The sequence below is a fragment of the Isoptericola halotolerans genome (assembly GCF_013149785.1).
GTDB lineage: Bacteria > Actinomycetota > Actinomycetes > Actinomycetales > Cellulomonadaceae > Isoptericola > Isoptericola halotolerans.
In genome coordinates, this window is record NZ_JABEZU010000001.1 from 221733 (window position 1) to 277565 (window position 55833).

Annotated in this window: 54 protein-coding genes (2 of these 54 running past the window's edge); 28 read left to right on the plus strand and 26 right to left on the minus strand. The window is 73.1% G+C overall.

From position 1 onward, the window contains the following. Positions 1-694, plus strand: the 3' portion of a protein-coding gene (locus HDG69_RS01130) for a winged helix-turn-helix domain-containing protein (RefSeq protein ID WP_171781949.1). The gene continues 23 nt to the left of window position 1, outside the view; 694 of the gene's 717 nt are visible here — the last part of the coding sequence; the start codon falls outside the window, past its left edge; its stop codon occupies positions 692-694. Positions 695-706: 12 nt separating this feature from the next. Here the strand turns inward: HDG69_RS01130 and HDG69_RS01135 are convergent, their stop codons facing one another. The 7 genes from HDG69_RS01135 to arsB all read right to left on the minus strand — a co-directional run bounded on the left by HDG69_RS01135 (position 707) and on the right by arsB (position 7727). Next, on the minus strand, positions 707-1624 hold the full coding sequence (locus HDG69_RS01135) for an arsenate-mycothiol transferase ArsC (protein ID WP_171781950.1): 918 nt from the start codon (positions 1622-1624) through the stop codon (positions 707-709). A 79-nt stretch (positions 1625-1703) separates the two neighbouring features. Next, on the minus strand, positions 1704-2045 hold the full coding sequence (locus tag HDG69_RS01140) for an ArsR/SmtB family transcription factor (protein ID WP_171781951.1): 342 nt from the start codon (positions 2043-2045) through the stop codon (positions 1704-1706). Positions 2046-2069: 24 nt separating this feature from the next. Then, on the minus strand, positions 2070-3353 hold the full coding sequence (locus tag HDG69_RS01145; protein ID WP_171781952.1) for an APC family permease: 1284 nt from the start codon (positions 3351-3353) through the stop codon (positions 2070-2072). Then, on the minus strand, positions 3350-5053 hold the full coding sequence (locus HDG69_RS01150) for an FAD-dependent oxidoreductase (RefSeq protein ID WP_343036195.1): 1704 nt from the start codon (positions 5051-5053) through the stop codon (positions 3350-3352). Before HDG69_RS01150 ends, HDG69_RS01145 begins: the two co-directional genes overlap by 4 nt. Further along, complete coding sequence (locus HDG69_RS01155) at positions 5050-5466, minus strand: arsenate reductase ArsC (protein WP_171781953.1); 417 nt, start codon at positions 5464-5466, stop codon at positions 5050-5052. The genes HDG69_RS01150 and HDG69_RS01155 overlap by 4 nt, the downstream gene beginning before the upstream one ends. A gap of 12 nt (positions 5467-5478) precedes the next feature. Then, positions 5479-6573, minus strand: coding sequence for a metalloregulator ArsR/SmtB family transcription factor (locus HDG69_RS01160; RefSeq protein WP_171781954.1), 1095 nt, complete (start codon positions 6571-6573; stop codon positions 5479-5481). Continuing rightward, positions 6570-7727, minus strand: coding sequence for an ACR3 family arsenite efflux transporter (gene arsB, locus HDG69_RS01165; protein ID WP_171781955.1), 1158 nt, complete (start codon positions 7725-7727; stop codon positions 6570-6572). Before arsB ends, HDG69_RS01160 begins: the two co-directional genes overlap by 4 nt. Before the next feature lie 80 nt (positions 7728-7807). Here arsB and HDG69_RS01170 point away from each other — a divergent pair, with 80 nt between their 5' ends. From HDG69_RS01170 to HDG69_RS01190, 5 genes are all read left to right on the plus strand, one after another. Beyond that, complete coding sequence (locus tag HDG69_RS01170) at positions 7808-8566, plus strand: TetR/AcrR family transcriptional regulator (protein WP_171781956.1); 759 nt, start codon at positions 7808-7810, stop codon at positions 8564-8566. Further along, a complete protein-coding gene (locus tag HDG69_RS01175) occupies positions 8563-9531 on the plus strand; it encodes an ABC transporter ATP-binding protein (RefSeq protein ID WP_171781957.1) in 969 nt (322 codons plus the stop codon). The genes HDG69_RS01170 and HDG69_RS01175 overlap by 4 nt, the downstream gene beginning before the upstream one ends. Further along, positions 9528-11180 (plus strand): ABC transporter permease, encoded by a 1653-nt coding sequence (locus tag HDG69_RS01180; RefSeq protein WP_171781958.1) that lies wholly within the window; start codon positions 9528-9530, stop codon positions 11178-11180. Before HDG69_RS01175 ends, HDG69_RS01180 begins: the two co-directional genes overlap by 4 nt. A 93-nt stretch (positions 11181-11273) precedes the next feature. Beyond that, positions 11274-12707 (plus strand): amino acid permease, encoded by a 1434-nt coding sequence (locus HDG69_RS01185; protein ID WP_343036197.1) that lies wholly within the window; start codon positions 11274-11276, stop codon positions 12705-12707. 5 nt (positions 12708-12712) lie between these two features. Next, positions 12713-13378, plus strand: coding sequence for an MOSC domain-containing protein (locus HDG69_RS01190; RefSeq protein WP_171783115.1), 666 nt, complete (start codon positions 12713-12715; stop codon positions 13376-13378). 21 nt (positions 13379-13399) lie between these two features. On the opposite strand, the gene HDG69_RS01195 is transcribed toward HDG69_RS01190, so the two are convergent. After that, on the minus strand, positions 13400-13906 hold the full coding sequence (locus tag HDG69_RS01195) for a nucleoside/nucleotide kinase family protein (protein ID WP_171781959.1): 507 nt from the start codon (positions 13904-13906) through the stop codon (positions 13400-13402). Positions 13907-14060: 154 nt separating this feature from the next. Here HDG69_RS01195 and HDG69_RS01200 point away from each other — a divergent pair, with 154 nt between their 5' ends. Beyond that, on the plus strand, positions 14061-15779 hold the full coding sequence (locus HDG69_RS01200; RefSeq protein WP_171781960.1) for an HNH endonuclease signature motif containing protein: 1719 nt from the start codon (positions 14061-14063) through the stop codon (positions 15777-15779). Positions 15780-15797: 18 nt separating this feature from the next. Next, a complete protein-coding gene (gene idi / locus HDG69_RS01205; RefSeq protein ID WP_171781961.1) occupies positions 15798-16343 on the plus strand; it encodes an isopentenyl-diphosphate Delta-isomerase in 546 nt (181 codons plus the stop codon). Between the two features lie 31 nt (positions 16344-16374). Here the strand turns inward: idi and HDG69_RS01210 are convergent, their stop codons facing one another. Further along, positions 16375-16905 (minus strand): PH domain-containing protein, encoded by a 531-nt coding sequence (locus HDG69_RS01210; protein ID WP_171781962.1) that lies wholly within the window; start codon positions 16903-16905, stop codon positions 16375-16377. Positions 16906-16909: 4 nt separating this feature from the next. Continuing rightward, positions 16910-17533 (minus strand): histidine phosphatase family protein, encoded by a 624-nt coding sequence (locus HDG69_RS01215; protein ID WP_171781963.1) that lies wholly within the window; start codon positions 17531-17533, stop codon positions 16910-16912. Between the two features lie 116 nt (positions 17534-17649). Here HDG69_RS01215 and HDG69_RS01220 point away from each other — a divergent pair, with 116 nt between their 5' ends. Both HDG69_RS01220 and HDG69_RS01225 read left to right on the plus strand, forming a co-directional pair. Next, entirely contained in the window at positions 17650-18120 is a 471-nt protein-coding gene (locus HDG69_RS01220) for an NfeD family protein (protein ID WP_171781964.1), read from the plus strand. 41 nt (positions 18121-18161) lie between these two features. Continuing rightward, a complete protein-coding gene (locus HDG69_RS01225; RefSeq protein WP_171781965.1) occupies positions 18162-19631 on the plus strand; it encodes a flotillin family protein in 1470 nt (489 codons plus the stop codon). Positions 19632-19729: 98 nt separating this feature from the next. Here the strand turns inward: HDG69_RS01225 and HDG69_RS01230 are convergent, their stop codons facing one another. Further along, positions 19730-20350: an RNase H family protein gene (locus HDG69_RS01230; protein WP_171781966.1), complete on the minus strand. Its 621-nt coding sequence runs from the start codon at positions 20348-20350 to the stop codon at positions 19730-19732. Between the two features lie 222 nt (positions 20351-20572). Between HDG69_RS01230 and HDG69_RS01235 the strand changes: the two genes are divergently transcribed. Continuing rightward, positions 20573-21709, plus strand: coding sequence for a VIT1/CCC1 transporter family protein (locus HDG69_RS01235; protein ID WP_171781967.1), 1137 nt, complete (start codon positions 20573-20575; stop codon positions 21707-21709). A gap of 42 nt (positions 21710-21751) precedes the next feature. Further along, the gene (locus tag HDG69_RS01240; protein ID WP_171781968.1) at positions 21752-22048 is read left to right on the plus strand and encodes a GNAT family N-acetyltransferase; all 297 of its coding nucleotides are present in this window, start codon (positions 21752-21754) and stop codon (positions 22046-22048) included. Positions 22049-22056: 8 nt separating this feature from the next. Here the strand turns inward: HDG69_RS01240 and pgm are convergent, their stop codons facing one another. The 3 genes from pgm to HDG69_RS01255 all read right to left on the minus strand — a co-directional run bounded on the left by pgm (position 22057) and on the right by HDG69_RS01255 (position 26575). Further along, positions 22057-23742 (minus strand): phosphoglucomutase (alpha-D-glucose-1,6-bisphosphate-dependent), encoded by a 1686-nt coding sequence (gene pgm, locus HDG69_RS01245; RefSeq protein WP_171781969.1) that lies wholly within the window; start codon positions 23740-23742, stop codon positions 22057-22059. Positions 23743-23828: 86 nt separating this feature from the next. After that, positions 23829-24794, minus strand: coding sequence for a 3-oxoacyl-[acyl-carrier-protein] synthase III C-terminal domain-containing protein (locus HDG69_RS01250; RefSeq protein WP_171781970.1), 966 nt, complete (start codon positions 24792-24794; stop codon positions 23829-23831). Further along, entirely contained in the window at positions 24791-26575 is a 1785-nt protein-coding gene (locus HDG69_RS01255; RefSeq protein ID WP_216645131.1) for a thiamine pyrophosphate-binding protein, read from the minus strand. The genes HDG69_RS01250 and HDG69_RS01255 overlap by 4 nt, the downstream gene beginning before the upstream one ends. A gap of 139 nt (positions 26576-26714) precedes the next feature. On the opposite strand from HDG69_RS01255, the gene HDG69_RS18625 reads away from it, so the two are divergent. After that, positions 26715-27188, plus strand: a complete 474-nt coding sequence (locus tag HDG69_RS18625; RefSeq protein ID WP_343036198.1) for a nitroreductase family deazaflavin-dependent oxidoreductase — start codon at positions 26715-26717, stop codon at positions 27186-27188. An 8-nt stretch (positions 27189-27196) separates the two neighbouring features. Here the strand turns inward: HDG69_RS18625 and HDG69_RS01265 are convergent, their stop codons facing one another. Together HDG69_RS01265 and HDG69_RS01270 are read right to left on the minus strand one after the other, a co-directional pair. Further along, entirely contained in the window at positions 27197-28792 is a 1596-nt protein-coding gene (locus HDG69_RS01265; protein ID WP_171781973.1) for a Na+/H+ antiporter NhaC family protein, read from the minus strand. A 13-nt stretch (positions 28793-28805) separates the two neighbouring features. After that, positions 28806-28982 carry a hypothetical protein gene (locus tag HDG69_RS01270; RefSeq protein WP_171781974.1) on the minus strand — a complete coding sequence of 59 codons (177 nt, stop codon included), beginning with the start codon at positions 28980-28982 and terminating at the stop codon, positions 28806-28808. 148 nt (positions 28983-29130) lie between these two features. Here HDG69_RS01270 and HDG69_RS19275 point away from each other — a divergent pair, with 148 nt between their 5' ends. Next, positions 29131-30330, plus strand: coding sequence for an SH3 domain-containing protein (locus tag HDG69_RS19275; RefSeq protein WP_171781975.1), 1200 nt, complete (start codon positions 29131-29133; stop codon positions 30328-30330). A 5-nt stretch (positions 30331-30335) separates the two neighbouring features. Here HDG69_RS19275 and purB read toward each other — a convergent pair whose 3' ends face one another. Then, the gene (purB, locus tag HDG69_RS01280; RefSeq protein WP_343036199.1) at positions 30336-31814 is read right to left on the minus strand and encodes an adenylosuccinate lyase; all 1479 of its coding nucleotides are present in this window, start codon (positions 31812-31814) and stop codon (positions 30336-30338) included. 117 nt (positions 31815-31931) lie between these two features. Here purB and HDG69_RS01285 point away from each other — a divergent pair, with 117 nt between their 5' ends. Both HDG69_RS01285 and HDG69_RS01290 read left to right on the plus strand, forming a co-directional pair. Next, positions 31932-32162, plus strand: a complete 231-nt coding sequence (locus HDG69_RS01285; RefSeq protein WP_171781977.1) for a hypothetical protein — start codon at positions 31932-31934, stop codon at positions 32160-32162. Next, positions 32159-33712, plus strand: a complete 1554-nt coding sequence (locus tag HDG69_RS01290) for a lipase family protein (RefSeq protein WP_171781978.1) — start codon at positions 32159-32161, stop codon at positions 33710-33712. The genes HDG69_RS01285 and HDG69_RS01290 overlap by 4 nt, the downstream gene beginning before the upstream one ends. Before the next feature lie 10 nt (positions 33713-33722). Here the strand turns inward: HDG69_RS01290 and HDG69_RS01295 are convergent, their stop codons facing one another. Then, entirely contained in the window at positions 33723-34109 is a 387-nt protein-coding gene (locus HDG69_RS01295) for a phage holin family protein (RefSeq protein ID WP_171781979.1), read from the minus strand. Here HDG69_RS01295 and hisC point away from each other — a divergent pair. Next, a complete protein-coding gene (hisC, locus tag HDG69_RS01300) occupies positions 34108-35217 on the plus strand; it encodes a histidinol-phosphate transaminase (protein WP_171783116.1) in 1110 nt (369 codons plus the stop codon). The two genes, HDG69_RS01295 and hisC, sit on opposite strands and share 2 nt — an antisense overlap. Positions 35218-35271: 54 nt before the next feature. On the opposite strand, the gene HDG69_RS01305 is transcribed toward hisC, so the two are convergent. Continuing rightward, positions 35272-36339: a LacI family DNA-binding transcriptional regulator gene (locus HDG69_RS01305; RefSeq protein WP_246255939.1), complete on the minus strand. Its 1068-nt coding sequence runs from the start codon at positions 36337-36339 to the stop codon at positions 35272-35274. 119 nt (positions 36340-36458) lie between these two features. On the opposite strand from HDG69_RS01305, the gene HDG69_RS01310 reads away from it, so the two are divergent. Genes HDG69_RS01310 through HDG69_RS01330 form a run of 5 tightly spaced genes read left to right on the plus strand, consistent with a single transcriptional unit; the run spans position 36459 to position 43117 of the window. Further along, the gene (locus tag HDG69_RS01310) at positions 36459-37565 is read left to right on the plus strand and encodes a substrate-binding domain-containing protein (protein WP_171781980.1); all 1107 of its coding nucleotides are present in this window, start codon (positions 36459-36461) and stop codon (positions 37563-37565) included. Positions 37566-37570: 5 nt separating this feature from the next. Continuing rightward, positions 37571-38596, plus strand: a complete 1026-nt coding sequence (locus tag HDG69_RS01315) for an ABC transporter permease (protein WP_171781981.1) — start codon at positions 37571-37573, stop codon at positions 38594-38596. After that, positions 38593-39402, plus strand: a complete 810-nt coding sequence (locus HDG69_RS01320; RefSeq protein WP_171781982.1) for an ATP-binding cassette domain-containing protein — start codon at positions 38593-38595, stop codon at positions 39400-39402. Before HDG69_RS01315 ends, HDG69_RS01320 begins: the two co-directional genes overlap by 4 nt. Positions 39403-39437: 35 nt before the next feature. Next, on the plus strand, positions 39438-42155 hold the full coding sequence (locus tag HDG69_RS01325; RefSeq protein WP_171781983.1) for a glycoside hydrolase family 32 protein: 2718 nt from the start codon (positions 39438-39440) through the stop codon (positions 42153-42155). A 20-nt stretch (positions 42156-42175) separates the two neighbouring features. Continuing rightward, a complete protein-coding gene (locus tag HDG69_RS01330) occupies positions 42176-43117 on the plus strand; it encodes a PfkB family carbohydrate kinase (protein ID WP_171781984.1) in 942 nt (313 codons plus the stop codon). Positions 43118-43119: 2 nt separating this feature from the next. Here the strand turns inward: HDG69_RS01330 and HDG69_RS01335 are convergent, their stop codons facing one another. Next, positions 43120-44859 carry a pyruvate dehydrogenase gene (locus HDG69_RS01335; protein ID WP_343036201.1) on the minus strand — a complete coding sequence of 580 codons (1740 nt, stop codon included), beginning with the start codon at positions 44857-44859 and terminating at the stop codon, positions 43120-43122. Between the two features lie 268 nt (positions 44860-45127). Next, on the minus strand, positions 45128-46132 hold the full coding sequence (locus HDG69_RS01340) for a phosphotransferase enzyme family protein (protein ID WP_171781986.1): 1005 nt from the start codon (positions 46130-46132) through the stop codon (positions 45128-45130). A 105-nt stretch (positions 46133-46237) separates the two neighbouring features. On the opposite strand from HDG69_RS01340, the gene HDG69_RS01345 reads away from it, so the two are divergent. Next, positions 46238-46579, plus strand: coding sequence for a nuclear transport factor 2 family protein (locus HDG69_RS01345; protein WP_171781987.1), 342 nt, complete (start codon positions 46238-46240; stop codon positions 46577-46579). A 23-nt stretch (positions 46580-46602) separates the two neighbouring features. Here HDG69_RS01345 and HDG69_RS01350 read toward each other — a convergent pair whose 3' ends face one another. The 4 genes from HDG69_RS01350 to soxR form a co-directional block, all read right to left on the minus strand. Then, positions 46603-47265, minus strand: coding sequence for an SDR family oxidoreductase (locus HDG69_RS01350; protein ID WP_171781988.1), 663 nt, complete (start codon positions 47263-47265; stop codon positions 46603-46605). 103 nt (positions 47266-47368) lie between these two features. Continuing rightward, the gene (locus HDG69_RS01355) at positions 47369-48295 is read right to left on the minus strand and encodes an RNA polymerase sigma-70 factor (protein ID WP_171781989.1); all 927 of its coding nucleotides are present in this window, start codon (positions 48293-48295) and stop codon (positions 47369-47371) included. 4 nt (positions 48296-48299) lie between these two features. Continuing rightward, on the minus strand, positions 48300-49511 hold the full coding sequence (locus HDG69_RS01360) for an NAD(P)/FAD-dependent oxidoreductase (protein WP_171781990.1): 1212 nt from the start codon (positions 49509-49511) through the stop codon (positions 48300-48302). A gap of 54 nt (positions 49512-49565) precedes the next feature. Beyond that, entirely contained in the window at positions 49566-50048 is a 483-nt protein-coding gene (gene soxR / locus HDG69_RS01365) for a redox-sensitive transcriptional activator SoxR (RefSeq protein ID WP_425483998.1), read from the minus strand. 52 nt (positions 50049-50100) lie between these two features. Here soxR and HDG69_RS01370 point away from each other — a divergent pair, with 52 nt between their 5' ends. The 3 genes from HDG69_RS01370 (at position 50101) to HDG69_RS01380 (ending at position 52200) form a co-directional block, all read left to right on the plus strand. Then, entirely contained in the window at positions 50101-50799 is a 699-nt protein-coding gene (locus HDG69_RS01370) for a thiamine pyrophosphate-dependent enzyme (protein ID WP_171781991.1), read from the plus strand. Next, the gene (locus HDG69_RS01375; RefSeq protein ID WP_171781992.1) at positions 50796-51707 is read left to right on the plus strand and encodes a transketolase family protein; all 912 of its coding nucleotides are present in this window, start codon (positions 50796-50798) and stop codon (positions 51705-51707) included. Before HDG69_RS01370 ends, HDG69_RS01375 begins: the two co-directional genes overlap by 4 nt. Before the next feature lie 127 nt (positions 51708-51834). Then, complete coding sequence (locus HDG69_RS01380; protein WP_171781993.1) at positions 51835-52200, plus strand: cupin domain-containing protein; 366 nt, start codon at positions 51835-51837, stop codon at positions 52198-52200. A 216-nt stretch (positions 52201-52416) separates the two neighbouring features. Here the strand turns inward: HDG69_RS01380 and pdxR are convergent, their stop codons facing one another. Continuing rightward, the gene (pdxR, locus tag HDG69_RS01385; protein ID WP_171781994.1) at positions 52417-53868 is read right to left on the minus strand and encodes a MocR-like pyridoxine biosynthesis transcription factor PdxR; all 1452 of its coding nucleotides are present in this window, start codon (positions 53866-53868) and stop codon (positions 52417-52419) included. Between the two features lie 58 nt (positions 53869-53926). On the opposite strand from pdxR, the gene HDG69_RS01390 reads away from it, so the two are divergent. Together HDG69_RS01390 and HDG69_RS01395 are read left to right on the plus strand one after the other, a co-directional pair. Then, complete coding sequence (locus HDG69_RS01390; protein WP_171781995.1) at positions 53927-54595, plus strand: pyridoxamine 5'-phosphate oxidase family protein; 669 nt, start codon at positions 53927-53929, stop codon at positions 54593-54595. 79 nt (positions 54596-54674) lie between these two features. Continuing rightward, on the plus strand, positions 54675-55833 hold the 5' portion of the coding sequence (locus tag HDG69_RS01395) for an aminotransferase class I/II-fold pyridoxal phosphate-dependent enzyme (protein WP_171781996.1). The gene runs 56 nt beyond the window's last position; the window shows 1159 of its 1215 coding nt (coding positions 1-1159); it begins with the start codon at positions 54675-54677; its stop codon lies off the right edge, out of view.

Below are 55833 nucleotides of genomic sequence, written 5' to 3' on the forward strand. Positions count from 1 at the left end.
GGTTCCCGGCACGATGGACACCGTCGTCCTGGTCGATCCCGTCGTCGGCAGCGGAGCGCAGCTCGGTGCCGGGATGCGTGAGCGGGGGGTCGCCCTCCAGGCCTTCACCGATCCCTTGCTCGCGATCGCGCGCCTGGGCCGGGAGGCGGCCGATGCCGTGGTCGTGGCCGCCCGACTCGGAGCCGAGGTGTCCGCCCAGGTGGCCGGCATCGTCCGCGACGAGTTCTCGCTGCCGGTGCTGCTCGCGTACGACGGCGCCGACGTCGACCTCATCGGCCCGGCGATCCTGGCAGGTGCGCAGCCGCTCGTGCACCTGCCGTACGACCCGGCCGAGCTGGCCGCCGCGGTGCGCCAGGTCCGTCCTGCCCGGGCGGTGCCTGCCGTCGTGCGGGCCGGGGAGCTCGTGCTCGACCCGTCGGGCTACGACGCCCAGCTCGCCGGACGCGGCATCGACCTGACGGTGCTCGAGTTCGAGGTTCTCCTCGAGCTGGCGTCGCGACAGGACCACGTGGTCTCCCGTGCCCAGCTCGTCGCGCGATGGCCCGAGTCGTCGGACCCGGACGAGAAGCTCATCGGCATCGTCGCACGGTTGCGGCGCAAGCTGGAGGGGCTCGGTCGCAGCGGTGCGATCCACACCGTCCGGGGCATCGGCTACCGGCTGGAGTCCCGGGTCTTCGAGCTCGGCCGGGGCTGACCGGCCGGCTGCTCAGCCGGCTGGTCGTAGCAGCTCGTCGAGGAGGCCGTGCACCCGCTGCGTGATGTCGTCGACGATCCGGGTGATCTCGTCGGCGGGCCGGCCGGCGGGGTTGTCGATCGGCCAGTCCCGGTACTGCCTCCCGGGCACGACGGGGCAGGCGTCCCCGCAGCCCAGGGTGACGACCATGCGCGACGCCCGGATCACCTCGTCGGTGAGGGGCCGCGGCATCTCGGTGAGCTGGTCGACGCCCCGCCGAGCCAGCTCGGCCCGCACACCCGGGTCGAGCCGGGACCAGGGCACGGTGCCGGCGGTGCGCACCCGGACCCGGGCCCCGGCGGCCGCCCGCAGCACTGCCGCGGCGATCTGCGAGCGGCCGGCGTTGTGCACGCAGACGAAGAGGACGTCGAGCGGGTGGGGGGCACCGGCGCCGTCCGCCCCGTCGGTCTCGCCGCGGGTGTCGACGGGGGCGACCAGGGCGGCGAGCCGGTCAGCGGCGAACCGGGCGGTGAGGGCTGGCAGGTGGCGTCGGACCCGCGCCCGCGCCGCCAGCAGGTCGTAGCTGTCGGCCACGAACCGCGCCACCGTCTCCGGGGAGAGGGTGTCGGCGTGGTCCAGCGACAGCTCGTGCGTGATCCGGGCGAGCATCCGTGTGTGGTCGGCCGGGTCCACCGGCTCGGGGTGGACGCTGCTGGGCGCGGAGATCGCCGCGCCACCGAAGCGGACGAGGGCGTCCGGCGTCGGCCGGAACGCCGGCTCGCCGTCAGCCCCGGGAAGTGGCGCGAGCAGGCCTGCGTCCGCCATGGCCTCGAGGTGCGCACGGATCGCGGCGCGGTCACCGCTGGGCCCCGCGAGCGAGGAGGCGGTCGGCTGGCCGGAGGCGTCGGTGAGCACGACGGCGAGGAGCCGCAGCCGGTCGGGGTCGGCCATGCAGGTCACCTGCAACAGGCGCAGGCCCTCGTGGTCGACGCCGGTCATCGGTGCGGCGCAGGGTCGGGCGCGCCCAGTCTCAGCGCAGCAGGTCGCCGATCGCGTCGAGACGTGCCGGCTCGATCCCGTACCAGACCTCGCGGCCGGCCGGGCGACGGGTCAGCACCCCGGCCTCCGCCATGACCTTCAGATGGTGGGAGACCGTGGGTTGCCGCAACCCCAGCTCGCGGGTGAGGTCGGCGACGCGGCTGGCGCCCTCCGGCGAGCTCCGGATCAGGCTGAGGATCTGCAGCCGGGTCGGGTCGGAGACGACGCGCAGCAGGCTCGCGGTGCTCTCCGCCTGCGCCCGGCTGAGGGTGGCCCGCAGCGAGGGCGACTCGACGGACGGCCGCGGCGACGGCGCGGGCTGGGCGGGCGACATTGCCCCAGAATACCTTTCGATCGGTCACGGTCGATCGATCTGCCCTCGTGCGCGCTGCAGGCGGGCACCGCGCAGCACGAGCCCGACGGCCAGGACCCCGAGCCCGCTGAGGACCGCCGCGACCGGCAGGGTCGCCACCAGCACCAGGCACGCCACCAGGCCGAAGACCTGCAGCACCCGGGGGAACAGCCGGTGCTCGGCCGTCTGCGTGAACGCCGAGGCGTTGGCGACCGCGTAGTAGAGCAGCACCCCGACGCTGGAGAACCCGATCGCACCGCGCAGGTCCACCGTCAGCACCAGGACCACGACGACGGCGGCGAGCGCCACCTCTGCCCGGTGCGGCACCCGGAACCGGGGGTGCACGGCGGCGAGCCACCGCGGCAGGTCGCCCTCGCGCGCCATCGCCAGCGACGTGCGCCCGATGCCCGCCACGAGGGCGAGCAGCGCGCCGAGCGACGCGGCGGCCGCCCCGATGCGCACCACGACCCCCGCCCAGTCGGAGCCGTCCACCGCTGCCGCCAGCGGCGCCGTCGTCCCGGCGATCCCGTCCAGGCCCAGCGCGCCGAGCAAGGTCACCGCCACCAGGGTGTAGACGACGACGGCGCCGGCGAGCGCCAGCAGGATCGCGCGGGGGATGGTTCGCCGCGGGTCGCGCACCTCCTCGCCCATCGTGGCGATGCGCGCGTACCCGGCGAACGCGAAGAACAGCAGCCCGGCGCCCTGCAGCACGCCGTAGAGGGCGGTCCAGCCGCCGTCGGCGAGGGAGCCGTCGGACCCCGCGCCGGGCAGCAGCCCGGGCGACCCGCTCCACACGACCGCCGTCCAGGTCGCCAGCGCCAGCAGCACCACCGTGACGATCCAGCGGGTCAGGCGTGCCGTCCGCGTCACCCCGCGGTAGTTCACGGCCGCCAGCGCGACGACGGCCAGCGCCGCGACGGGCCGCTCCCACCCGGCCGGCGCGGCGTAGGCGGCGAAGGTCAGCGCCATCGCCGCGCAGCTCGCCGTCTTGCCGATGACGAAGCCCCAGCCGGCGAGGTAGCCCCACCAGTGGCCGAGGCGCTCACGCCCGTACACGTACGTGCCGCCGGCGACCGGGTACTGGGCGGCGAGCTGTGCGGAGGACGTGGCGTTGGCGTACGCCACGAGGGCCGCCAGGGCGAGCGCCGCGAGCAGCGCCCAGCCGGTGCCGGCAGGGAGCACGGCAGCCGCCGCGGGTCCGAACGCGGCGAAGACCCCGGCCCCGACCATGGAACCGAGGCCGATGGCGACGGCGTCCTTGGTCCCCAGGCGGCGGGCGAGCTCGGTCATGCGGAGGTCTCCTCCTGGCCGCGCCGGTAGCGCTGGTAGGTCTTGTTGCCACCGGACAGGTTCGCGACGTCGAAGCCGAGGTGGCGCAGCACGTTCTGCCCGGCGTTGCCGGTGACTCCCTTGTTGCAGTACGTCACCGTCGGCAGCGTCGGGTCGAGCTCGCCGGCGCGCGCCCGCAGCTCGGCCAGCGGGATGTGCACCGAGTCCTCGACGGCAGACTTCGCGCGGTCCTTGGCCGAGCGCACGTCGACCACCTGCACCTTCTCCCCGTCGTGGCGGCGCAGCTCCAGCTCGGCTGCGGAGACGAGCGGCGCACGGCCGCTGATCGCGCCGTCGAGGGCCATGCCCGTGTAGTGCACCGGGTCCTTGGTGGTCGCGTACGTCGGGGCGTAGGCGAGGTCGAGGTGGAACAGGTCCTCGGCCTTCGCGCCGAAGGTGATCGCCGTGGCGAGCACGTCGATGCGCTTGTCCACCCCGGCCGGTCCCACCGCCTGCGCACCGAGCAGCCGCCCCGTGCCGCGGTCCGCGACGGCCTTGATCAGCATCTCCTGCCCACCCAGGTAGGTGGGGCGGTCCGGCTTGATGTTGTGCACGACGACGGGGTCGAACCCTGCCTCGCGGGCCCGGTCCTCGGTGAGCCCGGTCTGGGCCACGGCGAGGTCGAACACCCGCACGATCGAGGTGCCGAGGATGCCCCGGTGCTCCAGGTCGCCCCCGGTGAGGGCGTCCCCGGCGACTCGGCCCGTCTTGTTCGCCGTGGATCCGAGCGGGACCCACGTCGGTTCGCCGGTGACGAGGTCGAAGCTCTCGGCGACGTCCCCCACGGCCCACACGTGGTCGACGTCGGTGCGCCCCTGGCGGTCGACGGCGACCGCGCCGGTCGTGCCGATCGTGACGCCCGCGGCACGGGCGAGGTCGAGGTTCGGGCGTACCCCGACCGCGACGATGACGACACCGGCGTCGAGGGTGCGGCCGGCGTCCCCGGCCGTGGCCTCCGCGACCTGCACGCCCCGCACGGTGCCGTCGTCGTGCGTGGTGATGCCGGTGACGCGGGCCCCGGTCAGCAGCTCGACGCCGTGGGCACGCAGCTCGTCGTCGACCAGCCCGGCGACGTCGGCGTCCAGGCGGGGCATGGCGTGGCCCGTCATCTCGACCACGGTGACGTCGAGGCCGCGCTCGGTGAGCTGCTCGGCGGTCTCGAGCCCGATGTACCCGGCGCCGACGACGACGACGTGGCCCACCTCGCGCGTCTCGACCCACTGGCGGACCGCCCGCGCGTCGGAGGGGTTGCGCAGGGTGAACACGCCGTCGGCGTCGATGCCGGGCAGCGGCGGGACGACGGGGGAGACGCCGGTGGCGAGCACCAGCTCGTCGTAGTCGTCGGTGAACGTCTCGCCGGTGGCGAGGTCGCGCACGGTGACGGTGCGCGCGGTGGCGTCCACGGCGGTGACCTCGTGGCCGGTGCGCACATCGATGCCGTAGCGCTTCGCGAACCAGGCGGCGTCGCGCGGGGTGAGCTCGTCGATGGTCTCGACCGTGCCGCCCAGGTAGTAGGGCAGCCCGCAGCCGGAGTAGGAGATGTCGAGGTCGCGCTCGTAGACCACGATCTCGGCCTCCTCCGAGCCGCGGCGCGCCTTGGCGGCGGCGGAGGTCCCGGCGGCGACCGACCCGACCACGACGATCTTCAGCCGGTCGCTCACGAGGCCACCGCCTCGACGTCGAGCGAGGCGAGCAGGTCGCGCACGCGGCGTTCGATCTCGTCGCGGATGGGGCGTACGGCGTCGATGCCCTGACCGGCCGGGTCGTCGAGCGCCCAGTCCTCGTAGCGCTTGCCGGGGTAGATCGGGCAGGCGTCGCCGCAGCCCATGGTGATGACGACGTCGGAGGCCTGCACGGCGGCGTCGGTGAGCACCTTGGGCTGCTCGGCGCGCAGGTCGATGCCGCGCTCGAGCATCGCCTCGACCGCGACGGGGTTGATCGAGTCCTTCGGTGCGGAGCCGGCGGAGCGGACCTCGACGGCGTCGCCCCCGAGGGCGCGCAGGAACCCGGCCGCCATCTGGGACCGGCCCGCGTTGTGGACGCAGACGAAGAGCACGGACGCAGGTGTGGACATGAGGTCCTCTTCTCAGGGGTGCGGGTGGTGGTGCGGACCGTCGGACGCCGGGAGCGTCACGTCGGGCAGCAGGTCGGCGAGCAGGGCGCGCACGCGCCGGTCGATCTCGTCACGGATGGCACGGGCGCCCTGCGCCGAGGCGAGGGCGGGGTCGCCGACGACCCAGTCCTCGTAGCGCTTGCCGGGCAGCACCGGGCACGCGTCGCCGCAGCCCATGGTCACCACGACGTCGGCGGCCCGGACGGCGTCGTCGGTGAGCGGCTTGGGGAACGGCACGTCCTGCGGGCCGTCGCCACCGAGCTCGGTGAGCAGGGGGCGGACGGTGTCGTGGACGTCGGCGGCGGGCACAGACCCTGCCGACCGCACCACGACCCGGTCCCCGGCGTACCGGTGCAGCAGGGCGGCGGCGAGCTGGGAGCGGCCGGCGTTGCCGACGCAGACGAACAGCACCTGCGGCGTCCGGGAGTCCTCGTCGGTGGAGCGGGCCGTGACGAGGTCCACGAGGCGCTGGCGGGCGAAGTGCTCGGTGAGGGACACCAGGTGGACGGCGATCCCGCCGCGTCGCGCGAGGGCCGTGTAGGACTCGCGCACCACGCGCAGGGCCTCGTCCCCGGTGGTGCCCCGGACCCGCCGGGCGAGCGAGGCGGCCAGGCTCTCGAGCTCGCGCTGGACGTCCTCGAGCCCGTGCATCTCGGTGTCCCGGGACGCGCTGCCGACGGGGTGGGTGCCGTTGCTCGAGACGGCCAGCGCCGCGGGGGCGAACCGGTCGAGCAGGGTGGTCACCGCTCCCCGGTACCCGGGCTCGACCCGGTACCAGACCCAGGTGCCGCGGCGCTGGGAGGTGAGGACGCCCACGTCGCGCAGCACCTTGAGGTGGTGGGACACGGTGGGTTGCGAGACGTCGGCCAGCTCGGCGAGGTCGCAGACGCAGGCCTCGCCGTCCGGAGAGGTGGTGATGGCGGACAGCATGCGCAGGCGCAGCGGGTCCGCGAGGGCCTTGAGGGCGGCGGCGACGCCGTCGGCGGCCTGCGGGCCGATCGCGTGCTCGGACGAGGCGTGCGCAGGGGCGCACGCGGCGCCGTCGGGGGTGGGGGTGACGGTGGTCATGGCAGGGTCTCCCGTGGTGCGTCGACCGACGTCGTCGTCGGTGAGCCGGCAGCCCGGGGGTCGACGCCGAACCAGCGGCGACCGACCCAGAGGCTGACGTAGACGAGGCCCACGAGGACGGGGACCTCGATGAGCGGCCCGACGACGCCGGCGAGGGCCTCGCCGGACGTGGCGCCGAAGGTCGCGATGGCCACCGCGATGGCGAGCTCGAAGTTGTTGCCCGCCGCGGTGAACGCGAGCGCCGTGGTGCGGGGGTAGCCGAGACCGAGGGCCTTGCCGACGGCGACGCCGACGCCCCACATGACGGCGAAGTACACGAGCAGGGGCAGCGCGATCCGGGCGACGTCGCCGGGGTGCGAGGACACCTGCTCGCCCTGGAGGGCGAAGAGCAGCACGATGGTGAACAGCAGGCCGTACAGCGCCCAGGGGCCGATGCGGGGGACGAACCGCTCCTCGTACCAGTCGCGGCCCCTGGTCCGCTCGCCGATCGCGCGGGAGGCGAAGCCGGCGGCGAGCGGGATGCCGAGGAAGACCAGCACGTTGAGCGCGATCTGGCCGATGGACACGTCGATCCCGGCGGTGTCGAGGCCGAGCCACCCGGGCAGCACGGTGAGGTAGAAGTAGCCGAGCAGCGAGAACATGACGACCTGGAAGACCGAGTTGATGGCCACCAGCACGGCGGCGGCCTCCCGGTCGCCGCACGCGAGGTCGTTCCAGATGACGACCATGGCGATGCAGCGGGCCAGCCCGACGATGATCAGCCCGGTGCGGTACTCGGGCAGGTCGGGCAGGAAGATCCACGCGAGGGCGAACATCAGGGCGGGGCCGACGAGCCAGTTGAGGACGAGCGAGCTGACCAGCAGCCGCTTGTCGCCGGTCACGGCGGCCATGCGGTCGTAGCGCACCTTGGCGAGCACCGGGTACATCATCACCAGCAGCCCCAGGGCGATGGGGAGCGAGATGCCGCCGACCTCCATCGCCTCGAGGGCGTCGCCGAGGACGGGGACGAACCGGCCGAGCAGCAGCCCACCGACCATCGCCAGGCCGATCCACAGCGGCAGCCAGCGGTCGAGGGTGGACAGTCGGGCGCCGGCGGGCGCCTCGGCGGTGGTGGTCGTCACGTGCGCTCCCCTGCTCGTTACTTCGATCGTCATCAATATAGACGCATCTCGATGCAGGATGCCAGCCGCCAGGCTCTTGCGGACGGGCTGAACGCGCGTTTAGTCTATTGAACATGAGTTCAACCAACCCGGGCGCGACGGGCACCACCGGCCGGCCTCCGTCGGACGGCAGCACGCGCGACCGCATCCGCGACGCCGCCGTGCTGCGGTTCGCGCGCTCCGGGTTCGGCGCGTCGGTGCGTACCATCGCCGCCGACGCCGGTGTCAGCCCGGCGCTGGTCATCCACCACTTCGGGTCCAAGGAAGCCCTGCACCGCGCCTGCGACGACTTCGTGCTGCGGTGGATCGTCGGGTCCAAGCGGCAGAACATGGGCCGGGCCACCGGCGGCCAGCTGCTGCAGGTGATGGCGGAGGTCGACGAGTACGCCCCGCTCCTGGGCTACGCGGTCCAGTCCCTCCAGGCCGGCGGCGAGGTCGCCCGGGCCTTCGTGCAGCACATGATCGACGACGCGCAGGTCTACACCCGCGAGGCGGTGGCCGACGGCATCGTCAAGCCGAGCGTCGACGAGGACGCACGCGTCCGCTACCTGACCCTCTCCGCGCTCGGCACCCTGCTGCTCACTCTCACGCTCGACCCGCCGGAGGACCCCGAGGACTTCGCCGCCGGCATCCGCACGTTCACGACCGAGCACTACCTGCCGATGATCGAGCTCTTCACCCAGGGCTTCCTGACCAGCCGCCGCATGCTCGACGACTACCTGCTCTACCTCTCCGACCCCCCGGCCGGCACGCGCGACGCCACCACCGACGGCGACGTCGCCGCCGACACCACGGCCGCCCCCGACCCCGAGACCACGAGCGAGGAACGATGACCACCACCACCGCGAGCCCCGGCACGCCCCCCGTCGAGATCCACGACCTGCACAAGCACTTCGGCTCCACCCGCGCCCTCGACGGCCTGGACCTGACGGTCCGGGAGGGCGAGGTCGCCGGGTTCCTCGGCCCCAACGGGGCCGGCAAGTCCACCACCATCCGCGTCCTGCTCGGACTGCTGCGCGCCACGTCCGGACGTGCCCGGCTGCTCGGCGGGGACCCCTGGTCCGACGCCGTGACGCTGCACCGCCGGCTCGCCTACGTCCCCGGAGACGTCACCCTGTGGCCGAACCTCACCGGCGGCGAAGCGATCGACTTCCTGTCGCGGCTCCGCGGCAAGCCGGACGTCCGGCGCAAGAAGGAGCTGCTCGAGGCCTTCGAGCTCGACCCCACCAAGAAGGCGCGCACCTACTCCAAGGGCAACCGGCAGAAGGTCGCGCTCGTCGCGGCGCTCGCCGCCGACGTCCCGCTGCTGATCCTCGACGAACCGACCTCCGGGCTGGACCCCCTCATGGAGGCCGTCTTCACCGAGCAGGTCCGCCACGCCAAGGAGCGGGGGGCGTCGGTGCTCCTGAGCAGCCACATCCTGTCCGAGGTCGAGAAGGTGTGCGACACCGTCACCATCATCCGGTCCGGTCGGGCCGTCGAGTCCGGCACCCTCGACGAGCTCCGCCACCTCACGCGGTCGAACGTCACCGCCGTCGTCGACGGCGACCCGGCCGGTGTGTCCCGCGTGGACGGCGTGCACGACCTGGCGACGGTCGACGACCCCGAGGGCACCCGCGTCACCTTCGACGTGGACAACGCGGCGATCGGTGAGGTGCTCACCGCCCTGTCCGCGCTGGGCGTGCGCTCCTTCACCGCGGCGCCGCCGTCGCTGGAGGAGCTGTTCATGCGGCACTACGGCGAGGACGTCTCGGAGGGGCCCACGTCCGGCGAGCCCGCAGCGGCAGGTGCACGATGAGTGCCGCCGTCGCCGCCCCGCCGACCACCCGTGGCGGGTCGACGCTCGCCGGGACCGGGCACCTCGTCCGGTTCATGCTGCGCCGCGACCGGGTGCGGCTGGCCGTGTGGACGGGCTCGCTCGTCGCCTTCTACGCCTACTTCACGTTCGCGCTCGACACCGTGTTCGCGGACCCCGCCTCCCAGCAGGGCCGCGCCGCCGTGATGGAGACCCCGGCGGGCATCGTCATGGGAGGCCCCGGGTATGGCCTCGACCACTACACCACCGGTGTGGCCATGGCCAACGAGGGCATCACCTGGGTCGTGCTCGCGCTGGCCATCTTCTCCATCCTGCACATGGTGCGGCACACCCGCGCCGAGGAGGAGTCGAGCCGGTCGGAGCTGGTGCGGGCCGCCGTCGTCGGGCGCCATGCCCCGGCCGTGGCGGCCGCCACCACGCTGGTCGTCGCCCAGGCCGTCATCGCGGTGCTCTCCGCGCTGGCGATGGCCGCCGTCGGAGGCCTCGCGGTCGTCGACTCGTTCGCGATGACGGTGGGCTCGGCGCTCAGCGCGCTGGTCTTCGGCGGGGTGGCCCTGGTGGCGTGCCAGGTCACGGCGCACGCACGGGCCGCCACCGGCCTCTCGCTCGCCGTCTTCGGCGTGGCCTTCGCCGTCCGGGCCGTCGGCGACATGCAGGAGACCGGGGGGTCCGCGCTGTCCTGGCTCTCGCCGATCGCCTGGGCGCAGCAGACGCGTGCCTTCGTCGACCTGCGCTGGTGGCCGTTGCTGCTGTCCGTCGTCGCGACCGTCGCCCTGCTGTGGGTCGCGTCCGTCCTGGCGTCGCGCCGCGACTTCGGTGGCGGTCTCGTCGCCGACCGCCCGGGCCGGCCCGAGGCCCGCGCATCGTTGCGGGGACCGCTCGCGATGGCCTGGCTGCAGCAGCGCGGCGCCCTGCTGTGGAGCTGCCTCGGGCTGGGGCTGCTCTGGTTCGCCACCGGTACCCTCCTGCCGCAGATCGGGACGATGATCGGCGACGTCATCGCCGACAACCCCGTCGCCCAGCAGATCTTCGGCGCGGACCCCTCCCAGCTCTCGGTGTCGTTCGTCGGGGTGATGATCCTGTACGCCGCGCTGTGCTGCGCCGGGTACGCGATCGTCATGTCCCAGCGACCCAAGGAGGAGGAGTCCTCGGGCCGCGGTGAGGTCGTGTTCTCCCACCCGGTGTCCCGGACCCGGTGGCTCGGGGCGCAGGCCGTGGTGGCCGGTCTCGGCACGGCGGTGCTGCTGGCGGTCAGCGTGTACGCCGTGTGGTTCGGCGCCGTCGTCGTCGACTTCCACGACCAGACGTTCGGCGACTACTCGGTGGTGTTCTGGACCTATCTGCCGGCGCTGGCCGTGTACGTCGGGCTCGTCCTCGCCCTGTACGGCTGGGCGCCGCGGTTCACGGGCGCGGCCTGGGCGCTGCTCGCCTACACGTTCGTGGTGGGCATGTTCGGCAGCGTCTTCGAGATCCCCGACTGGGCCTACCGCATCTCGCCCTTCGACTGGGTGCCGGAGGCCTTCTCGGGCGAGGTCGCCGGCGGGGACGTCGCCATGCTGTGGGGTGTCGCCCTGGTGCTCGGGCTGCTCGGCTTCGTCGGGTTCCGGCGTAGGGACCTGACGACCGGCTGACCATCCGGCCGAGGACCGCCGGGGCCGGGGTGTGGCGCAGGCCTCGCCCGGGCCCGGCGGCTCGCGGGGAGACCGGGGTTACCGTGGTCGGTCGTGAAGACACCTGATCTCGCGGCCCCGGCGGAGCCGCTCGCCCACGGGCTGCGCCCCCGGCACCTGACGATGATGGGCCTCGGGTCGGCGATCGGGGCCGGGCTGTTCCTCGGTTCCGGCGAGGCGATCGCGACCGCTGGTCCCGCCGTGCTCGTCAGCTACGCCATCGCCGGGGCGATCGTCGTCGCCGTGATGCGCATGCTCGCCGAGATGGCCTCCGCCCTGCCGGCGTCGGGCTCGTTCTCCGTCTACGCGGAGGTGGCGCTCGGCCGGTGGGCCGGGTTCCTGCTCGGCTGGCTGTACTGGTTCATGCTCATCATGGTGCTCGGCGTCGAGATCACCGGGGTCGCGGAGATCGTCACCGGGTGGTGGCCCGCCGTGCCGCAGTGGGTGGTCGCGGCGGCCGTCGTGGCGGTCTTCGGCGGGATCAACCTCATCGGCGTCAAGCAGTTCGGCGAGGCCGAGTTCTGGTTCGCCCTGGTCAAGGTCGCGGCCATCGTCGCGTTCCTCGTCCTCGGCGCGCTCGTCGTCGTCGGGGTGATCCCGGTGGCGGGCAGCGTGCTCGGCGACTGGGCCGCGCACGGCGGCTTCGCGCCGGCCGGTGTCGGCGGCGTCGCGGCCGGGCTGCTCGCCGTCGCCTTCGCCTTCGGCGGTATCGAGATCGTCGCGATCGCCGCGGCCGAGGCTCGCGACCCCCGCGACGCCGTGGCCCGGGCCACCCGCACGATCCTGTGGCGCATCCTGCTGTTCTACATCGGCTCGGTGGCGATCATCGTCGCGCTCGTGCCGTGGGACGACGCCGACGCCCTGACGTCCCCGTTCGTCGCCGTCCTGCAGCTCGCCGGGTTCGACGGCGCCGCGCGGCTCATGGAGGTCGTCGTCGTCCTCGCGCTGCTCAGCGCCTTCAACGCCCAGGTCTACGGCACCTCGCGCATGCTGTTCTCGCTGGGGGAGCGGCGCGACGCCCCGGCGGCGGCGACCCGGGTGTCGCGGCGCGACGTGCCGTGGGTGGCGGTGCTCGTGTCGGTGTTCTTCGGTGTCGTGGCGGTGCTGCTCAACTGGTTGCTGCCCGAGGTGCTGCTGTCCGTGCTGCTCAACGCCGTCGGCTCGGCGCTGTTCGTCGTGTGGCTGCTCATCACCCTCTCCCAGCTGCGGCTCCGACCCCGGCTGGAGGCCGAGGCGTCCCGCAGCGGCGAGCCGATGCGGCTGCGCATGTGGGGCTTCCCGTGGCTGACCTGGGTGACCCTGGCGGCTCTCGTCGGCCTCGCGGGGCTGATGCTCACCGACGGTGCCGCACGGGCCCAGCTCGGCGCCACCGCCGGGCTGGTGGTCGTCATCCTCCTGGCCTACCTGGTGCTGCGTGCGCGGCGCTCGTCCCAGGACGGCCCGCCGCGGAAGGGTGTGCCGGACGGCGCGTCGCAGGTGGGAGCATGAGCGCTATGGGTGAGCTCCTTGCCGTCTGCCGTGTCCATCAGCTCCTGCCCGACGCAGGGTCCGTGGGCATCACCGCCATCGACAAGCGACCCGTCGAGGGACGGGTCAAGGCGGGCGCCTACGGCCTCTACGCCGACGTCCAGGCGGACCGTGCCCACCACGGCGGACTCGACCAGGCGGTCTACGCCTACGCCGCCGAGGACGTCACGTTCTGGGAGCCGGAGCTCGGGCGGGAGATCCCCCCGGGTCTCTTCGGGGAGAACCTGCGCACCCGGGGGCTGGACGTGTCCGGGGCGCTGATCGGGGAACGGTGGCGGATCGGCACGGTGGTGCTGGAGGTCACCCAGCCGCGCACTCCGTGCGCCACGTTCGCGCGTCGGCTCGGCTCCCCGCCCCGGTGGGTGCGCCGGTTCACCGAGGCGAACCGCACCGGTGCCTACCTGCGGGTCGTCGAGGCCGGTGAGCTGGGTGCGGGCGACGCCGTCGAGATCGTCTCCCGCCCCGCTCACGGCGTCTCCGCCGCGGACTGGTTCGGCACCTGGAGCGCCGGCGCCCCGGCGTTCGCCGCGGCAGCCCGGCTCGCCGGAGCGTTGCGGGAGTCGGCCGAGGCCGGCGAGGTGCGGCTCAGCGAGGACATGGACGTGCGCGTGACCAAGGCGCTGTCGCGCTGAGTCTCACCTGCGCGTCGAGCCTCACCCGATCCAGAGAGCACGGAGCGCCTGAGCGATCTGGCGGACGGGCCGGCCGTCGGTGTCGACGCGATGGACGCTCGTGTCGGCCTGCGCTTCCAGGACGACTGCTGCCTTGCCGGAACGCTCGACGTGGGCCTGGAGGGACGCGCCGTCCTCCCGTCGCGACAGCCGCGATCGAACCTCCTCGTCCGACGCCGTGAGCAGGACCGACGTCACGCGAGGCCGGTCGCCCATGGCCGCTGCGAGCTCGGCGGCCTCGAGGATGGCGACGGTGTTGGTGTAGACGAGGCGTCGGTAGCCGAGGTCGCGGTAGTTCGCCCAGACGGCTGCGAGGTTGCGGGCTGCCAGGCGGTGCTCCCACGGCGCGGGCCAGGCCAGGTCGAGAGCGTCGCCCTCGATCACCGCATGGCGGATCCCCTCGACGGACAGCAGGTCGTGCAGCGCGAACGCTGTCGAGGACTTCCCCGCGCCCGACCTGCCGGAGACCAGCAGCAGCTCTGTTTCCACGGACCGGACTCTAGAGACCCTCGTCGGACGACCATCCGGCACGGCGCGGCACGGCGCGGAGCGGCGCGATGCAGCATGCGTCGTTGCTGGTGACGGTGCACGGGGAAGCCGATCCCTCTTGCGCCCGCCGAGAGCATTCACTACAGTCGAACACATGTTCGAAGACGACGCTTCCCTCCCGGCGCGGCACGCCGCCGGGTCTCGTCGTGCACGAGCAACAGGTCCCGGTGCGGGCGGTGCCCCGGCCGCACCGGGACCGACACCTGCAGGCGGAGCGTCGTCGACATCCGGGACGGCCCAGCTCGTCGCCGACGACGGCACGCGGCTCGAGCGCGAGCTCGCCGACCTGCTCACGTTCCACGTCGCAGCCACGCACTCGTCCACAGCGTCCGAGCTGTGCGGTCCTGACGACGACGCCGCTGTCGACGCCGACAGCGATGGTCGGGTCGACGCCGGAGGCCGTGCGGTCGGCACCGGCACCGGCACCGGCACCAGGAGCGGCCTGCCGACCCACCTCGCGGCGCTCGACGCGCTGCTCGCGGACGGTCCGGGTCCGGCGCTCGCGGCGATGCTGGCGGGCTCGGAGCCCGCAGACCTCGACGACGCCTCCCTGGTGGAGCTGCTGGCCGCCTGGGAACGGCTGGCGGCGTGGGCGCAAGCAGGTTCCGCGGCGGTGCTCGGTGAGCTGCTCCAGCGCACGCGCGGCTCCTCGCGGCACGAGTACGTCGTCGACGAGGTCTCGGCCCGGCTCGGGCTGAGCCGGCATGCCGCCGCGCAGCACGTCGCGGTGGCGCACGGGTCGCACGCTGCTCCCGAGGTGGCGGACGCGATGGCCGCCGGGGTGGCCGACCGCCGCAAGGCTGAAGCACTCGTGTCCACGGGGCGTCTCGACGACCGCCGTCGACGCGAGGTCGTCCGCGAGCTCCGGCCCGATCTCGAGCACCTCACCGTCCGGCAGATCCGCGACCGGCTCCGTCGAGCGGAGATCGCCGCCGATCCGGACGGCGCCGCCGATCGCCACGAGACGGCGCGGCGCACCAGATCGGTGTCGATCGAGCCGGTCGACGACGCGATGGCCTACCTGACCGCCTACCTTCCGGCGGACGACGCGGCACGCGCGTTCGCGGCGATCGACGGCCTGGGGGTCGCGATGCACCGGACGGCAGGAGAGCAACGACGGCGCGACGAGTGCCGGGCCGACGCGTTCGTCGCCCTCGTCACCGGAGACGTCGCCGCCGGGGTCGCCGCTGCCCCGCCCGCTCCGCAGACTTCAGGCTCGCACCGCCCGGGCGGCGAGGCCCGGCCCGTCGACCGGACGCCGACCGGTCGGACGTCCCCTGTCCAGGTGACGATCGCGGCCTCGACCCTCCTCGGCACGGACGACCTCCCGGCGATCCTCGCCGGCTACGGTCCGATCCCCGCGCCGATGGCCCGCACCATCGCCACCGACCCGGAGGCCACCTGGCAGCGCATCCTCACCGACCCGGTCTCGGGCGTGCTGGCCGACCGTTCCTCCACGTCGTACCGGCCCAGCCCGCGGCTCCGTGCCGCGGTGATCGCCCGCGACGCGACGTGCACGTTCCCGGGCTGCCAGGTCCCGGCGTCGCGCGCCGACCTCGACCACGTCGTGCCGTTCGACCCGGGGAGTGACGGCCCCCAGACCCACGGGGACAACCTCCACGCGCTGTGCCGCACCCACCATCGGGCCAAGACGACCGGGGGATGGACGGTGATCCGCGACCCGGCCACCGGCGTCAGCACCTGGACGTCGCCGACGGATCATCGCTACCTGAGCGAGCCGCACCGTGCGGACCCGGCCCCTGCCCGTCGTCGGCCGGGAGTGCCCCCTGACAGCGGCACACCACCGTTCTGAGCGTGTCAGGATGGGGTGATGCAGACGCACACACCCGTCACGGCCGACCACGTCGTGACCTGCGACGACGCGGGGAACAAGACCGGGACCGTCGCGCGTGCCGACGTCCACACCACCGACACGCCCCTGCACCTCGCGTTCTCCTGCTACCTGCTCGACGACGCCGGGCGTCTGCTGGTCACCCGGCGAGCCCTGGCCAAGCGGACCTGGCCCGGCGTCTGGACGAACTCGTTCTGCGGGCACCTGCGATGGACCGAGGCGACGGAGGACTCGTTGGTCCGGCACGCGGCGCACGAGCTGGGCGCCGAGGTGCGGGACGTCCAGGTCGTCCTGCCCGACTTCCGGTACCGCGCCGTGGATGCGTCCGGCATCGTCGAGAACGAGATCTGCCCCGTCTACACCGCACGCGTGGTCGGGGACGTGACACCCCACCCGGACGAGGTCTCGGAGCACGAGTGGGCACCGGTCGACCGGGTGCGTGCCGCGGTCGAGGCCGCGCCGTGGGCCTTCAGCCCGTGGATGGTGCGCCAGCTCTCCGAGATGCCGGCGTCACGGCTCGCCTGACGCCCGGCGCGGGCTGAAGGTCGGGGCGGAGTCAGCGCACCCGACGTCGCGGCTCGCGCGGCGGCCACTCGCCGTCGTCGGAGCCGTCGTCGGCGGCGAAGAGCAGCTCCTGCAGCCGGCGGTGCACGTCCTCGACGTCGGGGACGTCCGGCAGGACCATGCCCTTCTTCTCCGTCGCGTCGGAGACCATGAGGGTCCCGCAGCCGAACAGGCGGTCGATGAGCCCCTTCTCCATCGCGACGTCGTTGATGCGGTACAGGGGGATGTCGCGGCCCACGCGGGTGAGCAGGCCGGAGCGCATGGCGATCCGCTGGTTGGTCACCGAGAACGACGTGGTCCGCCACTTCAGCCAGGGCAGGAACACCCAGACCGCCGTCACCAGCGCCAGCACGCCCAGTCCTGCCCACCGGCCAGGGCCCTCGGGCACCAGCGTCATGACGGCGACGGCGCCGACCAGCACGCCGACCAGCACCACCGCCGGCCACACGAGGGCCTTCGGGTGCTCACGCAGCTCCATGACGACGTGCTCGCCGTCGATGAGGTTCTTCTCGCTCAGCGCCATGGCGTCATCCTGCCACCAGGTTCCACGCCTCGATCGTCGCCAGACCGTGCGAGGTGCCCAGCGAGCAGACGGCGGCCGTCCCGAGCTCGAGCCGGGCGCCGAACGACGGGTCGACGTCGAGCCATGCGGTGGCCAGGACGCGCAGCAGGTGCCCGTGCGCGACGGCGAGGACGGTGCCGCCGTCGTCGAGCGTCGCGCGGGCGCGCGCCACGAAGCGGTCGGCACGCGCCCGGACGTCCGCGAGGAGCTCGCCCGGACCGGCGTCCCCGACCGGCAGGACGTCGACGCCGTCCCGGAAGATCTCGTAGTCACGGCCGAGCGCCCGGGAGACCTCGGCCGACGTGCGTCCCTCGACCGGGCCGTAGTCCCACTCGGCGAGATCGGGGTCGACGACGGCGTCGGCGAACCCGGCCAGCTCGGCCGTGCGCCGAGCGCGGAGCAGGGGCGAGCAGTACACGGCGGCGGGGGACAGCCCGGCCAGCCGTCGCCGTGCCCCCTGGGCCTCCCGTTCCCCGTCGGCCGTGAGGTCCAGGTCGGTGCGGCCGGTGTGCTTGCCGGCGGACGACCAGAGCGTCTGCCCGTGCCGGAGCAGGACGAGGCGGGGCGTGTCCGAGGGAGGCAGGTCCATGGTCCGATCGTCGCGCACATCCGCCCGGATGGTGGAGCAGGTCGCGCCGAGGCGACCGGATCTGCCATTCTTCACACGCTCGACACAACTCGGAACCTCGACGCTCGGAGCCCAGCGTGATCGTCTTCGTCCTCATCGGTGCGGCCGGCCTGCTGCTGCTCCTGCTCTCCCTCGTCGTCGGCGAGCTCCTCGACATGGGAGACGGTGCGCTGTCCGGCACCTCGCTCGGGGTCGGTGCGGTCGTCTTCGGTGCCGTCGGGGCGATCGTGACGGTCAACGGACTACCCGTGTGGGTCGCCTACGCGGCGTCCGCCGTCGTCGGTCTGATCGCCGCCGGCCTCGCCCAGCTCATGATCCGGCGGCTCAGCGCCACCGAGGACAACGCCAGCATCTCGCTCGTCGGCGTGCAGGGCACGGCCGTCACGGACATCACGCAGGCTTCCGGCGAGGTGTCCCTGGACGCCGTCAGCGAGCTGGAGCGCCGCCTCGCGTGGTCGCTCGAGCCGATCGCCGAGGGCACCCGCATCGTCGTGCTCGAGCACCAGCCCAACAGCGTGCGCGTCGGGCCGTACCGGCCCGAGGCGTAACGACCACCTCTCCCGGAAGGAGCCGCGCTCCGGCGCGCACCATGACCGACTCCAGCTTCGTGACCACCCTCGCGGTGGTCGCCATCCTCGTCGCGTTCCTCGCGGTGGGGATCTTCGTCGCCCAGCGCATCCGCCGGGTCCCGCCGAACCAGGCACTCGTCATCGTCGGCCGAGGTGCCGGCCGCAAGGACGAGACCGGGCAGAAGGTCGTCATCGGCGGCCGGACGTTCGTCTGGCCGATCCTGCAGCAGGGCTTCGCGATCTCCCTGGAGCAGCGCCAGATCGGCATGACCGTCGAGGGCGTCGACTCCAACCGGATCAAGATCGCCATCAAGGCGTCGATCAACTTCAAGGTCCGGGGCGACGAGGAGGGTGTGCGCCGCGCGGCGCAGCGCTTCCTGTCCCAGCAGGAGCTCCTCACCGAGATCATCGCGGAGTCCCTCGAGGGCTCGCTGCGCTCCATCGTCGGCGACATGTCGATCGAGGAGATCATCTCCGACCGCAAGGGCCTGTCCGACCGGGTCGTCGAGTCGACCAAGAAGGACCTCGCCGAGCAGGGCCTGCAGGTCGACATCCTCAACATCTCCGACATCTCCACGCCCGGGTCGGACTACCTGGCCAACCTGGGCCGTGCCGAGTCGGCCCGTGCCCGCCAGGTCGCCGAGGTCTCCGAGGCCGAGGCGCAGCGCGCCTCGGAGTTCGCCGTCATCGAGGCGGCCGAGCAGATCGCCGAGCGGCAGAAGGCCCTCGACCTCAAGAAGGCCTCGATCAAGGCCGAGACCGACCGTGCCCAGGCGGAGGCGGACGCCTCCGGCCAGCTCGCCCGTGCCCAGCAGGACCGGCTCGTCGCGCAGCAGGAGCGCGAGGCGCTGTCGGAGAAGGCCCGCGTCGAGCAGGAGCGCCTCGACATCGAGGTCCGCAAGCCGTCCGAGGCCAAGGCGTACGCCGAGGTCCAGGAGGCCACCGCCCGCCGCGACTCGGAGAACGCGGCCACCGAGGCCGAGGCCTACAAGCGCAAGACCATCGCCGAGGCGAACAAGACCGCGGCGATCCAGGACGCCGAGGCGGCCGCGGAGTCCGTGCGTCGCTCCGGTGAGGCCGAGCGTGACCGTCAGGTGGCCCTGGCCGCCGGTATCCGGGCCGAGGGTGAGGCCCGTGCGGCCGCCATCGAGGCCGAGGGCCGCGCCGAGGCTGCGGCCACGGACGCCAAGGCCATCGCCCTCGAGAAGTACGGTGAGGCCGCGCTGGTCCAGGAGCTCATCGAGCGCCTGCCCGAGATCGTGCGGGCCGCCGCCGAGCCGATCGGCAGCATCCAGGGCATGACCGTCATCTCGACCGACGGCGCGTCCGCGATCACCAAGAACGTCAGCAGCGTCCTCGGCGAGGGCCAGGCCGTCGTCAAGGAGCTGACCGGCGTGGACATCAACCAGCTCATCGCCGGCATCGCGAACAAGGACGGCGGAGCCCAGTCCGTCGCCACCGCGTCGGCGACCAACGGCTCGACGAGCTGACGTCAGGCAGACCGCGCAGAGCGCAGAGGGCCCGCACGATCCGGACGGATCGTGCGGGCCCTCGCACGTGCGCTCGTTCGCCGGGGCCGGCGGGCCCGTCAGTCGAAGAGCGTGTCGAGCTCCCAGCCCGGCCCGGACGTGGCGGAGCGGCGCGCCCGGTCAGTGCCCGACGACGACGCTCCGACCGGCTCCGGGTCCCGTGCCTGTGCGTCGGCCCCCGGTCGCTCGCGTGGCCCGGCGCCCGCGTCCGCGGCGTCCAGGAGCAGTCCCTCCACCGCGCCGCGGCCGGCGGCCCAGTCCTCGGCGGCGAGCCGGGCGAGCTCCTGGGCCCGCTGCATGAAGGGGCTGTCCACGTGCCCGCGGACCCAGCGGAACCGCACCGGGCCCGTGCGCTCGCTGATGGCCTGGTCGAGAGCCTGCACCAGCTCCAGGTGCTGCACCGGGCCGCCGGACGCCGTCCGCCAGCCGTGCGCCTTCCAGGCCTCGAGCCACTCGGAGGCGCAGCGGATCGCGTACTGCGACGCGGACTCGACGAACAGGGGTTCCTCGCCGGGGTGCGACTCCACGGCGCGGCGCAGCGCGGTCAGGTCAGCGATCTGGGTGGTGCCGTCGACGGCACCACCGGAGTCGAAGCGACCGGAGTCGTGGGCGACCCACGCCCACCCGATCGCCCCGCCCGCGTCGTTCAGGCTGGAGCCGTCGGTGCTGACAATGATCACGCCGGTGTCCCTCGGTGTTCCTCGGTGTCCACGGAGTCCGTCGCCGGGTGGGGCGACGGGGAACATTGTGCCCTGCCCCGGTGACATTCGAGTGAACCTCCAGCATACGGTTCGCCGAAACCGCATCAGAGGAGCTCCCGGAACGCTCCGCTGGAGCACCCGGAAACCCGCTGGCCGCGTCCCGGAACCCTCGGGCCGCCGTCGACGGGGATCATGTGACCCATGGACGCCGACAAGCCCGCACCCCAGCGCACCCCGGCCGACGTCCGGCGGTGGCGGCGCTACCTGGCCGCCGAGCGCGCCGAGGCCGCGGTCTACCGCGACCTCGCCTCGCGCCGGCACGGGGAGGAGCGCGACATCCTGCTGGCCCTCGCGGCCGCGGAGAAGCGGCACGAGCAGCACTGGCTGGACCTGCTGGGCGACGACGTCGGCATGCCGCTCCAGGGCGACCCGCGCACGCGGTTCCTCGCCTTCCTCGCGCGCCGGTTCGGTGGGGTCTTCGTGCTGGCCCTCGCCCAGCGGGCCGAGTCACGCTCGACGTACGGGCGCGAGGAGCACGCCACGGCCCAGATGGCGGCCGACGAGCAGATCCACGAGGAGGTGGTGCGCAGCCTCGCGACCCGCGGCCGCAACCGGCTGTCCGGGACGTTCCGCGCCGCCGTCTTCGGTGCGAACGACGGCCTCGTGTCCAACCTCGCGCTCGTGCTCGGCATCGGTGCGTCCGGTGTCGCGACCGGGACCATCCTCGTGACGGGGGTGGCCGGGCTGCTGGCCGGTGCCCTGTCGATGGGGGCGGGCGAGTACGTGTCGGTGCGCTCGCAGCGCGAGCTGCTCGAGGCGTCCACCCCTGACCCGCAGGCGGTCCGGGCCCTGCCGCACCTCGACGTCGGCTCCAACGAGCTGGCGCTGGTCTACCGGGCTCGGGGCATGGACGCCGACGCCGCGCAGGTCCGGGCCGACGCCGTGCTCGCCCGGCTCGCCGCCACGGGTGCGGTCGAGGGATTCTCTGACGAGGCCGACGGCGCTGCCGTCGTACCGGCGGACGCCGACGGCGGTGCGGGGGCGGACGCTCACGAGACCCACGGCACCGCCTGGGGTGCGGCGATCTCCAGCTTCTGCTTCTTCGCCTCGGGAGCGATCGTCCCGGTGCTGCCGTACCTGCTGGGGATGTCGGGGACCACGGCGGTCGTCGTGGCGTGCGTGCTCGTCGGGGTGTGCCTGGCCGTGACGGGTGCGGTGACCGGGCTGCTGTCCGGCACCTCGCCGGTCACGCGGGCCCTGCGTCAGCTCGCCATCGGCTTCGGCGCCGCGGGCATCACCTACCTGCTGGGGCTGGCGTTCGGGACCACCCTGGCCTGAGGTGCGCTGGCGTCGGGCCGCGACAGTCGCGAGGATGGGGCGATGACAGACTCGCGCCCCGGGGTGACCGTCCGCGAGGACGGCTCACGCCGCGTCTTCCTCGCCCTGCTCGACGACGGCACGGAGGCCGGCGGCGCCTACTACCGGCGCCGCGACGGCGTCGTGACCTTCACCCACACCGAGATCTCGCCGGACCTCGAGGGTCAGGGCATCGGGTCGGCGCTCGCCGCGGGCGCGCTCGACCAGGTGCGCGCCGCGGGCGAGCGGATCGTCACGCTGTGCCCCTTCGTCAAGGCCTACGTGGAACGGCACCCGGAGTACCAGGACCTGCGCGCCTGAGCCTCGTCTCAGGCCAGCGCGTCGCCGACGACCTGCTTCGCCGCGGACTGCACCTCGGCCAGGTGGTCGGCGGAGACGAAGGACTCGGCGTAGATCTTGTAGACGTCCTCGGTGCCGGACGGGCGTGCCGCGAACCAGGCGTCCGCCGTGGTCACCTTCAGCCCGCCGATCTTCGCGCCGTTGCCCGGCGCCTCGGTGAGCCGGGCGGTGATCTCGGCTCCGGCGAGGGTCGTCGACGTCACCTGGTCGGGGGACAGGCCCGCGAGCCTCGCCTTCTCCTCGCGCGACGCCGGGGCGTCCACCCGGGCGTACCAGGACTCGCCGTGCTCGGCCACCAGGTCCGCGTGGTGCTGCGACGGGGAGCGCCCCGTGGTCGCGATGATCTCTGCGGCCAGCAGAGCGAGCAGCAGGCCGTCCTTGTCCGTGGACCAGACGCGGCCGTCCGTGCGCAGGAACGACGCACCGGCAGACTCCTCGCCGCCGAAGCCGATCCCGCCGTCGAGCAGGCCCGGCACGAACCACTTGAAGCCCACCGGGACCTCCGTGAGAGTGCGGCCCAGCCCCGCGGCGACCCGGTCGATGAGTGCGGAGGACACCAGCGTCTTGCCGATCGCGGCACCGGCCGGCCACCCGGGCCGGGCCCCGCCGTACAGGTACTGGATCGCCACCGCGAGGTAGTGGTTCGGGTTCATCAGCCCGGCGTCCGGCGTGACGATGCCGTGCCGGTCGGCGTCGGCGTCGTTGCCCGTGGCGACGTCGTACGGCGCCGATCCTCCGTCGTCGGGACGCATCGCCGCGACCAGCGACGCCATGGCGTGCGGGGACGAGCAGTCCATGCGGATCTTGCCGTCCCAGTCCAGCGTCATGAAGGACCAGCGGGGGTCCACCTGGGGGTTCACGACCGTCAGGTCGAGGCCGTACCGCTCGCCGATCGCCCCCCAGTACTCGACCGCGGCCCCGCCCAGCGGGTCCGCGCCGATGCGTACGCCCGACTCGCGGATCGCGTCCAGGTCGAGGACGTTGGCGAGGTCGTCGACGTACGACGACAGGAAGTCGTGCTTGTGCGTCGTGCTCGCCGTCAAGGCCGTGTCGAGCGCGACCCGCCGGACCCGGGACAGGCCACCGGTGCGCAGCAGCTCGTTCGCGCGCTCGGCGATCCAGCCGGTCGCGTCGGAACCCGCCGGCCCGCCGTGCGGCGGGTTGTACTTGAAGCCACCGTCACGCGGCGGGTTGTGCGACGGCGTCACCACGATCCCGTCCGCCAGGCCCGGGCCGGACGTGCGCACGCCGTCGTCGGACGTCGCGCCGTTGTGCAGCAGGATCGACTGTGAGACGGCAGGCGTCGGTGTGAACGAGTCGCGTGCGTCGATCATCACCGTGACGCCCGCGCCGGCGAGCACCTCCAGCGCCGTCTGCCACGCCGGCAGGGACAGGGCGTGCGTGTCACGGCCGATGAACAACGGGCCGTCGGTGCCCTGCGCCGCCCGGTACTCCACGATGGCCTGCGTGATCGCCACGATGTGCGCCTCGTTGAACGCCCCGTCCAGGCTTGAGCCACGGTGTCCCGAGGTGCCGAACACCACCTGCTGGGCCGGGTCGTCCACGTCCGGCCGGCGGTCGTAGTAGGCGGCGACCACCTGGTCGACGTCGATGAGGTCCTGCTCCTGGGCCGGCTGTCCTGCGCGCTCGTGCATGCCTCGATACTGCCAGGTGGGAGCGGGTGTGTCTCCCCCCGCGGCGGCCGCCGGCGAGAACCGGGGGAGGGCGTCGACGCGAATCCCTAGGCGGGCGCGCCGCCGCGCGAGAGCAGGAGCGCGGTGACGTGGAGACCGGCTCCCACCGCAGCGATCACGACGTGCTCGGTGCGTACGCGGGGCAGGTGCTCGGCCAGGGTCACCGGGTACGTGGCGCTGGTCATGTTGCCGTGCTCCGCGAAGGTGTCCGGATGGGCGCCGGGGCGAATGGCATCGGTCCAGTGGTCGAGCAGCGCACGCGAGCCCTGGTGGGTGAGGAGAGTGACGTCCTGCGCACGAACCCCGTACCGCTCCATGAGCTCGCCGACGACGACGGGGACCTCGTCGAGCAGGTAGTCGTACAGGTCCGTGTCCATGTGGTAGGTCGGGCGGGGCACGTCAGACGTGGCGCGTGGAAGCCCGGACCGACCCGTCGCGGACCGCGGGCGGATCGCCATCGTCATACGCTCGTAGTCCGTCGCGCGTGTGTGCGTCACCGAGCCCACCGCAGCGAAGCCTGTGCCGGGTCCGAGCACCGCGGCACCTGCGGCGTCGGACGCCGCCACCGCGTAGTCCTGCGTCAGGTCGAGGTTCCGTGTCCAACCTGAGGCGGCGACGACGAGCGCCTGACGGCACGCTCCCGCCGTCGCGGACTCGCTGGCCTGCAGGAGCCCGACGACGAAGTTCGAGAACTCGCTGTTGATCGGGACGACGAGCGCGTCGCGACGCAGTCCGATGCGCTCGTGCACGCGGTAGAGGGGGTTCGGCGTGGGATAGGGCGCCACCGAGACGTATCCGTACAGCCGATCTACCTCGTCGGCGGCGACTCCCGCCCGGGCGAGCGCGTCGAGACAGGCCGCGGCCGCGAGGTCCTCGGCCTCCTCGTCGCCGACCAGGGCGTGGCGGCGGCCCACCCCGGTGAACCGGTCTGACGGGTCGCCCGCGACCTCGCGGTCCGTGGGTGGGAAGGCCGTCCCGCAGCCGAGCACGACGGTCGTGCCCGGCGTCGTCACGCGGTCACCTTCAGCGCCTCGGCGCGGGCTCGGAGCGACCAGGCGACCTCGTCGGGACCCACCTGCACGTCGAGCACGACCGGCCCTGTCGACGGAGCGGTGTGGTCGAGGACCTGGTCGAGGGCTGCTTCCAGGTCCGTAGCCGTACGGACCACCGTGGCGCGGGCGCCGAACCCACGCGCGACACCGGCCACGTCGATCGGTGCCGCATACATCGAGCCGGGGGAGCGGGAGAACATCACCTCCTGCAGGTTGGACACCATGGCGTTGCCTGCGTTGTTGAGCACCACCCACATCACATCGACTCCGAGCTCCGCTGCGGTATGGATCTCCGGGCACGTCATGGCGAAGGCGGCGTCGCCGACGACCGCGACGACGGGACGGTCGGGGCGTGCCAACGCGACGCCGATCGCGGCCGGGACCGAGTAGCCCATGCAACCGACGTTCAGCGAGCAGTAGATCTCACGTCCGGCGCCGGACCGGTAGTGTTCGCCGACCCAGCACAGGGCGTTGCCGTTGTCGACCAGCAGCAGCGTGTCGTCGGGCAGGCGCCGGTCGAGCACGCGGGCCACCGCTGAACCTTGCAGCGCGCCGACCGGCGGGTGCTTCACGGTGGTCGCTGCGGCCTCCTCGACCGGAGTCGCCCCGGATCCCCCAGGTGGGGGCCCCGGCCGGACGACCTCTCGCCGGTCGAGCTCGTCGGTCAGGGCGTCCAGCAGCATCGCGACATCAGACTGCACCACGTGGTCGACGCTCATCGCGCGCCCGAGCTGACGCCGGTCCACGTCCACCTGCCACACAGCGCGGTTCTTGACGAGGCGCTCGTCCCAGCCGACGGTGGAGACCTCGCCGAGCGAGCTGCCCAGCACGAGCAGCAGGTCGATCTCGTCGTCCAGCACGGCTTCGTGCGTGCTCTGGCTCATCCCGTACGTCCCGTAGACCCCGAGCGAGAGCGGATGCCTCTCGGGGAAGGCACTCTTGCCCTTCATCGTGGTCGCGACGGGCAACCCGAGCCGCTCGGCGACGTCGACGAGACCAGGCTCTGCCCGAGCGATCTTGGCGCCCTGACCCACCAGCACGAGCGGCCGGTGCGCGGAGGTGAGGGCGTCGGCGAGTCGTCGCACCTCGGCAGGGTCGGGGTGCGGATGGGAGGGCCCTGGGCCGGCGTCCACGTCCGGCCGCGGTGCCGGCCCCGCCAGGACGTCGACCGGCAGCGCCAGATGGGCAGTGCCGGGCACCGGCGACGTCGCGGCGGCGATCGCCCGGAGGGTCAGGAACTCGAGCTGGCGGGCATCGGTGACGAGTGCCGACAGCTTCGTCACGGACCGGAACATGCCCACGAGATCGGCGCTCCAGTCACCACCGCTGGAGTCCTGCAGCGCTCCGCGCCCGAAGTGCGGGACAGGGACCTGTCCGGCGAGCAGCAGGACCGGTGCACCGTCGCTGGTCGCGCTCGCGGCCGCCGTCACCGCGTGCATGGTGCCAGGACCAGAGGTCACGCAGGCGACACCGAGCCCTCCACCCGCCTGTGCGTACCCCTCCGCCATGAAGACCGCTCCCTCCTCGTGCTTCGCCAGGACGAACTCGAGGTCGGGATGGTCGTCGATCCGGTCGAGCAAGGACAGGAGCGGGCCGCCGGGCACGCCGAAGAGTCGCCGGACTCCGGCACGTGCGAGGAGGTCGAGGAGCAGGTCGGAGCCGGTCCAGGTCATCGTCTTCTCCAACAGCGGGATGGCGGTGGCAGGGCCGCGGCAGCGGTACGACGCGCTGCCTCTGCTCATCGGTCCGCCCCCCGAACCGACTCACACAGCGAGTGTGACGGAGGGGTGCCGGAACTGCATCCGGAGCAGGCGGTGCCCGTCGGTCGAGGCCGGCACGCCCCACCTGGCCGGGCACGCGGGCACTCAGTACGGTCGAAGGGTGACCCTCGCCTCGCGTCTCCTGCACACCCGCTCGCTGGTCCGCGCGCCGATCTGGCTGTACCGCGCCGGGCTCGGTTTCGTCCTGGGCCCGCGCTTTCTCCTGATGCGGCACCGTGGCAGGGTCAGCGGTGAGCCGCGGTCGGTCGTGCTCGAGGTGACCGACCGCCCGGCAGCGGATCGGATCATCGTCGTGGCCGGTACGGGACCGAAGGCCCAGTGGTACCGCAACGTCCTGGTCGAGCCGCGGGTCCTCGTCTCGACCGGTTTTCGTCGCGACGCCCGTGCGCGGGCGCGAGCTCTGACGCCCGACGACGCGGCCGCCGTCCTGCAGCGGTACGCGTCCGAGCACCCCCGCGCGTGGTCGGCGTTGCGGCGGGTGCTGAGCGAATGGGCAGAGCCGTTGGCCGCCGCGACGGGGGAGCGCCGCTGGGAGCGCGTGGTTCCGGTGGTGGAGCTGCGGCTGCTGGGCTGAGCCGGGGGTCAGGCCGGGGCGCGATCAGTCTGCGTCGACTCCTCGAGCGGCTTGCGGAGCATGCGGGCGACCGCCACCAGCACCGCCAGCGCCCCGACCGTGACGAGAAGGCCGACACCGGTGCCCGCGCCGAGGGCGACGGACACGTAGCCGGCCAGCGCGGCCAGCCCGGCCGCGGCGGCGTAGGGCAGCTGGGTCAGCACGTGCGTGATGACGTCGGCCCCGGCGCCCGTGGACGACAGGATGGTGGTGTCGGAGATCGGGGAGGCGTGGTCGCCGAGGACGGCGCCGGCCAGCACCGCGCCCAGCGCGGGCAGGAGCAGGTCGGTCTGCCCGATGGTGTTCATGATCCCGCCGACCAGCGGCAGCAGCAGGGCGAACGACCCCCAGGACGTGCCGGTGGAGAACGCCATCGCGGCGGCCAGGACGAAGATCACCGGCACCAGCCAGCTCACCGGGAGGTCGGCGCCCTCCACGAGCCCGCCGAGGTACGCGCCCGTCCCGAGCTGGTCGATGAGGCCGGTGAGCATCCAGGCGAGCACGAGGATGCTCACGGCGGGCCACATCGAACGGACCCCCTCGACCCAGCCGCGGCCGAAGTGGCTCGCGGAGAACCGCGGGTTCGAGGTGGTGTACCGCAGGTAGTAGTAGACGGCGGCGGCGAGGCCGAGCAGCCCGCCGACCATGAGGGACGCGCTCGTGTCGGTCTCGGCGAGGATGTCGACGACCGACCAGCTCCCGGCCGCGGCATACCCGGTCCACACGATGCCGCCGAACACGCCGACCACGAGCAGGATGAACGGCACGAACAGTGCGCGCCGCTCCCCGGGCTCGTGCACGGGCAGGTCCTCGGCGAGCTGGCCGGGCACGGTGGCGTCGTCGGCGAAGGTGCGGCCGTCGGTGACGGCCCGCTCCTCCTCCCGGCGCATCGGTCCGACGTCGAGCCGGAGCACGACCGCGAGCCACACCATGAGCACGGCGGCGATCGCGTAGTAGTTGGCGGCTGCCGCACCGAGGAACGCCTGGACGCTCGACGTGCTCAGGGCGGACGCCGCGACGATCGGGGCGAGCAGGCCCATGATGTAGGCGCCCCAGCTGGAGAACGGCGCCAGCACGACGACCGGGGCGGACGTCGAGTCGATGAGGTACGCGAGCTTGGCGCGTGACACCCGGTGCCGGTCGGTGACCGGCCGGGAGACCTGCCCGACGGCGAGGGCGTTGAAGTAGTCGTCGATGAAGATGACGATGCCCATCACCGCGGGCAGGACCTGCGCGCCGCGGCGGGTCCTGATCCGCTCCACGGCCCAGTCGGCGAACGCCTTGGTCCCGCCGGACATCATGATGAACGCCGCGATGACCCCCAGCAGCAGGGTGAAGGCGAGGATGTAGACGTACCAGGTGTTCACCGCGCCGTCGGTCCAGAAGATGACGGCGAACGACTCCCCGACCAGCCGCAGCGTCTCCAGCGGGTTCAGGTCGGCCACCAGCAGCGCCGCCGTCAGGATCCCCGCGCCCAGGCTGATGAGCACCTTGCGGGTGATCACCACCAGGGCGATGGCGATCACCGGTGGCAGCAGCGTCAGGACCGGGTAGCTCTCGATCATGGACCGGCTGCTGTCAGCCGGCGTCGAAGCGACGGTCGTCGGCCTGCTCGCTCGTCTCGTGGCCGGGGTCCTGCGCGGGCTGGGCGTCCGCGAACCGGGGGTCGGTGATCGCCGGGTCCCGTCTCACCAGCTCCAGGGCGAAGTCGCTCGGGGGGACGCGGGGGTCGCGCTCGGGTGCGTGCGTGGTCATGAAACGGCTCCTTTCGTCGCTGCCACCGTAGGCGCCGGGCCTGCAGCCTGCTCGCTGTGCGCCGTCGGCGCGCGGGATCGCGGGACCCGACTTACGGTGATGTGCGCGAGCAACAGTTCTCGCCCCGACCGGCACGGAGGCTGGCGCCATGGGATCTTTCCGAGGAAGGGCCACCACGTGGCTGCTGGCCGTCGCGACCGCCCTCGGGCTCGCGCTCACCGGGGTAGGGGTCGCGGCCCCGGCCCAGGCGGCCGCGAAGGTCGCCGCGCCGCTGCCCGATCGCACCTACGTGCTGTCGTCGTACTACGGGCCGCGCTGCATGCCGATCGCCGGCTCCTCGACGTACCACCAGGGCCAGGACTTCGGTGCGTCGAAGGGCACGGCGGTCCGCGCCATCGCGCCCGGCACGGTCTCCCGCGCTGGATCGGTCCGGGGCTTCGGCGAGTGGGTCGTCATCGACCACTCGACCGGCGGCGAGCGCTTCTCCTCGCTGTACGCCCACCTCGTGGACGGCACGAAGCACGTGAAGAAGGGCCAGAAGGTCAAGCGTGGCCAGCGCATCGGCGACGTGGGGTCGACCGGGACGTCGACGTCGCCGCACCTGCACCTGGAGATCTGGCAGGGCGGCTATCCCGGTGGCTCGACCGTGGACCCGCTGTCGTTCATGAAGAGCCGAGGCGTCGACCTGCGGTCGCTGTCCACACGCAACTACGCGCGCACCACGCCGTCGTCGTGCAAGTACTTCACGACGGCGAAGGTCAACATGCGCAGCGGCCCCGGTGAGAGCTACCAGGTGCTGCGCACCCCCCAGCCCAACGTGGTGATCAAGGGCAAGCCCGGTGCGGGCTCGGGCGACTGGCGCCAGGTCACCCGGAACGGCAGGTCCGGCTGGATCCACAAGAACTACCTCTCGCCCGGGTACACCTCGCAGGGGACGCGCTACACGCTGTCCTCCCTCAACCTGCGCGCCAAGGCGTCGACGTCCTCCAAGGTCAAGCGCACCATCCCGGCCGACGCGCAGGTCACCATGCTGCGCGGCCTCAAGGGAAGCTGGCAGCGGGTCCGGTACGGCGGGCAGAACGGTTGGGTGTCGGCCCAGCACATCTCCGACACCCGTGACGGCGCGCAGGTGGTCCGCAACACGTCGGGCAACACGTACTCCTGGGTGCGGCCGAGCACGCTCCAGCTGCGCGAGGGCCCCTCCACGTCGACGGCGAAGGTCGTCACCCTCAAGCGCGACCAGCGGGTCCGGCACCTCGCCACGATGAAGAACGGCTGGCTCAAGGTCAAGCACGGGGGCAAGACCGGCTACGTCGCGACCAGGTACCTCACCTCGAACAGGCCGTAGCCGCGTCAGTCGAGGTAGTCCTCGACGAGCCGTGCGGCGATCCCCGTGTACGTGGCCGGGGTGAGCGCGGCGAGGCGGCCGGCGACGTCCTCGGGCAGCCCGAGGCCGGCGACGAACTCCCGCATCCGCTCGCCGTCGACGCGCTGGCCGCGGGTGAGCTCCTTGAGCCGCTCGTACGGGTTCTCCATGCCTGCCACACCGGCGACGGACGCGGCGCGCATCGCGGACTGGACGGGCTCGCCGAGCACCTCCCAGTTGTGGTCGAGGTCGTCGGCCATGAGCTCGGCGTTGACGGCGAGCGCCTTCAGGCCGCGGCGGACGTTGTCGATCGCGAGCAGGGAGTGCCCGAACGCCGGGCCGATGTTGCGCTGCGTGGTGGAGTCCGTGAGGTCGCGCTGCAGGCGGCTGGTCACCAGCGTGGCCGACAGGGTGTCCAGGAGCGAGCAGGAGACCTCGAGGTTGGCCTCGGCGTTCTCGAACCGGATCGGGTTGACCTTGTGCGGCATCGTCGAGGAGCCCGTCGCCCCGGCCACGGGGATCTGGGTGAAGAAGCCCAGGGAGATGTAGGTCCACACGTCGGTGGCGAGGTTGTGCAGGATCCGGTTGAACCGGGCGACGTCGGCGTAGACCTCGGCCTGCCAGTCGTGGGACTCGATCTGCGTGGTCAGCGGGTTCCAGGTCAGGCCCAGGTGCTCGACGAACGCCTTCGACACGGCCGGCCAGTCGGCGCCCGGGACGGCGACGGTGTGCGCGCCGTACGTGCCGGTGGCGCCGTTGAGCTTGCCGAGGAACTCGGCCCCGGCGACGCGGCGGAGCTGGCGGCGCAGGCGGTGCGCGAGCACCGCGATCTCCTTGCCCATCGTGGTCGGGGTGGCGGGCTGGCCGTGCGTGCGGCTCAGCATCGGCACGTCCGCGTGCTCGCGCGCCATCGCGGCGAGCTGGTCGGCCAGGGCCTCGGCGGCGGGCAGCCAGACGTCGAGGACGGCGCCGCGCACCATCAGGGCGTAGCTGAGGTTGTTGATGTCCTCGCTCGTGCAGGCGAAGTGCACGAGCTCGCTCGCGGCCGGCAGGTTCGTCTCGCCGAGCTCGTCGGGGGCGACGGCGATGCGGCGCTTGATGAAGTACTCGACGGCCTTCACGTCGTGCACCGTCTCGCGCTCGATGGCGCCGAGCTCGGCGATCTGGTCCGCGCCGAACGTCGCGGGGATCTGTCGCAGGTAGGCGACCTCGGCGTCGCTGAGCGAGGGAGCGCCGGGCACGACGGGACCGTCGCCGCCGGGGACGCCGTTGCACAGCACGATGAGCCACTCCACCTCGACGTGGATGCGCGCCCGGTTCAGCGCGGCCTCGCTGAGGTGGTCCACGAGCGGCGCCACGGCCCCGCGGTAGCGACCGTCGAGCGGCCCCAGCGCGATCGGCGGGGTGACGTCGGCGAGGTCCACCCGGGTGTCGTTCGTCGGTGCGTGCTGCGGCTTGGAGGTCACGCCCGGCATTCTCCCACGACCGCACCACGACCCCTGAGGCCATCCACGCCGGGCGTCCTCCACAGGGCGGCTCCCTCGTCGGCCACCAGGTGGCGGCACCCGCCTAGCGTCGCGGCCATGCTCCTGACCACCACCGATGTCGCCCAGGCCGCCACCCACCTGCGGGACGCCCGGACCGCGCTCGACGACGCCGTCGCCCGGCTCGGCCACGCCGCCCTGCTCGACTGGCGGTCCCCGGCGGGCGACGCCTGCCGGGCCGCGGTGGACGAGCTCCGCCTCGCGCTCGCCACCGACGCCGTCACTCTCGACCAGGCCGTCGGCGCGACCGACTCCTGCCTGCTGCCGTGAGCCGCGACCCGCACGAGACGCTCGTGATCGTCGGCGGACGAGCTCTGACGCGGGTCGACGCCGGGGCGGTCCGGGCCTGCGCCGTGCAGCTCGCCGAGACCGCCCGGGCCCTGGGGGTGGCGGCCGCGGCGTCCGCGTTCGCGAGGTCGGCCCTGGACCGCGACCTGTGGACACCGGTGCACCTCGGCGTGACGGACCCGTCCCGGGACGGTCGGGTGCGGTGGGCACGGGGGCTGGCCGACGACGCCGCGGTGGCGCTCGCGCTGCGGGCGGACAGCTGCGCGAGCCTGGAGATGCGCCTGCTGATCGCCGCCGGGCTGTACGAGCACGCCGAGTCGATGGCCGAGCGCACGATGGGCGCCGTGGTGACGTTCACCGCGGGGACCGTCGGACTCGCCGTCACCGCCGCTGCCACCGACCCGGTGCTGGGTCATCCGCTGCGCCAGGCGGGTCGGTACGGACTGGCGGGCGTCGCGGCGCGGTCCGACGACCCGGACGTGCCGCACGCCCCTCCGACGACCGTGCCCTCCGACGTCGAGCCGTCCGGTGCGGGAGGTGTCGCGGGCTGGGTGCTGCGTGGCGTGGCCCCCTACGTGGACGAGGCCGTCCTCGGGGGCGGGATCGGTGTCGCGGCCGGTGCTCCGGTCCGGTCCGGTCTCGACCTGTCCGTCGACGGCGCGGCGAGGGTGCTGTCCCGGGCGGTGTGGAGCGTGCTGCCCGACGTCGAGGTCACCGTCGAGCCGATCGCACCGGACCGCTTCACCGGCGGGCTCCCGGCCTGGCACGCCTCGTGCGCCGGCGATGTCGCGGAGGCGCTGGCCAGGTCCGCGGACCTGTACGCGCACGGCAGCGGGATCCCGGGGCGCGAGGCCCCCGGCCCGCCCCCCGGGACGATCGCGGTGCAGCGGGTCGAGGGCGCCGACGGCGCCGTGAGCTGGACCGTGCTGATCCCCGGCACGCAGGAGATGCTGTCGGCACAGAACCCGTTCGACGTCGCCACGGACCTCGACATGATGGCGCAGGAGTCCGCGGACGTCATGGTCGCCGTCGAGCAGGCGCTCGCGGACGCCGGCGCGGGGCCGGCCGAGCCGGTCGTGCTGGTGGGGCACTCGCTCGGTGGCATCGCGGCCACCTCGCTCGCGGCGTCACCGGCCTTCCGTCGTCGTCACCCGGTCGGCGGGGTCGTCACCGCGGGTGCGCCCACGGCGACCTTCCGGCTGCCGCGCGGAGTCCCGGCGCTGCACCTGGAGAACACCGAGGAGCTCGTCTCCTCCCTCGACGGACGGTCTGCCGCCGAGGGCGAGGTGGGCCCGGACCGCGTGGTGGTGGCCCGGGACCTGTCCGCGTCGGACGACCCTCGCGACCGGGCGGCGTCGGGCAGCGTCACGCAGGCGCACTCGATGGCGACGCACCTGCGAACGCTCGAGCAGGCCCAGACCGTGCAGAACGTCCAGGTGGCGGCCACGGCGGAGCGGATCGAGGCGTTCCTGGACGGCGAACGCGCCGAGACCACGTACTACGCGGTCCGGCGCGTCCGCGACGGCGAGTGAGAGGGGCCGGTCAGTCGCGCTTGCCGGGGATGACCCAGCCGATGACCGTCTGCAGGACCGCGAGGATCAGCGCGATCCACAGGTACCACCAGAAGCCGCCCTCGATCTCCAGGCCCCAGTCACCCACCAGGCTGGTGATCCACGTGGTGATCCACAGCATGAACGCGTTGATCAGCAGGTAGAACAGGCCGAGCGTGAGGATCAGCAGCGGGAGGGAGATCAGGGAGACGATGGGCTTCACGATCATGCTGACCAGCGAGAAGATCGTCGCGACGGCAAGGACGACGAGGATCTGGCCGAGCGTGTCGTTCCCGCCGTAGATCTCGAGGTTGTCGAAGATCAGGTCGCAGATCCACAGCGCGAGCGATGTCACGACGATCCGTGCGATGAGGTTCATGACGGCATGGTGGCACGATGGCGCCGTGGAGACAGCCCCTGACACCCCGGTCACCGTCCCGCTGCGCGCCGCCGTCGCAGCCCTTCCCGCCTACGTGCCGGGTGCCCGTCCGAGCGGGACGGCGCACAAGCTCTCGTCCAACGAGAACCCGTACCCGCCGTTGCCGTCCGTGCTCGCCGCGATCCAGTCCGCGGCGAGCGAGGTCAACCGGTACCCCGACATGTACGCCACCGAGCTCGTCGAGGCGATCGCCGCGCACGTCGGTCTCGCGGCGGACCAGGTCGTGGTGGGCAACGGGTCGGTGGCAGTGCTGCACCACGTGCTCGAGGCCGTCGTCGAGCCTGGTGACGAAGTGGTCTTCCCGTGGCGCTCCTTCGAGGCCTACCCGATCATCACGGCCGTCGCCGGGGGTTCCGCGGTGACGGTCCCCGTGACGGCGGACGGCCGTCTCGACCTGCCCGCGATGGCCGCCGCCGTCACCGAGCGCACCCGGGTCGTGCTGGTCTGCACCCCCAACAACCCGACCGGCCCCGTGGTGCCCGCCGACGACCTGGAGACCTTCCTGGCGTCCGTGCGCCGCGACGTGCTCGTCGTCGTCGACGAGGCCTACCTCGAGTTCGTGCGTGCCCCCGAGGCGCCGGACGCGCTCGACGTGCTGCGCCGCCACCCGAACGTCGTCGTGCTGCGCACGTTGTCCAAGGCCTACGGTCTCGCCGGCCTGCGCGTCGGGTACGCGCTGGCCGCGCCGCGGCTCGCCGCCGGCATCCGGGCGACGTCCACGCCGTTCGGGGTGAACCACCTCGCCCAGCGCGCCGGGATCGCCGCCCTGCAGGCGCCCGCCCTGGCCGAGATGACCGCGCACGTCGAGGCGCTGGTCGCCGAGCGCACCCGGGTGCGGGACGCCCTGCGTGAGCAGGGCTGGGAGGTGCCGGACACCCAGGCGAACTTCGTGTGGCTCGCCCTGGGGGAGCGGACGGCGGGACTGGCCGCCGAGGCCGCCGCGGCGGGTGTGCTCGTGCGCCCCTTCGCCGGGGACGGGATGCGCGTCAGCATCGGCGAGGTCGCGGCCAACGACGCGTTCCTGGCGCTCGCCGCGACCTGGCGCTGACACGCTGCGCGGGACCGCGTGGTGCGACGAGGAGCGTGAGGTGGACGCGGCGGGCTAGGGCGACGCGGCAGCGGCGGCCCGCCCGGGGCCGGGGATCTCGCCCGAGCCCCGCACCACCAGGCGCGTCGGGACCACGAGCTGCCGCGGGGGGCCGACGTCGCCGTCCAGGCGGGCGAAGAGACGTTCGGCCGCGAGGCGACCGATCCGGTCGGGGTCCTGGGCGATCACGGTCACGCGAGGGCTGACCAGGTCGCCCGACTCGACGTCGTCGAAGGCGACGAGCGCGACGTCGTGCTCGGCGCCGAGCTGCTGGAGCGCTCGGATCGCTCCGACGGTCACCAGGTTCTGGCTGGAGAAGATCGCGGTCGGCGGGTCCGGGAGGGTGAGCAGCCGCCGGGTGATCGCGGTGGCGCTCGTGTCGTCGTGGAGGTCGAGGACGGTCAGCGCCGGGTCGGCCGGCGTTCCCTGGTCGGCGAGCTCGGCCAGGTACCCGTCCCGGCGTAGCCGCGCGGTCTGGATACGCTCGAGGTCGCCGAGGAAGGCGATGCGTCGGTGGCCCTGCGCGATCAGGTGGCGGACGGCCTCCCGGGCGCTGTCGTGGTTGGCGGTGACGACGGTGTCGACGTCGATGCCGCTCGGCTCACGGTCGATGCACACCATCGGGGTGCCGCGGTCGAGGTGCACCTGGAGGTAGGACTGGTCGTCCCGCACGGGCGTGACGACGTAGCCGTCCACGCGTCGTCGGGCGAGCGCCGCGATCGCGCGGCGTTCGGCGGCGGGATCGTCCTCGAGGCTGGTGGCGAACACGGCGTAGCCCCGTTCGGTGGCGACCCGTTCGATGGCGCGGTGCACCTGCGCGGCGAACGGGTTCGCGACGCTCGACACCAGCAGGCCGATCGTGTGCGTCCGGCCGTCGCCCCGCCGCAGGTTGCCCGCGTGCATGTTGGGCTCGTACTGCAGCTCGGCCGCGGCCTTGCGCACGCGCTCGGCGGTCTCCGGCGCGACGTCGGGCTCGCCGTTGACGACGCGGGACACGGTCTTGATCCCGACGCCGGCGAGACGCGCGACGTCGCGCATGGTGGGGCGGCGGCTGGCCTGGCGTGGCGTCGGGGCGCTTGACATCGATGTCACGTGGTGGTCTCTCCTCGTTCTCCGGGTCTTGACCCTACCCGCCTCCGTCGGATAGACATGTGCCTGACAACGTTGTCGGGCATTCGTGCCCTCGATCAAGGAGTTCACCGATGAGCCACGCGAAGTTCGACACCTCTCGCGCCCGTCGCATCTCAGCTCTGACCAGTGTCTTTGCGCTGTCCGCGCTGACTCTCACGGCGTGCAGCGACGACGCCGGAAGCCCAGGGGCGGCTGACAACGATGGCGGGCCCGTCGGTGTCTCGCTCATCGTCAAGACCACGACGAACCCGTTCTTCGTCGCGATGCAGGACGGTGCCCAGGTCGCGGCCGAGGAGCACGGTGTCGAGCTGACGCTCGCCGCCGGCCGCCAGGACGGCGACGAGGACACCCAGATCCAGGCGATCGAGAACGCCGTCGCGCGCGGTGACGCCGGGATCCTCATCACGCCGAACGGGCCGGCCGTCGTCGACGCCATCAGCACGGCACGCGAGGCCGGTCTCTACGTCATCGCCCTCGACACCCCGCCCGACCCCGCGGACGCCGTCGACATCACCTTCGCCACGGACAACCGCCTCGCCGGGCAGAAGATCGGTGAGTGGACGGCGGGGGCGCTCGACGGCGAGAAGGCGACGATCGCGATGCTCGACCTGTTCAGCGACAAGGTGGTCTCGGTCGACGTGGACCGCGACCAGGGATTCCTCGAGGGGATGGGGATCGACGTCGCCGACCCGCAGGCCAACGGTGACGAGGCGCCCACCGGCACCTACAGCGGCGGCGAGTACGAGATCGTGGGCAACGAGGCCTCGGACGGAGCCGAGGACGGCGGCCGGACCGCGATGGAGAACCTGCTGACCAAGAACCCCGACATCAACGTCGTCTACACGATCAACGAGCCCGCCGCGTACGGCGCCTTCCAGGCCCTGGAGGCCGCCGGCAAGACGAGCGACGACGTGCTCGTCGTCTCCGTCGACGGCGGGTGCGCCGGCGTGCAGAACGTGGAGGAGGGCGTCATCGACGCCACGAGCCAGCAGTACCCCGTGCGGATGGCCGAGATGGGCGTCGAGGCGATCGCGCAGCTCGCCACCGAGGGCGCCACGCCCGAGACGAGCGAGGGCCTGGACTTCTTCAACACCGGTGTCGAGCTGGTCACCGACACTCCGGTCGACGGTGTCGAGTCGATCGACTCGACCGAGGCGACCGAGATCTGCTGGGGCTGATCGCCATGACCACCACCACGGCCACGGCCGACCCTGCCGCAGAGTTCCTCGACCGTCGTAGCCCGCTCGAGCGCGCCCGTGGCGTGCTGCACCGCTACCCGGCCCTGAGCCCGGCGATCGTGCTGGTGCTGTCCGTCATCGTGTTCGGGTTGCTCAACGACCGGTTCCTCGCGCTGTCGAACCTGTCGCTCATCACACAGCAGGTCGCCGTCGTCGGCACCCTCGCGGCGGCACAGACCCTCATCATCCTGACCGCCGGCATCGACCTGTCCGTCGGGGCCGTCATGGTCCTGGCCTCGATGGTCATGGCCCAGGTCGCCTCCGGCTCCGGGGCGCCCCCGGTGCTCGCCCTGGCGTTCGGGCTCCTCGTCGGCATGGCCTGCGGCGGGTTGAACGGGTTCCTCGTGACCCGGCTCAAGCTGCCGCCGTTCATCGCCACCCTCGGGACCTTCAACGTCTTCACCGCGATAGCGCTGCTCTACTCCCGCGGCGCCACCGTGCGAGGCGGCGACATGCCCGCCGTGATGACGTGGACGGGCACCACGTTCCCCGTGTTCGGGGTACGGGTGTCCACCGGGGTGCTGCTCATGCTCGGCGCCTACCTGGTCCTCGCCGTCGCGCTGTCGCGCACGGCCTGGGGCAAGCACGTCTACGCGGTCGGCGACGACAAGGACGCGGCGAGGCTGTCCGGCATCAGCGTCAACCGGGTGCTGCTGAGCGTCTACCTCACCGCCGGCGTGATCCTCGCCCTCGCGGCCTGGATCCAGATCGGACGCGCCAACGCCGCCAGCCCCAACGTCGGCGTCGACATGAACCTCGACTCGATCACCGCCGTCGTCATCGGTGGTACCAGCCTGTTCGGCGGGCGCGGCGTGATCTGGGGGACGCTGCTCGGCGCCCTCATCGTCGGCGTGTTCCGCAACGGCCTGTCGCTCGCCGGCCTCGACGTGCTCTACCAGACCCTGGCCGTGGGGATCCTCGTGATCGTCGCGGTCTCGCTCGACCAGTGGATCAGGAAGGTGCGGAAGTGACCACCATCGACGACACCTCCACCGCAGGGACGCCCGCGGTCGTCCCGGACGCCACCCCGGTGCTGCAGGCACGCGGGCTCGTCAAGACCTTCGGCCGCGTCGTGGGCCTCGACGGCGTGGACCTCGACCTCTACCCCGGCGAGGTCCTCGCGATCATCGGTGACAACGGCGCCGGCAAGTCGACGCTGGTCAAGTGCCTCACCGGTGCCGAGACCCCGGACCAGGGCGAGATCCTCCTCGACGGCAACAAGGTGCACTTCAAGCGTCCGCAGGACGCCCGTGCCGCCGGGATCGAGACCGTCTACCAGACGCTCGCCGTCTCGCCGTCGCTCGACATCGCGTCGAACCTCTTCCTGGGCCGGGAGGTGCGACGCCCCGGGTTCCTCGGCACGGTGCTACGGCTGACCGACCGGGCGGGGATGCGGGAGAGCGCCCGTCGCGAGCTCCGTGAGCTGGGCATCTCCACGCTGCAGGACGTCACCGTGCCGGTGGAGAACCTCTCCGGCGGGCAGCGTCAGGCCGTCGCGGTGGCCCGGGCGGCGGCCTTCGGCTCCAAGGTCGTCGTCCTCGACGAGCCGACGGCGGCGCTCGGCGTCCGGGAGTCCGGCCAGGTCCTCGAGCTCGTGCGCACGCTGCGGGACAAGGGCGTGCCCGTCATCATCATCAGCCACAACATGCCGCACGTCTTCGAGATCGCCGACCGCATCCACGTCCAGCGGCTCGGTCGGTGCGCAGCCACGATCACGCCGCAGTCGCACACCATGACCGAGGCCGTGGCGATCATGACCGGCGCCGCCCAGGCCTGACCCCCCGCAACCCCGCACCGAACGAAGGAGTTCGTATGCCTCGCCCTGCCCGCCCGCGGGTCCTCGCGGCGCTCGCCGGCGTCCTCGCGCTCGCCGTGGCTCCCGCCGCCGTCGCTGCTGAACCCGAGCCGTACCGGCCGGCGATCCACTACACGCCCGAGCAGAACTGGATGAACGACCCCAACGGTCTCGTCCACCACGACGGCACGTACCACCTGTACTACCAGCACAACCCGGAGGGGAACCGTTGGGGGAACATGTCGTGGGGGCACGCCACCAGCCCTGACCTCGCGACCTGGACCGAGCAGCCGCTCGCCATCGCCCAGACCTTCGACGACGACGGCGTGCCGATCGAGGACATCTTCTCCGGCTCGGTGGTGGTCGACCACGGCAACACGAGCGGGTTCGGCACCGTCGAGGACCCGCCGCTCGTCGCGGTCTACACCAGCGCGTACACCGACGCCCATCCCACGCACGCGGGCGTCCAGGCGCAGTCGCTCGCCTACTCCACCGACGGCGGCTACACCTGGACCAAGTACGCCGACAACCCGGTGCTGGACCGGGACAGCGCCAACTTCCGCGATCCCAAGGTGATCTGGTACGACGACCCGGGATCCCCGGACGGCGGCTACTGGGTGATGGTGGTCGTCGAAGCCTTCGACCGCCAGGTGCTGCTGTACCGGTCGGACGACCTGAAGGACTGGGCCTACCTGTCGACCTTCGGCCCGGCGAACGCCACCGGTGGCATCTGGGAGTGCCCCGACCTGTTCGAGCTGCCGATCGACGGCGACCCGGAGAACACCCGCTGGGTGATGGTGGTCAACCTCAACCCGGGCGCGGTCGCGGGCGGTTCCGGCGGCCAGTACTTCGTCGGTGAGTTCGACGGCACCACGTTCACCCCCGACCGCACGGTCGAGGGCGTCGAGGTGCCGGACGGCGACGTGATCGCCGACTTCGAGGACGGCTGGGCCGGCTGGACCGTGGCGAACGAACCCGGCCACCCCGACGATGGCCCGTTCGGTACCGAGCCGGTCGCCGGGACCGTGCCCGGCCAGCAGGAGGTCACGGGGTACGTCGGCGAGCGGCTGCTCAACTCGTTCGTCGGCCAGGACGGACCCACGGGGACCGCCGAGTCGCCGTCCTTCACGATCGAGCGTGACTGGCTGTCGATGCTGGTCGGGGGTGGCGACCACCCGCACGTCCAGGGTGGGCAGCTCGGCAACGAGCCGCCGTCCGGCACGCTGCTCTGGGACGGGTTCGAGCAGCGAGCCTCCGGGCAGACGCTCGCCGACGCCGGCTGGACCGGCACCGGGGACCTCGCGGCCACGGACAGCCCGTCGACCGCGGGCGGCGAGCACCACCTCGGCGACGGACGGATCAACACGTGGGAGGGCGGCCCGCCCGGTGACGACAACGTCGGCACCCTGACGTCGCCGAGCTTCGTGCTCGACGGGGACCACGTCAGCATGCTCGTCGGGGGTGGGCGCCGCGCCGACTCCGACCCGCAGACGCTCCAGGTCCAGCTGCTCGTCGACGGCGAGGTCGTGCGGCACCTGACCGGGCCCGAGGCCGGCGACCTGCGCTGGCGCTCCTGGGACGTCGCCGACCTGCGGGGCAAGGAGGCTCGGTTGCGGGTCGTCGACGAGGCGACCGGCGGGTGGGGCCACCTCACGCTCGACCACGTCGTCGTCGGCGACGAGCCGGCCACACCCCGCAGCTCGGAGACCACGGTCAACCTCGTCGTCGACGGTGAGGTCGTCCGCAGCGCCACCGGCCGCGACTCCGAGCACCTCGACTGGGTGAGCTGGGACACCTCGGAGCTGGTCGGGCAGGAGGCGACCGTACGCGTCGTCGACAACAACCGCGGCGGCTGGGGGCACGTGCTGCTCGATCACGTGGTGGCGACCGACGAGCCGGTGTCCCCGGGTGCAGAGCGCTACGACTGGCTCGACTGGGGGCGTGACTACTACGCCACGGTCTCGTTCGACAACGCGCCCGACGACCGCCGGTACATGATCGGGTGGATGAACGACTGGGCGTACGCCGAGGAGATCCCCACCCACCCGTGGCGCTCGGCGATGACGCTGCCGCGCGAGGTCACGCTGACCGACGTGGACGGCCGCGTGGAGCTGCGGCAGCAGGTCGTCGACGGGGTGGACCGCCTGGCGGTGCCCGCCGCAGCGACCCGGGTGCGGAACCTCGAGGTCTCGGACACGACCGTCCCGCTCGACGTCGACGCCGACGTCTACCGCCTCGACCTCGTGCTGGACGTCCGCGACGCGGATCGTGCCGGGGTGGTGGTGCGCACGGACGACGTGTTCACCGTCGCGGACGCCGCCGGCGGCGGCGAGGGCACGGTGGTGGCGTACGACGCGCGCCGGCAGCGGCTCGAGGTGGACCGGACGAGGTCCGGGGACGTCGGGTTCCACCCGGTGTTCGCCGGGGCGTCGTCAGCTCCGTTGCCCGACGCCACGGTGGCCGACGGGACGGTTCGCCTGAGGGTGTACGTCGACCGTTCGTCGGTCGAGGTCCTCACGTCCGACGGGTTGCGGACCGTCACGAGCCAGGTCTTCCCCGACGCGGCGTCGACGGGGGTGTCGGTCTTCTCCGAGGGTGGCAGCGCCCGCGTCAAGGCACTCACCGTCACCCCGCTCGCACCGTCGGTCCGCACCGACGCCGACGGCTCCTCGCGGGGTGCGGCGGCGTGCGCCGGGAAGCCGGGCCGCCCGGGCGCCGTGCCCTGCCAGCAGTGAACCGAAGGAGCACCGTTCCCGTGCACGCCCCCGCATCTCGTGTCCTCGTCGTCGGTGAGGCGCTCACCGACGTCGTCACCGCGCTCGACGGCAACCATCGCGAGCACCCGGGCGGCAGTCCCGCCAACGTCGCCGTGACGCTCGGCCGGCTCGGCGACCGCCCCCGGTTCGCCACCGCCGTCGGGCACGACGACCGGGGGCGGCGCCTCGTCGCCTGGTTGGCGCAGTCCGGGGTCGTGCTGACACCGGGCAGCGTGGGCAGCGGCCCGACCTCGGTCGCTGCCTCGCGGCTGGACGCCGACGGTGGTGCGGACTACGAGTTCGCGCTGACGTGGGCGCCCGACCTGCCGAGGGCAGCGCATGCGGGACTGGTGCACGCCGGCAGCGTCGCGACGTTGCTGGAACCTGGTGCGGGCGACGTGCTGCGGCTCGTGGAGGAGGCGCGCGCCACCGCCACGATCACGTACGACCCGAACCTGCGTCCGTCGATCTGCCCGGACCGGGCCGCCGTGCGGCGCCGGGTGGAACGGCTCGTGCAGCTCGCGGACGTGGTCAAGGTCTCCGACGAGGACCTGGCCTGGCTGTACCCGGCCGAGTCGTTCGAGCGGGTGCTCGACCGCTGGGCGACGGCCGGTCCCGCGGTGGTCGTCGGGACGCGCGGCCCTGCCGGTTCGGTGCTCGTGGCCGGGGACGTCCGCACGGACGTCCCCGGCCGGCGGGTCGACGTCGTCGACACGATCGGCGCCGGGGATGCCTTCATGGGCGGCCTGATACACGGCCTGCTCGGCGCCGGCCTGGACGGGGCAGGGCGCCGGAGCGCCCTGGCCGAGGCCGCAGCGGCCCGGCTCACCGAGATCGTGACGTTCGCGAGCGGCGTCGCTGCCGCGACCGTCGCCCGCGCAGGGGCGAACCCGCCGTGGCGCGCCGACCTGGACGGGAGCGCGGACCTGGTCAGGGCGTGAGCTCAGCGCGGCAGGTTGCGCAGGTTCGAGCGGGCCATCGACATGACCTCGCCCATGCCGCCACCGAGGATCTCCTTGGTCATGGCGGTGGCGAAACCGCGGATCTGCCCGGAGGTGATCGACGGGGGGATGGACAGGGCGTTCGGGTCGGTCATCACCTCCACCAGCGCCGGCCCGGGGGCGTCCAGGTGCTCCGCGAACGTCCTGCGCAGGTCCTTCGGCTTCACCACGCGGGTGGCAGGGATCCCGACGGCGGCCGCGATCGCCGCGTAGTCCATCTCGGGGGAGTCGGTGCCGTGCGACGGCAGCCCTTCGACCAGCATCTCCAGCTTCACCATGCCGAGGGTGGAGTTGTTGAACACGACGATCTTCACCGGCAGGTCGTAGGCACGCACGGTGATGAGCTCGCCGAGCAGCATGGCGAGTCCGCCGTCGCCGGCCATCGCGACCACCTGGCGGTCCGGCTGGGCGAAGGCTGCCCCGATCGCGTGCGGCAGCGCGTTGGCCATCGAGCCGTGGATGAACGAGCCGATCACGCGACGGCGCCCGTTGGGCGTGAGGTAGCGGGCCGCCCAGACGTTGTTCATCCCCGTGTCCACGGTGAAGACGGCATCGTCGGCGGCGGTCTCGTCGAGCTGGACCGCCGCGTACTCGGGGTGGATGGGCAGGTGCTTCTCCACCTTGCGGGTGTAGGCACCCACCACCTTGGTCATGTTCTCCGCGTGCTTGTCGACCATGCGGCGCAGGAACTTGCGGTTCGTCTTGCGCTCCACGAGCGGGTTGAGCAGCCGGAGGGTCTCGGCGACGTCACCGTGCACGGGCAGGTCGAGACGGGTGCGCCGGCCCAGGTGGGAGGCGTCGATGTCGATCTGCGCGGTCGGGACGTCGTCGGGCAGGAACGAGGCGTACGGGAAGTCGGTCCCGACGAGGACCAGCAGGTCCGCCCCGAAGACCGCCTGGTGGCAGGACCCGTACCCGAGCAGGCCCGACATGCCGACGTCGTGCGGGTTGTCGTACTGGATGATCTCCTTGCCGCGCAGCGAGTGGCCCACGGGGGCGGCCGCGAGGTCGGCGAGCTCGAGCACCTCCGACCGGGCCTCGCGGGCGCCGGCCCCGACGAACAGCGTGACCTTCTCGGCGTCGTTGATCGCCCGGGCGAGCGCGGTCACGTCCGCCTCGTTCGGCAGCACCCGGGCGGGGCAGGCGCCGGGGATGAGGATGGGGGCGTCGTCGTCGGGCACCTCGTGGTCCGCCACGTCACCGGGCAGCGTGAGCACGGCGACGCCCGGCGCGGCCAGCGCGTGCTGGATCGCCGAACGGGTGACACGGGGCAGCTGGGCCGCCGTCGAGATCATCTCCGAGAACACCGACGCCTCGGTGAACAGACGGTCCGGGTGGGTCTCCTGGAAGAACTGGGTGCCGATCTCCGCGCTCGGGATGTGCGAGGCGATCGCGAGCACGGGCAGCTTCGAGCGGTTCGCGTCGTACAGGCCGTTGATGAGGTGCAGGTTGCCGGGCCCGCACGACCCGGCGCACACGGCCAGCTTCCCGGTCACCTCGGCCTCCGCGGCGGCGGCGAACGCGGCGGCCTCCTCGTGCCGCACGTGCACCCAGGAGATGCCCTCGGTGCGGCGCACCGCGTCGACGATCGGGTTGAGCGAGTCCCCGACGATGCCGTAGATGCGTTCGACGCCGGCGGCGACGAGCTGGTCGACGAGGTGTTCTGCCACGGTACGGGCCACGGGGACCTCCCAAGGGTGGTGGTGACGGTCCCTTGCGATGCTGCCCCAGGTGGGCTCTCGCTGCGCGGGGAAGGACGGTGTCGCTCGGCACAGTACGGTCCGCACGGAGGCGGACGTCACGAGGCGTATGACAGGACCGCGGAAACGGTGACACCGCAGCACGTGCGGCTCACGCCCAGCCCCCACGGATCCTGCTCTGCGAACGCCCCCCGAAGGAGACCGTGCGCCGCGGGCGCCCATCGTGGGGTGAGCGGATGCCGGGAGTCCGTCAGCTCGAGGTCTGGGTGGCTCGGGCGACGGTGATCGCCAGGTCCCGGTGGGAGCCGGCCATGGCGGTCAGGCGGGACCTGAGCTCCGCCCTCCACGCAGGGTCGTCGTGGCCGGGCGTGCCGATCGCCTCGGTGATGCGGACCAGCGAGCAGACGGCGTGCACCCCGGCGAAGAGTCTCAGGTTCTCCTGGTCGGCGTCGTCGAGCGGCCGCACGCTGCGGTACCCGGCGACGAACGCCCGGAAGAGTCCTCGGTGCGCCGCCTCGGGCTTCCCGTCAGGCCCGGTGAGGTCACGCAGAGCGTAGGCGACGTCGGCGGCGTACCAGGACACGGCGGCCTCGTCGAGGTCGAAGGCGGTCGCTCGGCCTCTGTCCCAGGCGAGGTTGTCGAGCTCGAAGTCGCCGTGGACCACCCCGAACCGTGCGTCGTCGCGCGGCAGGGCGGCGAGCCGGTCGGACAGGAACGCCGCGGCCCTCACCAGGAGGGGGTCGTCCGCGAACCTCTCGGGAACCTCGCTCAGCTCGGCGAAGGCGACGGGCAGACCTGCGTCGACGCCCGCCGCTGCATCGTGCACCGAGGCGAGCGACCGGCCCCAGGCCCGGGCGTGGTCCTCGGTGAGGTCGTCCACGTCGAGCTCGTCGCCGGGGGCGGCCTCGACCACCATGGCGTGCATCGTCCCCAGCGCCGTCGGCACCGTCGCGACCAGAGCCCCGTCCCGGGCAGGGACCGGGCGGACCACCGCCGCCCCGTCGGTCGCGAGCCGGTTCATCAGCGTGGTCACCGCGACCACGGGCCCGACCCCTCGGGGGGTGTCGGGCAGGAGCCGCAGGAATCGCTTCCCGGCCGGGTCGGGCAGCACGAAGACGTGCGAGGCGCTGGAGCGCCACCACTTCGCCGTCCCGGACGGATACCCCCAGGCCGCGGCCGCCTCGTCGGCGACCGGGCTCTCCCAGGCGTCGGTCACGGTCCGTCGCAGACGGTCGATCTCTCCCAGCAGCATCATCGCCGGTCATCATCACCTGCCCGGAACAGGCCGGGCAACGCTTTTTGTCGCGCCCGCCCACCGACGCCGGGTGCACGACCGGCGGCCGGAGCCTACGGTCGAACGATGAGCGAAGCGACGACCGACGAGCTCCTGGCGATCGACGACCGGCTCGCCGCCGGCTCCGGCGCCGACTACGCGGAGGTGCTCCACGAGGACGCCGTGGTGGTGGTCCCCGGCGCGGTGCTGGACAAGGCGGGGTGCGTCGCCGCGATGGATGCCTCGCCCGGCTGGGACGAGGTCGACCTCTCCGACGCGCGGCTGGTCCGCAGCGGGGACGCCGCCACCGTCGTCTACCGGTTCACCGGGCGGCGCGGCCAGGACACCTACGCCGCCACCCTGGCCAGCACCTACGTGCGGCACGGCGAGAGCTGGCGCCTCCTGCTGCACCAGCACACGCCCGACTGAGGCGCCCCGTCCGCCCCGTGCCGTCAGCCGCGCAGCGCGTCCGGGATCGGGGTCTCGCCGCTGCGGAACCGCACGAACTTCCCGACCGTCAGCGGCTCGCGCAACGTGTCGACGACCACCTGGGCGACGTCGGCGCGCGGCACCGCCGACTCCTCGCCGCGGGCCGGGCTCACGCCGTCGGCCACGCGCTCGATGCGACCGGTGGCGGCGTCCTCGGTGAGGCTGCCCGGGCCGAGGATCGTCCAGTCCAGGTCCGTGCCGCGCAGGTGGTCGTCGGCGGCGAGCTTGGCGTCCGCGTAGGCGAAGAAGCTCGAGTCCTCGGGGACCCCGTGGTCCGGCACGGAGCCGATCCAGGACACCATGACGTAGCGGGCGACCCCGGCGTCCGCAGCGGCGTCCATGGAGCGGACGGCGGCGTCGCGGTCGACGGCGTAGGTGCGGTCAGGGCTTCCACCACCGGCCCCGGCCGTCCACACCACGGCGTCCGTGCCGCCGAGGGCCGCGGCGATCTCCTCGGTGCTCGCGTTCTCGACGTCGAGCAGCAGCGCCTCGGCACCCAGGCCGCGCACCTCGTCGAGCTGCTCGGGCTTGCGGACCACGCCGATGACGTCGTTCCCGTCCTCGGCGAGCAGGGGGAGCAGACGGCGTGCGACCTTGCCGAGCGCGCCGATGACGACGACCTTCATGAGGACCTCCGTGGATGTTCGGGGGAGTGCGGGCGGGTGCTCCCACCGTGACGCACGAAGCGGTCGAGCGCCAGCGCCACGGCTCTCGGGCCCGCGGCGACCCTCACACCCGTCGGTCGCGGCGGGCCCGGGCCACCTCCGCGTGCACCGCCCAGGCGTCCGCGACCGGGCCCAGGTGGGCGAGCTTGTCGGGGTTCATCACCCCGCGGACGGTCTGGATGTGCCCGTCGAGGACGTCGAGCGCCATGACGGCGAGCAGCCGGTGGTCCGTGGTGCGGACCACCATGCCCGGTTGGTGGTTGACCTCGTGCTGCTCGATCACCACGTCGCCCGCCGTCAGCAGGTCCCCGAACGCCGTGAACGCCCGGACCACCTTGGCCCGGCCGCTGACGGGGCGCGCGAACGCCGGCGCCTTGCCGCCACCGTCCCCGATGACCTGGACGTCCGCGGCGAGGAGCTCGGTGAGCCCCTCGACGTCGCCCTCGCGGAAGGCCTCGACGAACCGGGCGGCGAGCTCGGTGCGCTCGCGGCGGTCGGCGTCGAAGCGGGGCCGTCCCTCGGCCATGTGGCGACGGGCCCGGACCGCCAGCTGTCGGCACGCCGCCTCGGAGCGGTCCACGGCGGACGCGATCTCGGCGAAGTCGACCCCGAAGACCTCGCGGAGCACGAACACCGCCCGTTCCAGGGGGCTGAGCCGTTCCAGCAGGACCAACGCCGCCATCGAGACCGAGTCCGCGAGCTCGGCCGAGCGCTCCGGGTCCTCGTAGGGGTCGTCCAGCAGCGGCTCGGGGAACCACGTACCCGTGTACTCCTCGCGGCGCACGCGGGCGGACCGGAGCACGTCGATCGAGATGCGGGTGACCACTGCGGACAGGAACGACTTCACCGACGCGGGCTGCGCCGTCGTGCCCTCGTAGCGCAACCAGGTCTCCTGGACGGCGTCCTCGGCCTCGCTCACGCTGCCCAGGACCCGGTAGGCGATCGCGAACAGCAGCGGTCGCAGCGCCGTGAACTCCTCGGTGCGGGACACGCCGTCAGCCTGCCACGCCGACGTCCGCGGTGCGGGACGTGTCGGCCCCGGGCCAGCGGATCGCGCCCGGCACCCGGCGGGCGAAGCCGACCGCGGAGACCACGCCGCGCACCTGGAACCGCTTGAACGCGTTCACGCCGGGCCCGGTCCACGCCTTGTCGGTGGCGACGTCGTCGCGTGTGGTGAGCTGCAGGACCGCGGTGCGGCCGCCCACGCTGACGCAGCGCCCCTGGAACCCGAGGTCGAGCGGGGCCGGGGCGCCGTCGGTCACCCTGAGGACCTCGTCGCGCAGCACGTCGGCGGCGTGCGCCCCGGAGGGGAACGCGAACTGGCACGACATGCTGTACCGGCCGCCGTGCGGGGCCGTCGCGTGGCCGGCGTCGCCGACGGCCATCACCTGCGGGTGGGACACGGACCGCAGGGCGCCGTCGGTCACGGCGGCACCGGCGTCGTCGACGGCCAGCCCCGACTCCCGGGCCAGGGGAGGCGCCGCGAGGCCGCCGCACCACACCGTGAGGTCGGACGGCACCTCGGCGCCGTCGTCGAGCAGCAGCCGGTCGTGCTCGACCGCGCGGACCCGGGCCCTGTCGACGACCTCGACGCCGAGCCGGTCCAGGCCGGCACGCACATGGCGGGCGGCTCGGGGGCTGAACCACCCGGCTGCCTCACCGGAGGTGACCAGCCGGACGTGGACGTCGGGCCGGGCCTCGGCCAGCTCGCCGACGGTCTCCAGGCCGGTGAACCCGCCACCGACGACGGCGAGGGCAGAACCGGGCGCAGCCCGGGCGAACGCGGACCGCAGACGCTCCGCGGCGGCCAGGTCGGCGACGCCGTGGGTGTGCTCCCCACCCGGGACGGGGACCGGCTCGGTGGTGCTCCCCGTGGCGAGCACCACCCGGTCGAACCCGATCCGGCGCGTGCCGTCCGGTCCGGAGACGGTGGCGTGACCGGCGTCGGGGTCGAGGTCGGCGACCCAGCCCTTGAGGAACGAGACCCGCGATCCCAGCAGGGTGCGGACGGACGGTGCGGGGACCTGCCGTCCGATCGCGACGTGGTGCAGGCGCAGCCGGTTGACGAACGTCGGGCGCGGGTTGACGACCGTGACGCGCACCCGGCCGCGGGAGCGTCCCGCCAGCCGGACGGCGGCCAGGCCGCCGGCGAACCCTGCCCCGACGATCAGGACGTGTGTGCTCGGTGTCTGGTGTGAGGTGCTCATGCCCACGGGACGAGACAGCGCCCGTGGCTGTGACACCGGCCCGGCCGGTGCTGGTCAGCCGGCCTGGATCGCTGCCTGTGCGGCGTCCGCCGGGCTGTCGCCCTCGAGGTAGCGCGCGCCGGGCCCGAGCGCTGCGGCGTTGTCGGCGGGGTTCTGGAGCATGCAGCGCTCCAGGGACAGGCAGCCGCACCCGATGCAGGAGTCCAGCTGGTCGCGCAGCCGCTCGATCGCCGCGATGCGGGCGTCGAGGAGCGGCCGCCACGACCGGGACAACCGCGTCCAGTCCTCCGCGGTGGGGGTGCGGGCCTCGGGCAGGGTGGCGAGGGCCTCGGCGATCTGGTCGAGGGTGAGGCCGACGCGGGAGGCCGTGCGGACGAAGGCGACCCGCCGCAGGGTGGTGCGGTCGTAGCGCCGCTGGTTGCCGGACGTGCGCTGCGAGCCGATCAGCCCGAGCGACTCGTAGTACCGCAGCCCCGAGGGGGCCACCCCGCTGCGGCGGGAGAGCTCCCCGATGGTCAGGTAACGCTCGATCGGCACGCGGTCCTCCAGGCCTTGACTTCAAGTGAGGTTGAACTTACACGATCGAAGCATGACCACCACCCGCACCGTCCCCGTGGCGGTCTCCGACCTCGTCGCCCGCGTCACGGGCGACGAGAAGCACGACCCGAGCGCGCACTCCACCCTCGACGTCGTCTGGGTGCTCTACGACCAGGTGCTGCGCGTGTTTCCCGACGACCCCGAGCACCCCGAACGTGACCGGTTCCTGCTCTCCAAGGGGCATGGCCCCGCCTCCACCTACGCCGTCCTGGCGGCCAAGGGGTTCTTCCCCGCCGCGTGGCTCGACGACGTCGCCTCCTGGTACTCGCCGCTCGGCCACCACCCGGACCGCACTCTCGTGCCCGGCATCGAGATCGGCAGCGGGTCCCTCGGCCACGGCCTGCCGATCGCGGTCGGCATGGCGCTCGGGCTGCGCGACCGGTCCCGGGCGCGCGTCGTCGTCCTCGTCGGCGACGCCGAGCTGGACGAGGGCAGCAACGCCGAGGCGATCGCCGTCGCCGGCCGGTTCGGCCTCGACAACCTCACCTGCGTCGTCGTCGACAACCACAGCGACAACCTCGGCTGGCCCGGCGGGATCGCCGCCCGCTTCGCGCTCGAGGGCTGGCAGGCGTCCGACGTCGGCACCCACGACCACGCGGCGCTCGCCGCCGCGCTCCGGGGCACCGCCCCCGACCGCCCCACCGCCGTCGTCGTCGACGTGCCCGGCACCGACCCGGAGGAGGGACGATGAGCGCCGCCGACCTGCGTGCCCGGTTCTACGCCGAGCTGGACCCGGCGCTCGCCGCGCACCCCGACGCCGTGCTCGTGCTGGCCGTCATCGGGGCGGGGTACGTCAGCGAGACGATCACGCGACGCCCGGACCAGGTGGTCGACGTGGGAATCCGCGAGCAGGCCATGGTCGGGGTCGCGGGCGGGCTCGCGCTGGCCGGGCGGCGACCGATCGTGCACACCTTCGCCCCGTTCCTCGTGGAGCGGGCCTACGAGCAGGTGAAGCTGGACCTCGGTCATCAGGACGTGGGCGCGCTGCTCGTCAGCGCCGGGGCGTCGTACGACATGAGCTCGGCCGGACGCACCCACCAGGCGCCCGCCGACGTCGCCCTGATGGCGGCGCTGCCCGGCTGGACCGTGCACGTGCCCGGCCACGGTGACGAGGTCGCCGAGCTGCTGCACCGCGAGGCCGGCGGGGCGGGGAGGGTCTACGTGCGGCTCTCGGGACAGCGCAACGCCCGCCCGCAGCCGGTGGACGGCCGGGTCCACCTGGTCCGCGAGGGAGCCGCGAGCGCACCGCTGGTCCTCGCCGTCGGGCCGATGCTCGACGTCGTCCTCGCCGCCACCGGCGACCTGCCGGTCCGCGTGGCCCACACGGGCACACCGCACCCGCTCGACGCCGCGGGCCTGCGCGAGCTCGTCGGGCCGACGCCGCGGCTCGCCGTCGTCGAGCCGTACCTGGCCGGGACGAGCGCGGCCGCGGTGGCCGCGGCGCTCGCCGACCGACCGTCGCGGGTGCGGCACGTCGGGGTGCCGCGAGACGCCGAGCTGCGCCGCTACGGCACCCCCCGCGACCACGCGGCGGCCCACGGGCTCGACGCCGCGGGGGTGCGACAGCAGGTGACGGAGCTCCTGGAGCGGCCGACGTAGCGGACGGTCACGCATCGCCAGCTGATGCGTGAGTCTCCACGGCGTCGCACCGGGCCAGCGCACCGACGACGGCCACCGTCCTGACGCGGCGATCGTCGCCCGACGCAGCGACGCCTAGGCTGCCGGTGTGACCGACGACGTGCGCAACATCCTCACCGCCCTGTCCGCCGTCCCCGAACCCTGGCAGCCCCACCGCCTGGCGAGCGTCAACGACTACGACGTCAAGGTGGTCAAGCTCGACGGCGAGTTCGTGTGGCACAGCCACCCCGACACCGACGAGCTGTTCCTCGTCCTCAGTGGCCGGCTCACCATCCAGCTCCGCGATCGCGACGTCCACCTCGGCCCGCACGACGTCTTCGTCGTCCCGAGGGGCGTGGAGCACTGCCCGCTGGCCGACGGCGAGGTCCAGGCGCTGCTCATCGAGCCGCAGGGCACCGTCAACACCGGCGACGCCGGCGGGGAGCGGACGTCCCCGCTCCAGGAGCTCGGCTGACTCTGCTGCCGCAGCAGAGTCCTGGCGTCCTCGTCGAGCACGGCGAGGGTTCCGGGTGCAGCTGGCCGCGCCGCGACCGTCCGTGCGTTCTCGGAGGACGACTGGTCGAGCTCCGCGAGTGCGAGGACCGGCTGAGGGCCGTGCTCGCCTCCTCGGAGTCCGCGGTGAGGTCGGCCGGGGTCGAGGGTCGCCACGGGGTGTTCGGCGAAACCTGGATCAAGGCCGCGGCTCTGGTCCGAGCTCGGCGCGGATCGTGCGCAGCGCGTCACGCAGCGACGTGCCCGACGGCGGCGCGTAGCCGAGCACGATGCCGTTCAGCGTCAGGCCGGACCCGGGCACCACGTAGTCCTGCAGATCGGCGACGAGCACACCGCGGGCGGCCAGTCGTGCGACCAGGTCGGCCGCCGGGGTGCGGTCCAGCTCCAGGACCGCGTGCAGCCCGCCGTCCAGCGCCCCGACCCGCACACCGGGCACCCCCTCGAACGTCTCGGCGACCGTCCGGCGCTTGGCCCGGTAGTCGCGGCGGCACCGGGCGACGTGGCGACGCAGCGCCCCCGTCGACATCAGGTGGGCCAGCGCGTGCTGGGTCACGCTCGCCACCGTGGCGCCGCGGCCCGAGCGGGCGGCGAGGACCGCGGCCGGGGTGCCGCCGTCCGGGGCGTCGTCACGAACGGGGAGCACGAGGTACCCGCACCGCAGCCCGGGGTCGAGGACCTTGGAGAACGACCCGACGTGCACGACGACGCCGCGGTCGTCGAGCGCGGCCAGCGCCGGCAGCGGGGCGCCCCGGTGGCGGAACTCGGAGTCGTAGTCGTCCTCGACGACGAGCACGCACTCGGCCGCGGCCCAGGCGAGCAGCCGGTGGCGTGCGGCGACGGGCATCGCACCGCCCAGCGGGTACTGGTGGCTCGGGGTGACCAGCACGGCGTCGAGGCGCTCGCGGGCGTGCGCGGCCCGCAGGGCGCCGAGGTCCATGCCCTGGGCGACCACGGGGACGGGGACGACGGCGCCGCCTGCGGAGGCGATGGCCCGCCGTCCGGCGCGGAACCCGGGGTTCTCCACCGCCACCCGGGGTGCGTGGTCCGGGGCGGTGAGGGACTCGGTGACCAGGGAGATCGCCTCCGCCGTGCCGCCGGTGACGACGACCCGGTCCGGGTCCGGCGTGAATCCCCGGCTGAGGGTGAGCTGGTTCGCGACCTGGGTGCGCAGCGCGGGCTCGCCGGCCGGGTCGGGGTAGGTGGCCTCGACCGGTCGGGCGGCCGCGTGCCGCCACGCCGCACGCCAGTCCCGCTCGGAGACGGCGGCGGCGGAGGGGACGCCGGGCCGCAGGTCGACGACGGCGCGGGGCGGCGCCGTCGAGCCGGGTGCGGACGGCGCGGGGTGGGCCCGAGCGTCGGTGCCCGCGGACGGCAGGCCCTGGCGCGTCCCTCCGAGGGTGGCTGCGACGCGGGGCACGGCTCCGTGGCGCAGCACCACGTACCCCTCGCCGTCGAGCTGTTCGTAGGCGGCGGTGACGGTGCCGCGCGACAGGCCGAGCTCGGCGGCGAGCGCCCGGGTCGAGGGCAGGGTGTCGCCCTCGGCCAGGCGGCCGTCGTGGACCATGTCGCGCACGAGTTCGGCGACGCGAGCTGCCTTGGTCGGGGAGGTCGTGTTCGCCAAGTGGTCCATCCGATCAGAAGAGAACTGGACTACAGGGTAGTCCAGCGACCTTCGTACGGTCGGTGGCATGAGCACCTGCCCGAACCTGACCGTCCGCCGCAAGCCCGACCGTCAGACCGACGACCCCGCCGTCCTCGACGGCATCCTCGCCGACGGCCACCTCGCGCACGTCGCGATGGTCCGCGACGGATGGCCTGTCGTGCTGCCCTACCTGTACGGCGTCGGCGACCTCGGAGACGGGCTCGGGCGGAGGCTCTTGCTGCACGGCTCCACCGGCGGCGGCCTGTTCCTCGACGCCGGGAGCGACGGCGTGCCCGTGTCGGTGGCGATCTCGCACCTGGACGGCCTCGTCTACGCCCGCTCCCTGAACGACAGCTCCGCCAACTACCGGTCCGCGATGATCGTCGGCCGCGCCACCGTGGTGCCCCGCGAGCTGCGGGTCGAGGCGTTGTGGCAGGTGGGCGACCACCTCATGCCCGGTCGCCGCGCGGAGGTGCGTGAGATGACCCCCCGGGAGGTCGCTGCCACCCAGGTGCTCCAGGTGCCCCTCGACCGGGTCAGCGTCAAGACCCGCAGCGGCGGGGCGGGGGAGGCGTCGGACGACGGCGAGGACCACGGCGTGTGGGCGGGCGTGCTTCCGCTGGCCGTGGCGGCGGGCACGCCGGAACCCAGCGCGCTCTCGGCCGACGTGCCGCCGGCGCCCTCGGTCGCGGCGTTGGCGGCGCGACTGCGATGAGGCTGCGTCGGACGAACCCAGGCCACCGGTCGACGATTGGCTGTTCGCGCGAGCGCCTGCGACCGGCGAAGATGGGCGGGTGCGCACCATCCGGCAGTCCCAGAAGCTCCGCGGAGTCCGCTACGACGTCCGCGGCCCGATCCTCGTCGAGGCGCAGCGCCTCGAGGCAGAGGGTCACCGCATCCTCAAGCTGAACATCGGCAACACCGCGCCGTTCGGCTTCGACGCCCCCGAGGCGATCCAGACGGCTGTCACGCAGAGCCTCCCGGAGGCACAGGGGTACAGCGACTCCCGGGGTATCTACGAGGCACGCACGGCGGTGGCGCAGTACTACCAGTCGCGCGGGCTGCGGGACACGATGGTGGACGACGTCTTCATCGGCAACGGCGTGTCGGAGCTCATCTCGATGGTGCTGCAGGCTTTCGTCGACGACGGCAACGAGATCCTCGTGCCGGCCCCCGACTACCCCCTGTGGACGGGCGCCGTCACCCTCACCGGCGGCACGCCCGTGCACTACGTCTGCGACGAGTCGAACGGCTGGATGCCGGACCTCGAGGACATCGAGTCGAAGATCACCGAGAACACGCACGCGCTGGTGATCATCAACCCGAACAACCCCACCGGGGCCGTCTACAGCAAGGAGATGGTCGAGGCGCTCGTCGACATCGCGCGGCGCCACGACCTGGTCGTCCTCGCCGACGAGATCTACGAGAAGATCCTCTACGACGACGCCGTGCACCACCACGCCGCCACCGCCGCAGGCTCCGACGTGCTCTGCCTGACGTTCAGCGGGCTGTCCAAGGCGTACCGGGTCTGCGGGTACCGGGCCGGCTGGGTGATGATCTCCGGCCCGAAGGAGACCGCCACCGAGTTCCTCGAGGGCCTGACGCTGCTGGCCAACATGCGCATGTGCGCGAACGTGCCGGCTCAGCACGCCATCCAGACGGCGCTCGGCGGGTACCAGTCGATCGACGAGCTCATCGTGCCGGGGGGCCGGTTCCACGAGCAGACGATGCTCGCGGACAAGCTGCTCAACGAGATCCCCGGGGTCTCGTCGGTGCGACCGCGCGGAGCGCTGTACTGCTTCCCCCGGCTCGACCCCGAGGTCTACCGGATCGACGACGACCAGCAGTTCGTCATCGACCTGCTGCGGTCCAAGAAGATCCTCGTCACGCACGGCACCGGGTTCAACTGGACGGCACCCGACCACTTCCGGCTCGTCACCCTGCCCGACGTCG

Coding starts and splice junctions, on each gene's coding strand:
- HDG69_RS01255 (WP_216645131.1), bottom strand. CDS start 26,575: ATGAGCAGAGGCAGCGCGTCGTACCGCTGCCGCGGCCCTGCCACCGCC.
- HDG69_RS01240 (WP_171781968.1), top strand. CDS start 21,752: ATGACAGACTCGCGCCCCGGGGTGACCGTCCGCGAGGACGGCTCACGC.
- HDG69_RS01200 (WP_171781960.1), top strand. CDS start 14,061: ATGTTCGAAGACGACGCTTCCCTCCCGGCGCGGCACGCCGCCGGGTCT.
- idi (WP_171781961.1), top strand. CDS start 15,798: ATGCAGACGCACACACCCGTCACGGCCGACCACGTCGTGACCTGCGAC.
- HDG69_RS01345 (WP_171781987.1), top strand. CDS start 46,238: ATGAGCGAAGCGACGACCGACGAGCTCCTGGCGATCGACGACCGGCTC.
- HDG69_RS01390 (WP_171781995.1), top strand. CDS start 53,927: ATGAGCACCTGCCCGAACCTGACCGTCCGCCGCAAGCCCGACCGTCAG.
- HDG69_RS01225 (WP_171781965.1), top strand. CDS start 18,162: ATGACCGACTCCAGCTTCGTGACCACCCTCGCGGTGGTCGCCATCCTC.
- HDG69_RS19275 (WP_171781975.1), top strand. CDS start 29,131: ATGGGATCTTTCCGAGGAAGGGCCACCACGTGGCTGCTGGCCGTCGCG.
- HDG69_RS01140 (WP_171781951.1), bottom strand. CDS start 2,045: ATGTCGCCCGCCCAGCCCGCGCCGTCGCCGCGGCCGTCCGTCGAGTCG.
- HDG69_RS01160 (WP_171781954.1), bottom strand. CDS start 6,573: ATGACCACCGTCACCCCCACCCCCGACGGCGCCGCGTGCGCCCCTGCG.
- HDG69_RS01215 (WP_171781963.1), bottom strand. CDS start 17,533: ATGGACCTGCCTCCCTCGGACACGCCCCGCCTCGTCCTGCTCCGGCAC.
- HDG69_RS01295 (WP_171781979.1), bottom strand. CDS start 34,109: ATGAACCTCATCGCACGGATCGTCGTGACATCGCTCGCGCTGTGGATC.
- arsB (WP_171781955.1), bottom strand. CDS start 7,727: ATGACGATCGAAGTAACGAGCAGGGGAGCGCACGTGACGACCACCACC.
- HDG69_RS01175 (WP_171781957.1), top strand. CDS start 8,563: ATGACCACCACCACCGCGAGCCCCGGCACGCCCCCCGTCGAGATCCAC.
- pgm (WP_171781969.1), bottom strand. CDS start 23,742: ATGCACGAGCGCGCAGGACAGCCGGCCCAGGAGCAGGACCTCATCGAC.
- HDG69_RS01285 (WP_171781977.1), top strand. CDS start 31,932: ATGCTCCTGACCACCACCGATGTCGCCCAGGCCGCCACCCACCTGCGG.
- HDG69_RS01170 (WP_171781956.1), top strand. CDS start 7,808: ATGAGTTCAACCAACCCGGGCGCGACGGGCACCACCGGCCGGCCTCCG.
- HDG69_RS01155 (WP_171781953.1), bottom strand. CDS start 5,466: ATGTCCACACCTGCGTCCGTGCTCTTCGTCTGCGTCCACAACGCGGGC.
- HDG69_RS01270 (WP_171781974.1), bottom strand. CDS start 28,982: ATGACCACGCACGCACCCGAGCGCGACCCCCGCGTCCCCCCGAGCGAC.
- HDG69_RS01310 (WP_171781980.1), top strand. CDS start 36,459: ATGAGCCACGCGAAGTTCGACACCTCTCGCGCCCGTCGCATCTCAGCT.
- HDG69_RS01135 (WP_171781950.1), bottom strand. CDS start 1,624: ATGGCCGACCCCGACCGGCTGCGGCTCCTCGCCGTCGTGCTCACCGAC.
- HDG69_RS01340 (WP_171781986.1), bottom strand. CDS start 46,132: ATGATGCTGCTGGGAGAGATCGACCGTCTGCGACGGACCGTGACCGAC.
- hisC (WP_171783116.1), top strand. CDS start 34,108: ATGACGGCATGGTGGCACGATGGCGCCGTGGAGACAGCCCCTGACACC.
- HDG69_RS01265 (WP_171781973.1), bottom strand. CDS start 28,792: ATGATCGAGAGCTACCCGGTCCTGACGCTGCTGCCACCGGTGATCGCC.
- HDG69_RS01360 (WP_171781990.1), bottom strand. CDS start 49,511: ATGAGCACCTCACACCAGACACCGAGCACACACGTCCTGATCGTCGGG.
- HDG69_RS01375 (WP_171781992.1), top strand. CDS start 50,796: ATGAGCGCCGCCGACCTGCGTGCCCGGTTCTACGCCGAGCTGGACCCG.
- HDG69_RS01305 (WP_246255939.1), bottom strand. CDS start 36,339: ATGTCAAGCGCCCCGACGCCACGCCAGGCCAGCCGCCGCCCCACCATG.
- HDG69_RS01180 (WP_171781958.1), top strand. CDS start 9,528: ATGAGTGCCGCCGTCGCCGCCCCGCCGACCACCCGTGGCGGGTCGACG.
- pdxR (WP_171781994.1), bottom strand. CDS start 53,868: ATGGACCACTTGGCGAACACGACCTCCCCGACCAAGGCAGCTCGCGTC.
- HDG69_RS01145 (WP_171781952.1), bottom strand. CDS start 3,353: ATGACCGAGCTCGCCCGCCGCCTGGGGACCAAGGACGCCGTCGCCATC.
- HDG69_RS01370 (WP_171781991.1), top strand. CDS start 50,101: ATGACCACCACCCGCACCGTCCCCGTGGCGGTCTCCGACCTCGTCGCC.
- HDG69_RS01210 (WP_171781962.1), bottom strand. CDS start 16,905: ATGGCGCTGAGCGAGAAGAACCTCATCGACGGCGAGCACGTCGTCATG.
- HDG69_RS01325 (WP_171781983.1), top strand. CDS start 39,438: ATGCCTCGCCCTGCCCGCCCGCGGGTCCTCGCGGCGCTCGCCGGCGTC.
- HDG69_RS01190 (WP_171783115.1), top strand. CDS start 12,713: ATGGGTGAGCTCCTTGCCGTCTGCCGTGTCCATCAGCTCCTGCCCGAC.
- HDG69_RS01315 (WP_171781981.1), top strand. CDS start 37,571: ATGACCACCACCACGGCCACGGCCGACCCTGCCGCAGAGTTCCTCGAC.
- HDG69_RS01350 (WP_171781988.1), bottom strand. CDS start 47,265: ATGAAGGTCGTCGTCATCGGCGCGCTCGGCAAGGTCGCACGCCGTCTG.
- HDG69_RS01235 (WP_171781967.1), top strand. CDS start 20,573: ATGGACGCCGACAAGCCCGCACCCCAGCGCACCCCGGCCGACGTCCGG.